Below are 57671 nucleotides of genomic sequence, written 5' to 3' on the forward strand. Positions count from 1 at the left end.
ATATAACTCCACCCCGTTTTCTACCCTGATTGAACGTGCTGTATAGCTGACATACCTTATTATACCATTCACATATTATAGAATCCTTAATCAAGGTTACGTTCCCTTGGTGAACACGGATATGCTTAATTTTCTGTCATTTATGCTCGAATTGGTCCCCTTTCTTGATAAATTATCATTAAATTCAGCTCCGAAAACCTGGATAACTGCAAGAATTAGAGTTGTTAAAGGTAATTCGTCATAGTCTATTTGCCATTTGTTCATAATCTGCAAGTCTTATAGAATCAAAGGTAACTTAAGAAAAGGAGGTCTAAAGTATCTTTCGTTTCAGCACTTCATCCGAGAGTGATTCATACAGCAATGGAATCAATTTAAAGGAGATGGATTACATGCGGAAAATGTCGTTAAGCCTTGTCGTATTAGTAGCTCTATCGGTCCTTCTGCTGCCGATGCAAACTTTCGCCTTTACAACGTCAAATGCGAAAGAACCGGCACTGAATCCGAACCGCATTCTGAATGTAGCACACCGCGGAGCATCCGGACATGCACCGGAACATACAATGGCATCCTATGAACTCGGCGAAAAAATGCATGGCGATTATATTGAAGTAGATTTGCAAATGACGAAAGACGGCGTCCTGATTGCAATGCACGATGAAAAAGTAGACCGGACAACTAATGGAACAGGCTACGTAAAAGATAAGACACTTGCGGAAATCAAACAACTTGATGCAGGATCCTGGTTCAACGAAAAATATCCGGATAAAGCAAACCCGGCATACGAAGGATTAGAAGTCCCGACATTGGAAGAAATCATTCAGAAATTCGGTCGTGGAGAACGGTATTATATTGAAACTAAATCACCGGATGTTTACCCGGGAATGGAAAAAGAGTTACTTAAAATTTTAGATAAGTATAAATTGATTGGACCAAACGCACCATCGAGCAAAGTTCTTATCCAATCGTTCAGTGAGGAAAGTCTATCAATTGTTCACGCGATGAATCCTGATATTCCGCTTATCCAATTAATCTCGTATTCCGAGCCTGCAGCCATAACCAATGCAGAACTGGATGAAATCGCATCATATGCGGTTGGAATAGGTGCCAGTCACACTAAAATTGATAAAGATTATGTTCAGAAAGTCCGCGAGCATGACCTGCTTATGCACCCGTATACCGTAAACACGAAAGAAGACATGAATAAGGTGCTGGATTGGGGCGCAACCGGAATGTTCACTAACTATCCCGATCGGTTGAATGAAGTAATGCGAAGTAGGTGATGAATGAAAAGACCTGGGCTGCGTTAAAGCAGCTTAGGCCTTTGATTTTTCAATATTATAAGTCATTTAATCTCCCAATCTACTTCATTTTGCCAATATCTCCCCCTTAAAACTCCGTCCTTCCACTGTCTCAGGCAATCCGAAAAAATCGCAAAAAGTTGCCCCTACATCAGCCATCGTGTCCCTCAATCCAATATTCGTTTGTTGCACACTTTGCCCCAAAATCATCAGCGGGACGTATTCCCTTGTATGATTGGAATGTCCGATTGTAGGATCATTGCCATGGTCAGCCATCACAATCAGAATATCTTCACGTTCCATTTGCGGTACAAATTTACAAAGCCAATCATCAGTTTCATTTAATAATTCGCAATACCAGTCAGCATCTTCCGCATGACCCGCAAGATCAGTCTCCTGAATATTAATTAAGAAAGCCGCGTCATCCTGTTCTGCGTGATACGCCTTGCTTACTTGTTTCAACAAATCTGTCGTATTCACGATAGGATTGGAAGGTCCTTTTCCATGCAAAACGTCCGCTGTTTTTCCCAGACGGTATACCTTCAATCCGTTTTCTGCCGCAATCATTGGAAACTGCTTGTTGATATTTACGCCATATCCCATATGATAGACATCATATCCTTCGCCGTACACACCTGCTTTCGGCGAATCAACCCCCCATTGTTCACCCTTCTGCTGGACACAGGATAAAATTTGATCAATCGAAGTATGTGGTCCGCCAAATGCGATAACCCTGGTGGTATCCACATTTTGCCGTACTACCATACCAAGTTCTTTGACCGCTTCAAATGGCATTTTCTTAAAATCAGCCGTTACATTTACGATGTTCCCCACCGTTGATTCCAAATTATCTGCTACAACCGCAGCATCGTTTACCAATAGAACAGGACAATCTTCGTATGGATACGTAACGTGATAACCTGTCTTTTCCAATTTTTCCTTCATACCATTATGAATGTCCTTCATCAGTCTTTTAGTAGACTTGTTCGGACAGCTTCCAGTGATTTCCTGGTGCCCCAGATAGGTGTCAGCACCATGATGTGCAAGCTTTGCATAACCATATGCATTTGCAGGTGCTGGCACGCCATCAACGAGTGCTCCAAGCCCGGATTTGTACATAAACGGAATCTTTAGTGCATCCCCTTTTTTATTCCGTATATGCTTATAGGTGTTTGCTGCACAATCTGAAGGAACATAATCTTCACAATCATCCATTGCACCAATACCAAAACTGTCAATAACAAGCAGCATCATTTTAGCCATCCGTCACCACTTCCTTTCAAGGTGGATCAGTCTTGGTTTTCCTGTTTGGATCCCTTCCACAAGTGCAACATGCGAACGTGTGACGAATATTTGCGTTCGGAATGCGAAAATAGCAGTATCCCCTATCAGAATTTCAAAATCTTCCGGGTACCCTATAGCACCATAGTAATCAATCATTTCCGGACTGTTTTGTTCAGCAGCAACGTATTGATGGATAATTTCCTTATTATGTCCCACCAGGCATCCTTTCATATTGGAACGACTGTAATAACCACCCGCAATAACATGATAATTGGATTCCGTCCGATGCGAGACCTCTGTTGCATAAACAATTGCCGGCGTTTCACATAAATCCCGACAAGCATGCATTGGAGTCGTTCCGGTTAATCCATGACCCGGTTCCCCATGGGTTACACCGTATTTAGCCAATAAGGGAATTGTTTCAGAGCTCGTACTGCTTGGAGCGTTTACCTGTTTTACATCAATTCCTTTTTCCATAAGGATTCGCTTCGCTTCCAGCAACGTATATAAATTATTGGTAGGGGTCATTTCTTCACGTTCTATATCCAGCTGCAAATTAGGAAAAGATGTAATGCCGACGATTGTTACACCTTCCAGCTTCGCAATCCTGTCAACCATCTGTGACAGATTCCCGATCAAAATTCCGCCTTCCTGTCCTTCATACGCATTATCTCCTGTATTGAAAACCTTTAGCAGTATGTCCTGGTTCACCCCTGAAGAAACAGCAGCCTCAGAAAGTTGTTTCGCCCGCTCATATGAAAAAACGGTGACAACTTCGGGCTCCCAGCTTAAAACTTCTTTCCACTGATTTTTGCCGGGTTGGACAAGATGCCCCACATTACCAATCGGGATACCGTGATCAGCCAGTAATTTTCCCTCATCAAAGTCCACAGCTACCGCTTTCCCGATACCACTATCCGCCATTATTTTCGCTATTTTCGGCAAGCGACCAAGTTGTTTGCTCATGAAATAAAGTTCGAGATCATATTTATTAGCCGCATCGGAAATTTTTTTCGTATTTTCCCGTAAGCTGTCCACATCAATAACATACGTATTCGGAGGAATATCCCCCTGCTGATGCAGTGCAGCACCGGTAAATATTAAGGCTGGATTTCTCCGTTTCGTAACATCCAAAAACATGGAAGCATCCTCCTATTTCACAGTTCATTAGCGTGCCATTCCCGCTTCATGGATGGCTTGTTTTAAGATGTGCAATACCGTTGATGCTCCAGACTTCATCGGGTTAATTCGCAATCCATATTCTTTCAAATCGGGCTGTGCCTCGATAAAACTGCCCGAGACACGATAGATCATTGGAATAATTTCGTATTTCGATTCAGCACCCACCGGATGGGTTGCCGCACCCAAACGATTGCTGATTTTTATAACGGATTGAGCAATCGGTTCCCGTAATTCGACGATAACGTTCTTAGATTGTGCATTCGTCATATAAGCCGCGTCTACCCCTTCAACTGCTCCCACATTTAGTGCCCTGCATACTTCCTCCACCTGTTCGTTTTGAATAGCCAATGAAACAGGTGCAAAGGTAAGCATGCGTAATAATTCCATCGCCTCATAGCCTTGCACCTGCCCGCCGCCTGAATAGTTCCTGCTTTGCAAGAATGATATTTCATTTTCGTTTCCCACAACGATTCCGATACCTTCCGGACCAAGCAGTTTAAATCCGGAAAACGTTGAATAATCCGCGCCATATTCCACTCCTATGCCTGGAGTTTTCAAAGCACAATAGTTATCATCCACTACTACGGGCAGATCTGGTCTGACATGCTTAACTGTTTCAATCAATGCTTCAAGGTCGTACGTATCAGTTGGCTGCTGTCTGGCATGCTGAATGTAGAACACGTTGCACGATTTGTCCGCAGTTACCACATCCTCAACTTCTGATAAATCATTGTAATCAATCGGCTTCGTTTGAATGCCCAGCATACGTATTGTTTCCTTTGTCGTTGTATAAACTGGTGCCGTATGAATAAACATTGCATCCCCAGCCATCAGCAATGTGCTTAAAATGGATCGGATTGCAGCAGTTCCTGCACCACGGACCAAAGCAGCTTGATCAGCTCCAAAACAATCCGCAATGGTACGTTCCACCAATTCTGTCTGTTTGGGCTTTTTAAAGGCCGGGGCAATTCCAAGGTCCCCCATGGATAAAAATTGATCTCCGGTAAAATGCTTGCTCATGCTTGCTGTCAACCTGAACTGCAATTCCTGAGCCTCACTTAACGTAAGGCTTGGAAGAACAGACCCCGCATATTTTAAGTTCGATGGATCATATGTCAAGATTTATCGCCCCTTTATGGAAAATGCATTTGCAGGATTGTGAACCAGCAAATCCGTAATAACACCTTCCGTGATGCCGCTTTCTCTTAAGGCAGGGATAAATTGGCTCAGCACAAGATCATATCCCGGACCACCATATTTTTTCCAATGTGATTTCCGTGTCAGATCTGCCGACAGCAGAATCTGTTTCTGGTAGCCTCTTTCAATAAAATCAATGAGAAAATCCAGCCGCTCTTTATCCGGCCTGTAATTGTTCTTTCCAATCGTATCAAAGCTTATAAAGACGCCTGATTTCAAAACATCCAGCACCTCGCCTTTATCCGGATTCAGATCCTGGTGCCCGATAATGATTTGATCCTTTGACAATCCAAGCTGCAATAACATATCAGCCTGGCTGCTTCCGAGTGTTCCCAATGTTGTATGTGTGGATACCGGCAGCCCCGTTTCCAGCGCTGCCATTCCCGCCCCATATATCAGTTGTTCCTCAACAGGTTTGATTTCATTTAAACTGGTACCTACTTCCCCGATAACTCCCGGAAATATCCCCGTTCCATCAATTCCTTCCCGGGATTCTTTTATAAAATGCGCTGCAAATTGGTCCTGATCCCACTTGCTTGCAAATTCCGGGATGAATGGATCCTTATAAAATCCGGTACACGTAATAATATGAATACCTGTTGCCTCACTTAACCGCCGCAATCGCCTGACATCCCGTCCCATTCCATCGTTCGTCAGTTCAACCATAGAGTGGCCATTCGCCCGCTGAAAATGATGGAGTTCATCAAGCATTCCCGGTTCATCATCCAAAATCGTATCCGAATCGTTTTTTACTCGTGATAAATCAATGGATAAATGTTCGTGGGCAGCACAGACACCCAAGCTTTCCTTATCTATTTCACCCAAAACCGTTCGTATCAAGATCCTTCACCTCTAAATTATTGTGATATGGTCATAATTCCCATTGCCACCAGAATGTTTGCAATAATCCCTACCGCAATCGCGCCAACCGGTCCAACCGCCATGCGAACAATCGGTCTGCCGGCAACCTCATTCAATAAATAGAACCCTGCAATGAAAAAGAAGCCAAATCCGGGAGCAATTGCGTTTGATGCGTTCGCCCCGCCGATTAAAAGCGCAACCTCAATTAATCGGGTCATCGCGTTTCGGATATTTTCACCGGAATTCCGTACACCCGGATATTTATCTAGAAATTTAGCAATGGATCCCAACAGCATTACTTCCAGGAAAATCACAACGGCGCCAACTATTACTGCAATCCAAACATTCGGTGAAAACAATCCAACAACGAAAATCAGCGTGAACCCTACCGGACTGTAAACACCCGTTGCAATGGCAGTACTTGCAACCAATGGAATAAACCCGATAGCACGGGCAGCTGCTGCAATTCCGGCATCAGCTTGCTTCCCTTCCGCCAATAAGCTGAGTGAAATCGGATCCCCTGCCATGATTAATAGATTCGTAGCCCCGGCAATCAAAGCACCAATAAGCATAAAAAACGGTACATTTTTCCTGATAGCTTTTACTTTCTCACTAAAAATGGAAGCCAAATCAACAGATGCATTTTCCTCATCGGATTTTTCATTCATGGCATACGCGAAAAGAAAAATCATTCCAGCGATTAAAGCCATCCCTTCCTGGTTCAAGTTGACGACATTACCACCTATACTGATAAATTCGTTTTCATTTACGAAAACCGCCAACTGCCTGACAATCGCAGCGACAATAAACGTGATAACCCCTTTTTTAATACTGAATTGCATGGCAACTGCCAGCGCTGGAAACGCCATAAACATAACTACAACCGGTGTTCCTACCTGCCCCATCGGCTCGAGGAAATTTACCGGTAAATACTCAAATAACGTGACGAAACCTTCCAAGCCGGCTAATAAACCCCATCCATACAGACCGCCGACAACTGCTGCCGCTGGTGTCCCCCATTTGTTTTTGGGCACAATTAAACCGATAATATCTGTCCCCAGTAAAATACTGTGAATCAGTATAATACTGGCTGTAATCGTAAATGGGATTCCAAATCCGATCACAAGTCCAAAACTCATTGCAAATGCCATTAAACCCAATTCACGTCGCTTTAGTCTTCCCTCAATATGCTCACCGACAATGGGGCGTAACCCGTCATTAAAGACAGCAATGTTATGGTTCGCCAACACTGCTGCTACTGCCCCGATCAAGACAACAAATACCGCCTCCATCATGTGTCCCCCTTAAAATTAATGCTGATGATGCTTAATAGCATGAAGTATCATCGGCACTGCTTTTTCCATGTGATCACCGGTAAACCCGAACGCCTTCTTCCCGTCCTTCACTGCCTGAACAATCTTCTCCTCAACCGGTTTCCTACCCGGCATTGACACTGTTTCACACTGGTCTTTTCCAATAAGTGCAATTGCCATCGCAAGTGCACCACCGCCACCGGTATGACAAGCGCCGAAATAATAATCTGCCTTCCCGGTTTTAATTACCATGGCTGCATCGACATCAGCTTTGATAGCGGTTTCAATAGATGGGTCAAGCCCATTGATCAGCGCCTGCATCTCCTTCTTTTCCACTTGTCCGCCTATTACAATCTTCATGCTCCATTTCCCCCTTGCATTAATTGAATAATGTTTGTATAGTGCATATACAGATAATCTCTTTCTTCCTGTGGCAAGCGTCCACCCCATTCTTTTTCAATGAAATCGACTTCAGCTTTTGCTGCATTAAAATGAGGGGAGCGTTTAATTTCACGCATTATATCATCTGAAGGCGCTCCAACCGTTTCCCCGTTTTCAAGTCTTGATAAAGTCATCGGTAAATGTGTAAACAGCATTTCAGCCTGTTCCACTTTTTTGACATTCTGTGTTTTTGTCAATCTCTTGAAGGCCCGGCTTGTAACAGTTGAGGCGTGCGATGTAATAACCTTTTGCTCCAGTAAAAGGTTCAGTCTTGCATTTAGTTCTGTATGATTCATTGATCATTCCCCCCTGCTAGTAATGTGGCAGCTTATCCATTTTTTGAATACAAACTGTTCCAATTTCCACTCAACATTTCACAGGAATCTTCGACAAAAAAAGTCAATTAAACGCGTTGTGTCAATTTACAAAGTACATTATATTGGATATTAGATGATATTATATTCTTTTAATTTTAATAACCAAATATTTTCTGATTCATATAGAAAGGTGGTGAAAATCAAATATAGAGGCTGTACTGCCGATAAGCGGGCGGACAGGCAATCGCTGCACAAAGCATATGTATTGGAGCTTTCAACTGGGAGAGATAGCCTTCAATCGGGAGAGAATTCCCTCAATTGGGAGAGAGCACTACTCAATCGGGAGAGAATTCCCTCAATTGGGAGAGAGCACAGTGGCAAAAGAAGATCTTATAAACCTTAAAAAGGGAGGAAAAATTTAACGTGCGGAAATTTTTTTTAATGTCGATCATTCTACTTTTTATCATTGGTTCCTTTCCAATGACCATAGTTGCTTCATCCAATAATAAGCAGGCACCCAAATTAAGTTATGGCAGCCCGCAAGCTGTTGGAATGGATCCGGATATGCTGTATGAAATTGATGAAGCGGTTCAGACAGCCATTTCAGACGGAACAACCCCTGGTGCTGTTGTTTTAGTTGCAAAGGATCATAAAATCGTTAAAGAAAGCGCTTATGGTTATGCCTACAAGTACGACATGGGCGAATTATTGGAAAAACCCCGAAAAATGAAGCGAAAAACGATGTTTGATTTAGCTTCCGTTACCAAAGTAATGGGTACCACACAAGGTATTATGAAATTGGTAAGTGAAGGTAAACTATCTGTGCATGATAAGGCTGCCAGGTACATTCCGGATTTTGCGCAAAACGGGAAAGAAAATGTCACCATTGCTGATTTATTGACTCATACCTCAGGGTTAACACCTTGGAAACCGACCTATTTATACGCTGATAACTCTGAAGAAGTATTGGCGTTTATTAACAATCTTCCCCTCGAATATGAAACAGGTACAGACCGCAGATACAGTGACTTCAGTTTTATGACACTCGGCTTTATAATCGAAAAAGTCACCGGCAAACAACTGGATAAGTATCTGGAAACGGAAATATATGAACCACTAAAAATGAGGAGCACCATGTTTACACCACCTGATAGCCTCAATAAAAAAATCGCAGCTACTTCATGGGGGAACCCATACGAATACAAAATGATTGATGATCCTAACTTTGGTTACTACATTGAAGATGATCCCGATCTGTTTAAAGGTTGGAGGGACGATACCGTTATCGGAGAGGTGAGTGATGGCAACAGTTATTATGCCAATGGCGGGGTTGCCGGCCATGCCGGGCTATTTTCCAATGCCCATGATCTTGCCGTCCTTGGTCAAGCCATGTTAAACGGTGGAAGTTACGGAAAAGTAAACTTGTATGATGAAGAGGTCCTTGATACATTTACCCAGCCGCAGCGCTTTGGCCAAGGTTACGGGTGGGAATTGAACAAAAGCTGGTACATGGGCGATCTACACTCAGATGAAACTTTCGGCCACACAGGCTTTACCGGTACACAAGTTGTTTTTGACCCAATAAATAACCTGCAAATAATCGTGCTGACCAACAAGCAAAATAACGGGCAATTAGAAAGCGGATCCTATCCGAGTACCGGTGCACTTGCGGCAACTATCGCGGATATAGTTTATCAATCTATCAACGAATAAACATCAAAGACGCATCCCCGGCTTTTATTCGGAGGCTTCCGGCTTTTGTTCGGCGGCTTCCGGCTTTTGTTCGGCGGCTTCCGGCTTTTGTTCGGCGGCTTCCGGCTTTTGTTCGGCGGCTTCCGGCTTTTGTTCGGCGGCTTCCGGCTTTTGTTCGGCGGCTGCAAAAAGTGGGCTCACGGGTATCCCGTGAGCCCACTTTTTTGGGGGCATTAACTATTAAAATACCACTTCCATAATGAAAATCCGACAATCGATAAACTTAGCCCAAATCCAAAGAGCCATATGAAGAGCATTGTATTCAATCTACCTTCCCCTTTCATAGTTTAGGTACAATTTACTGTGCCTTACCAACGTTAACACTAGTCACATGCTGTGGTCGGAGTACCTTTGCAAGAATAAGCATGGATCCAATGCCGATAAGTGTTGACCACGCACCTGCAGCCATTGTGCTTTCTTCAAAACCTCCAAAATAGATAATGAGATAGGACAATAATCCAATACCCATAGATAATTCGGCTGCATGTGGCGATGCCTTTTTCTTGGCAAATACGGCATACAGTATTGGACCTAATGTCCCCGCGGCGACACCTGAAATGCCAATCCACATAACGTCCGCCATATACTTAGGCGGTTTCAGCACAATCAGAAAGGCAGCAGCCCCAACCAGCAGGACAGACCAACGACTAATCCGTAATGCGATTCGTTCAGCTTTTTCTTTTTCCGTTTTAATAATTCCCCGTTTGACAAGTACTTTCAGAAATATATCGTTGGCAAAAACGGTCGAAATCGAAACGAACAGGCCGTCCGTTGTTGACATTGCCGCAGCCAAAATGACGACACCCATTAAGGCTACAATGAATGCAGGAAATACCCATACGACATATTCAATTAAAGCAAGATCACTCGTTTGAATGGTATTGCCGAGTCCTGCCCTGCTGAAAATCCCCCCAAAAAGTATCAATAAACAGCTGGCAGTTGTGATGACGTACACCAAAATCATTTTCCCTACATCTTTTTCACTCTTTAATCCCAGCACCTTATTAAATAAATGTGGAGCCGATGCAAAAGCCCATTGTATCAGGACTGCCCCGACAATAGCTGTGAACGAATCAAAATAAATGGAATTGTGGTTAAACACACTGACTAAGCTTGAATCCTGTGCGGCCAGATTATTGGTTATGCCGGAAGCTGTTGCTGAAATATCCCCTTTCCAAAAAACAACCAACCCGGAAATAAAAATAAATAATCCGGCACCTGCCATTAATATTGCTTGTACTGCATCTGTGTATATGTCAGCAAACGCACCGCCGGCAAATACATATACAACAACCACAACCGCAATTAATATCAAGCCGCCCGTATAAGGCATCCCAAGCATATATTCAAATATTCTAGCACCTGCCACAAACTGTCCGGCGATATAGAATATGTTGAAAAGCAGGATCAGCCCTGTCCCGACCCGCAATATATCACTGTTGTAAAAATCACCCAGCCAGTCCGGCAATGATAAGGATTTTTGCTTCGTGTTCAGTTTTCTTGCTTTTTTTGCCACCATTAAAACTCCAATAGGCCCGCCGCCAATCATGGCTAAAAACAGCCAAAGATTCGAATATCCCCATTCATATGACCAGCCCGGATAACCTAAAAATGTAGCAGCACTAAGATAAGTTGATGCGAATGAAAGCCCTACAACAAATGGGCCAAGCTTAGCACCTCCAATTGCAAAATCACTCATACTCTTGGTTTTACGCGAGCCAACATAGCCTAATGCCAACATTACAATTAAAAACAATGATAGTCCTATCCACAAATAGATTGTTAATGCGTCCATTTTCTCCTCCTTTTAACGTTAGATTATTTGCTTAGCACACCTGATTTTTTAGCAGGATGGTTATCCGGCAAGTGGGCGTTTCCTTTGCCAAACATATTCTCCCGCAATGTTTTTGCCTCGTATTCTTTTCGATAGATTCCGCGTTTCTGCAACTCAGGTACAACATAATCCACAAATTCCCGGAATGTTCCCGGTGAATAGGTTTGTGCAATATTAAATCCATCCGCATCACCTTGAATTGCCCATTCTTCAATTTTATCCGCAATTTGTTCCGGTGTTCCGATAAATCGGACTGTTCCATTTCCAAGTCCATGATTTTTAACTGCCTCGCGTAAGGTCCATTTCTTATTCGGATCTTTTGCATACATATCGAGATTTCCCTGAACCGCCTCTGTTTCCATATCCTCGATATACTGATCGGGATCATATGTAGAAAAGTCAATCCCGGTATGTCCGGATAACAGGGATAGTGTTCCTTCATAACTAACCTGATTCGTAAGTTCCTCATATTTAGCATATGCCGCTTCCTCTGTCGAACCGATAATCGGCAGAATCATCGGGAAAATAAGTACGTTACCGGGTTCTCTGCCCTGTTCTTCCGTACGGTCCCGTAAATCAGCGGAATATTGCCGCAAAGCATCCAGTGAATGATTTTTAGTAAAGACAGCCTCTGCATGTTTTGCAGCAAAATTTCGTCCCCTTGGCGAAGCCCCTGCCTGGAAAAGAACGGGTGTACGCTGCGGGGATGGTTCCACCAAATGTGGTCCGGGCACATCGAAAAATCTTCCCTGATGATGAATCAAATCTACCTTATCGGGGTCTGCGAAACTGTCCTTTTCTTTATCGTGTATAACTGCATGATCATCCCAGCTGTGTTCCCATAACTTATAAACAACTTCCAAAAATTCATCCGCCCGATCATAGCGCAAATCGTGCTGAAGGCGTCCTGACAGACCAAGGTTAACCGCTTCACTTTCCAAATATGATGTCACAACATTCCATGCAACACGCCCTTCCGTCAGATGATCAAGTGTGGACAGCTGCCGTGCTAAAGCATATGGCTGTGCATATGTTGCTGATATTGTAGGCGCAAAACCTAAGTGTTCTGTAACGGCTGCCATAGCGGAAATCGGAATCAGCGGATCATGAGCAGGTAATTGTACAGCATGCTGTGCAGCCGGTTTATGACTGTTTTTATAAACACTGTAGGTCCCCAATACATCGGCAATAAATAGTGCATCAAACTTTCCACGTTCCAGTATTTTTGCAGTTTCCGTCCAGTAAGATAATTGATTGTGATGGATACCCTGATCTTTTTCGTATTTCCACAATCCTGTTGAATGTGGTGAAGGTGAATTTTGGATAAAACCATTTAAATGGATTTGCTTTTTCATAAAATCACTCCTAAATTGATTTTTAATTAAAGTTATCAAATTGGAAAACTTGGATTTAAGTATGCAAGGCATTACAGATGAGGCTTGTTCTGTTAATACTTTTGATATTTAAACCTTCATTGGAATCCTCTCCCCTTTCTGCTTGAATGCAAAAAACCCTTCTCCAAAAAATAGAGAAGGGTTTACAAAACAACGATACATTTTGTCGACGCCTTCTCATCTCCGGAATGCTATCCATTCCTCTGAATTTGGCACCATGCTTAATAAAAAGCTGGTTGCCGAGAGTTCACAGGGTCAGTCCCTCCCTCTCTCTTGATAAGAAGTACTCAAAATTATTTAATTTTTAATTATGTTATCACAGAATAATGATTTGTCAACATGTTTTGGAAATATTAGGACCTTAAGCTTAATCCCGATTATCCTGTAGAATCCATTTTACATGATCCGCAATTCAAACCAGTCAGTTTTTCATTCGCGGATCCAGTGCATCCCGCAGTCCATCGCCCATTAAATTAAACCCGAGCACTGTCAGCATAATTGCAATCCCCGGAAAAATAACAGTCCATGACGCACCTTGTATATGATTTTTTGCATCTGCCAGCATTCTCCCCCATTCCGGTTCAGGCGGTTGCGCCCCCATTCCCAAAAATCCCAATGCAGCAGCATCCAAAATAGCTGTCGCAACACTTAATGTCCCCTGCACAATAATAGGAGCAAGACTATTCGGTAATACGTGATAAAATAAAATCCGCGCATCCCGCATGCCGATTGAACGGGCAGCTTGGACATATTCTTCTTCCTTTAATGTCATGACTTTTGATCGTACAAGTCGCCCAAATACAGGCACATTAACCAATGCAATCGCTATTAACGCATTTTGCAAAGAAGGTCCAAGCATTGCAACAATGGCGATTGCAAGCAAAATACTTGGAAAAGCCATCATAATATCAAACAACCTTGAAATAATCATATCCCAAAATCGTCCATAGTATCCTGCAATTAGCCCCAAAAAAGAACCGACAACAACTGAACCAATGACGGATGAGAAACCAATCCACAGTGAAATCCCGGCACCATACATCATCCTGCTTAAAATATCGCGTCCAAATGCATCCGTACCAAACCAATGCTCTGCCGAAGGTGCCTGTAATAGCTTATCTGCCTGATCCAATTTTTGCTCATTGATACCCTCAGGTGCGAGCAACCCGGCAAAAATACCTGTTAAAATAAACAGAAAAATGATAGCTGACCCAATCACCGCCAATTTATTTTTACGGAAAGTTCTCCATACGTCATGCAATGGGGAGGAAACCGCTTCTTCCTCAAATTGATCTGCTTGGCTGCCCGTTTCCGGTACACTTTGTCCCATTCTGATTCCCCCTTTTTTTACTTGTACTTAATTCTTGGGTCAAAAGCTGCATACAGCAAATCAACGACCAAATTAATCATAATAAAGATCAGCGCCATCACCAGAATACCTGACTGTACTACCGGATAATCGCGTGCCAGAATTGCATCGTAAACGTATCGTCCAATACCCGGCCAGCCGAATATGGTCTCTGTTAATACTGCCCCTCCCAACAGAAAGCCGCATTCAAAACCAATGACCGTCAAAACCGGAATAAATGCATTTTTTAGTGCATGACGGTATACAATCCAAAACATCTTCTGCCCCTTCGCCCTGGCTGTCCGAATATAATCGGAACGCATCACATCCAACATGCTTGAGCGTGTCATACGGGCAATAATTGCCATTGGAATTGTCCCTAACGTTACAGCTGGTAATAAAAGATGTCGTGCAGCAGTCCATAATTGATTGAAATTACCATGAATTAATGTATCTACCAAGAACAGATGTGTAATCGGATCAATGGGATTACGAATATTTTCCCGGCCTATGGATGGGAGCCACCCCCATTCAACAGCAAATTGCCATTGCAGCATTAGCCCCAGCCAGAATACCGGGATAGAAATACCGATAAGGACCAGCACCATTGATAAATAGTCAAACCATGAATTCTGAAACCAAGCGCTGATAATCCCAGCATTTAATCCAATCACAACAGCAATGATCATTGCAATAACTGTTAATTCCGCAGTCGCTGCAAGGGCTGTCCAAATTTCATCACTAATCGGGCTTCCTGTTCGAATGGATGTACCCAAGTCACCGGTGATGACATCTCCGAGATATTTAACATATTGAACGAAATAAGTTTGATCCAAACCCAAACTGGTCCGCAAATGCTGAATTGCTTCTTCCGTTGCTTTGGTCCCCAAAATTGTACGGGCAGGATCACCTGGAATAAACCGAACAATCGAAAAAACAATTATTGACATTCCAAATAAAACCGGGATTAGCTGTAGAAGTCTCCGGACCGTATATGCCATCATATAACCTGTCCCTCCCTTATTTATAAAAATCAGGAGGGGTATCCCCCTCCTTAAATCCTACTCAAAATAGACATCATACAGCTGATCGGTTCCTGTCGGAGATGGTTTAAATCCTTTTATGTTTGACTTACCTACAATTGGTTCCTTGTTATGAACCAACGGAACATCGGGAGCTTCTTGGTGAATAATTGCCTGTGCCTCTTTATAAAGTTTAATTCGTTTATTCTTATCGGTTACGGATTGTGCTTTAGTTAACAGCTTCGTCAGTTTGTCATTTTTATACCATGTGTAGTTTGGTCCGCTGCCAGTCACAGCGTATTGGTTATACAAGAAGTTATCCGGATCACCATTATCCCCTATCCATCCAAGCAGAAATGCATCCGGTACGCCTTCATGAACCTTATCCAAATATGTTGACCAGTCTGTTGGTCTAATGTCTACATTCACACCGATTTTTTTAAAGTTTGCCTGGATTGCTTGTGCGATCTTTTGTGGTTCAGGCAAATAGGATCGTGGATTATTCATCGTCCATAATTCCATGTCAAACCCTTCTTCATATCCGGCTTCCGCCAGCATCTTCTTTGCTTTCTCAAGATTGAATTCATACGATTCAATACTGTCGTTATATCCCATAATTGTTTTCGGCAAAAAGGTTTTCGCCGGGCTGGCTGCACCGGCATAGAACGCATCAATTAATGCTTGTTTGTTAATGGCGCGACTTAATGCCTGACGAACCTTTTTGTTATCAAATGGTGCCCGTTTCGTGTTGAACTGCATGTACGCAACATTCATCGGCGGCCGGTACCATACATGCAGCCCTTCAGTATTGTTGACACTTTCAAGATCAGTTGGACTTAAACCATCCATCATGTCAACCTCATTGGTTTTTAATGCATTCAATCTTGCTGCATTGTCGGGAATAACACGGAAAATAATTCTGTTTAGCTTGGGATATCCTTCACGCCAGTAGTTTTCATTCGCTTTCAAAACAATTTTATTTTTCGCTTCCCACTTTTTTAAACTAAATGGACCGGTACCAACCGGAGTCTTTCCAAATTGGTCCCCGCCCTTTTTAATTGCTGTAGGGCTTCCAATCCCGAATGGCGGCATGGCAAGATTCTTGAGGAAAGGAGCAAATGTACGATTAAGATTAAATTGTACGGTATACGCATCAATTGCTTTAACGTTTTTGATAACATGATTTTTATCTCCCTTAAATCCTCCAAACATCGTAGCGTAATAGGAAAAAGTTTGATCACTCTTATTGCCTTTCATCCACCGTTCAAAATTAAACACAACCGCCTCAGCATTAAAATCCGTCCCATCGGAAAATTTAACGTCTTTCCGCAGCTTAAAAGTATATGTCTTGCCGCCATTTGAAATTTTCCAATCTGTTGCCAGCATTGGTCTTAACTCCGTTGTGCCTTTTTCAAAATCGATAAGCGTATCGAAAATCTGCTGGGTTACCTTAAAAGATTCCGTATCTGTCACAGTTGCCGGGTCAAGACTAACGGAATCGGCTCCACGCCCATAAATCAACGTGTCCTGTGTGCTGTTGTCTTCACCCTCAGCCCCTTTGGTATCACTGTCATCTGAAGAACATCCGGCAAGCATTAGAAAAACAAGCATTACAAACAAAAACGTCCAAGAAAATAAATGCCGCAAAAAATTCCCCTCCCTATTCATTTAAATAAACATGTCATGCCTACTCCTCATCATATAGATGGCAAGCAACATAATGATTCGTTCCAACGTCCTTAAGCTCGGGACGTGTCACAGAGCAAACATCCATTGCCAGCGGGCACCTTGTATGGAAGGCACATCCTGATGGAGGACTGGATGCACTCGGAACGCTCCCCTCAAGGGTTGTCCCGCTCTGCTCGTAATCAGGGTCAGGTACAGGAACTGCTGAGAGCAATGCCTGTGTATATGGATGCTTGGCCTGTTCATAAATCATTTCACAATCAGACATTTCAACCAGCCTTCCGAGATACATGACTCCAACACGATCACTGATGTGACGAACAACACTCAAATCATGTGCAATAAAAATGTATGTTAAATCAAAACGCTTCTGCAAATCCTTCAATAGATTCAAAACTTGGGACTGTATGGAAACATCAAGTGCTGATACCGGTTCATCGGCAACGATTAATTTGGGATGAACAGCCAGTGCACGCGCGATTCCAATCCGTTGCCGCTGCCCGCCGCTGAACTGATGCGGATAGCGTTTTGCATGATATGTATGTAACCCGACGATTTCCAGCAATTCATTGACTCTCTTTCTTCGTTCGGATGTGTTATCCATACCATGTACTTTCAAAGGCTCTTCAATAATCTTTCCGGCAGTTTGACGAGGATTCAAAGAAGCGAATGGATCCTGAAACACCATCTGAATATCCCTTCGATGGTTCCTCAACTCGCCTTTTGAAAGCTCCGTTAAATTAACATCCTGAAATGAAACGGTACCATCGCTCGGTTCAATTAGTCTTAATATCATTCTTCCAACGGTTGTTTTGCCACAGCCGGATTCTCCGACAAGCCCCAACGTTGTTCCTTTCTCCAGGGTAAAAGAAACACCGTCCACTGCCTTCACTGTGCCAACTTCCCGATTTAACACTCCTCCGGTAATGGGGAAGTATTTTTTTAGATTATTTACTTTCAGCAATATCTCGCTCATTTTCCTTCTCCTTTCTATGTTCGTGAAGGAAACAGCGGACTCTCTGCCCATTTGCGGAATCAATCAACTGTGGATAGTCCTTCCTGCACCGATCAAAAGCATACGTACATCTGGGTGCAAAGGGACAACCGGATTTAATCGTGCCTGGCTTGGGCACATTACCCGGAATGGAATAAAGTCGGTCGGATTTGAACCGCATATCCGGCACCGATTGGATGAGTCCCTCTGTATACGGATGCTTCGGGCTCTTATAAATGGAACGAACTGTACCTTCCTCAATAACGTTACCAGCATACATTACAACTACCCGGTCACATACTTCAGCAACAACTCCAAGATCGTGGGTGATTAACACAACCGAAGTTTTGGTTTCTTCATTCAGTCGTTTCATCAGTTTTAGAATTTGCGACTGGATTGTAACATCCAATGCTGTTGTCGGCTCATCAGCTATAAGTACTTCAGGCTCACAAGCCATTGCCATTGCTATCATTACACGCTGTCGCATCCCCCCGGATAAATGATGGGGATAATCACGCAAAATTTGTTCAGGACGTGGCATTCCAACCAGTTTTAAATAGTCGATTGCCTGCTGTTTAGCGTTGCCTTTTGAAAACTTTTTGTGAATACGAATGCCCTCTATCAGCTGACTGCCTATCGTAAAAACAGGATTTAATGATGTCATAGGTTCCTGAAAAATCATTCCGATTTCGTTGCCGCGAATTTTGCGCATCGTCTTTTCCGGGGCTGAAGTTAAATCTTGACCTTTAAAAAGAATCTCACCACCGATAATCTTTCCGGGCGGTGTGGGAACTAGTCCCATAACAGATAAAAAAGTCATGCTTTTCCCGCAGCCTGATTCCCCAACAACCCCAAGAATTTCACCGGGATTCACTTCCAAACTGACATGATCAACAGCCGGAATGTTACCATTTTCCGTGAAGAAAGTAGTTTTCAAATCTTTAATTTCAAGAACCGGTTGGGCCATTTCATCACTCCTTTCGTTTTGTTTATTGAAAAACTGTATATGCAAAAAAGCCGTGTATATCAAAAGAGTCCTCATAGGAACCCTATTCATATACACGACTTTTTATTCAATGCTTGTTTATTACAGCGAAAATACTGGGACAAAATTACTTGTACAAAGAAAAAGCCGGCTGGAAAATATACGAGGGATTGAGAGATCTGTCACAATGGCTTTGTAAAAACAAATGCAAGGATGCCTATATTGAATCAACCTTCTGAAGCGAATATCAACCATCAAGGCGAAGGAATCAACCTCCGCCGGTCGAAATCAACCTTCAAGGCGTAGGAATCAACCTCCACCGGACGAAATCAACCTTCAACGCAACGTATCAACCTCCACCCGGACAAAATCAACCCCCAACGCAAAGTATCAACCTCCACCGGACGAAATCAACCTTCAACGCAAAGTATCAACCTCCACCCGGACAAAATCAACCCTCAACGCGTGGTATCAACCTCCGCCGGTCGAAATCAACCCTCAACGCAAAGTATCAACCTCCACCGAATGAAATCAACCCTCAACGCGAAGGTATCAACCTCCACCCGGACGAAATCAACCTTCAACGCGAAGTATCAACCTCCACCGGATGAAATCAACCCTCAACGCGTGGTATCAACCTCCGCCGGTCGAAATCAACCTTCAACGCGTGGTATCAACCTCCGCCGGTCGAAATCAACCCTCAAGGCGTAGGCATCAACCTTCACCCGGACAAAATCAACCCTCAACGCAAAGTATCAACCATCCGTTATTTCTTTCTGATGCCTATCACGCGTCCGGCTTCTTTTGGTTTTTCAGCTGGTGTATAGTTTGCTGCCAGTTCTGTTACCTTTGCAAAAACTGCTTCAGGAAATGGTGCGGCCCTGCCAGCTTCCTGATCCATTCCCATCAGCATCTGTTCGCTTGTAGCGGCACGCTTTCCGTCATTCCCATACAACTCAAAAAAGGCATGTACACGCTTGGCATCATAGTCCAGGATGCTCAGATGGATCTCAAGCAACTCATCAAGCTCCATTTCGACCAAATAACAAACATGATTTTCCAGTGTAAACATCGTATATTGGTTTTGATCACGAAATTGTTCAGTGATGCCGATCACATTCATCAATGCATCCACACCCCAGCTGAATGCTCGTACATATTCAGCATCGTTCATATGGCCATTGTAATCAATCCAGTCTTCCCGGACATGGTCACGTAAAATAATTTTACCCATCTGTACTTTCCCCCGTTCGTTTAAAGTTCTCCTGTCAGATTGGCGCTTGGCCAGTATTTTTCCAGCAGCTGCTGTAATTCAATTAAAAATTGATTGCGCCGTTCTTCCAGCTTTTCCATTTCGACGCCGGCCGTCTGCTTTTCACAGCCTTCGATCACTTTTTCGGCCAGTTCGTCAGTCAATTCAGGTGCTTCCAGCTTTGTCCACGGCAGTTTCAATGCGGGTCCGAACTGTTCAAGCAAATGGCGCATGCCTGCTTTTCCGCCGCCCATATGCAGTGTCATAAATGGTCCCATCAGTGCCCAGCGCAGCCCGGGGCCATATACGATAGATGCATCCACTTCTTCTGTAGTTGCCACACCATCATTCACGATATGCAATGACTCGCGCCAGATAGCCTCCATCAGACGGTCTGCAATGTGTCCTTCAATTTCTTTGTTAACAATGAGAGGCTTCATATTCAATCCGCTGTAAAATGCTTTTGCCTTTTCCACAAAATCAGCATCAGTCTTTTCCCCACCGACTACTTCAACCAATGGCACCAAATAAACCGGATTAAACGGATGGGCAACCATAACGCGCTCCGGATGCTGCTGACAGTCCGCCTGCAATGTGCTTGGCAGGATACCGGATGTGCTGGATGCAATCACAGCTTCTGCCGGCGCGTGCTGATCAATCTCGGCTATTACCTTCCGCTTCAGTTCCTCTCGTTCCGGAACATTTTCCTGGATGAAATCTGCATTCTGAAGAGCTTTACCGAAATCTTCTTCAAAGCGTAGGTTCTCAATGGACGCACCTTCCGCAAGGCCCATCTGTTCCATCGACGGCCACGCATGTTGAATGGCCTCCCGCATCCGTTCCTCTGCTCCGGGAGCTGGATCTGTTGCTGTTACGTTATAGCCGTTTGCCAGATACCGGGTAATCCAGCCATTGCCAATCACGCCGGTTCCAACAACGGTGATGTGTTGTATCGTATTAGTCATATTAATCATTTCCTCCATTTGGATTTCGTAAGTTTAATAATTCACGTGCTTCAGCAGGTGACATAACGTCGGACCCGAGACTTTGTGTAATGCCGACAGCCTTATCAACAAGCTGTTCATTCGTTGCAAGCTGACCCTTTTTCAAGTAAAGATTATCTTCCAAACCGACACGAATATTTCCGCCCTGCAGTACGGATTCGGCAACGACCGGCATTTGCATACGTCCGATTCCAAATGCTGCCCATTTTCCATTCTCCGGAATTCTGCTCTTCATATAGGACAACGTTTCCGCGTCAGATGCAGCTCCCCATGGGATTCCAAGGCAGAATTGGAAAAGGGGGTCACCGTCAATCAGCCCTTCCTGTACTAACTGATTGGCAAAGCGAATCTGTCCGGTATCAAAACATTCCAATTCAGGTTTCACACCGCTCTCTTGAACCAACCTTGCTTGTTTGCGCAGCCAGTCAGTCGGGCTGACATACAGCATGTTGCCAAAGTTAACACTTCCGCAATCAAGCGTGCACATTTCCGGAAGCAATTTTCCAACCGGTTCATGACGCTCTTCCGGTGTCTGAATATCAGTTCCGGCACCGCCACGTGTCGGATCTTCCTCACTCGGAATCCAGTCACCGCCGCCGCCGGATGTAATATTAATAATGACATCTGTGTCTGCTTCACGAATACGTTCAACCGTTTCCTGAAATAAATTCACATCATGACTCAGCTGCCCTGTTTCCGGATCACGAACATGCAGATGTGCTATGGTTGCACCTGCCTTCGCAGCTTTTATTGCAGAATCCGCTATCTCTTTCGGTGTAACCGGGACATGCGGGCTTTTGGCGGTTGTATCACCTGCACCTGTCACCGCACATGATAAAATCACTTTTTTATTCATTCAAATCACTCCTGTTCTTTGGTATATATTTAAAGATTTCGCCGCTTTCGAAAAACACGATAAGGCGATCTATCCAATCATAATAATTTGTCCATTCATGGGCTTCTTCCAACAGTTCATTTATTATCTGCTCTTTAGCAGGTGTTAATTTTTTCCCCTGTTGTTGCAACTCATTCAATTTGGTCATCAATTTTTGTTCAAATTGTTTATTCCGCTTAATTGCTTTCTGCCAGGTTGATGTAAACAGCGAGATAAATGTTTCATAATAGTCCTGCTCCACTTGATAGAGATCTTTGCGGACACCTTTTTTAAAAACGCGCTCCGCAATGTTCAATTCCATCATTTCTCTGACTACCTGGCTCATTCGCGTTTTGCTCATTCCTGTTTCAGCAGATAATTCATCCAGAGTCATTGGTTCCCGATGCATATAAATAATGCCGAGTACCCGTCCAACCGTCGGAGACACACCAAACGCATGCATATTATCCATAATCTTTTCCACAAACTGCGCTCTTACCCCATCGATTTTCGCTTCCATCCATATCCCCTTTCCGAATAACCTTCCCGTACTATATCACATGATGCAAAACCTTTAAAAAATTGAATCCATGTGTATTTTTAAGATACTCAAAGGAAAATGAAGCATATTAATTATAAACTTTATAAACAAAAAAGTTTATACTTTTTATGAAGTTTACATGTTGTACAAAGTTAGATACGATGAAAAAGTTCTTAAGACAGACTGCCCGATTATCAATACACTCGACGCGGATACGTTTCATCCTATTGTCTTTCCGATAGTAAAAACGTAACCGCCGAAACAACTAAACAAATTTATGGAGGTGGCATTTACTTGCTTACATTTCAAGATGTTTCGAAAATATACGACGGTGGAAAAAAAGCCGTTGCGAATATGACATTAGAAGTGGAAAAAGGAGAGTTTATCGTCTTTATCGGTCCGAGTGGATGTGGAAAGACGACGACAATGAAGATGATTAACCGGTTAATCGAACCATCAAACGGAACAATTTCCATTGAAGAAGAAAACATTCTGGATAAAGACCCGGTGCAGCTGCGACGGGAAATCGGATATGTAATCCAGCAGATAGGTCTGTTCCCGCACATGACAATCCAGGAAAACATTTCACTGGTGCCAAAGCTTTTGAAGTGGCCGGTGGAAAAGCGCAGGAAACGGGCTGAGGAATTGCTTGGACTTGTCAATATGGACTCGGAATACCTTGATCGATTCCCGCACGAACTGAGTGGCGGACAGCAACAGCGGATTGGCGTGCTGCGTGCATTGGCGGCGGATCCTCCTCTAATTTTAATGGATGAACCATTCGGTGCACTCGATCCAATTACAAGGGATTCCCTTCAGGAAGAATTTAAAAAACTACAGCAATCACTGGGCAAAACAATTGTGTTCGTTACACATGACATGGACGAAGCACTGAAACTTGCTGACCGAATTGTTATTATGCGTGATGGCGAGATTGTGCAAGTGGGAGCGCCGGATGAAATTTTGCGTCAACCAGCCAACGAATTTGTGGAACAATTTATTGGGAAAGATCGGCTGATTCAAGCACAGCCAAATATTCAAACTGTCGAGCAAATCATGAATCCTGAGCCTATAACCATTACACTGGAACAAACTCTGAGTGAGGCTATACAAGTAATGAAAAATAAACGGGTCGACACGCTGCTTGTGGTAAATGAAGAACAAAAACTGCAAGGATTCATTGATATCGAGATCATTGATCAAAGCCATAAGAAAAACACTCTTGTCAAAGAGGTTGTGGACAAAAATTTATATAAAGTGGAAAAAGGAACTTTATTGCGTGATTCCATTCATCGGATACTGCGTAAAGGAATCAAAAACATCCCTGTCGTGGACAAGAACCAAACACTTCTCGGCATTGTAACACGGGCAAATCTGGCTGACATTGTCTATTATACGATCTGGGGCGAAATTGAACCAAACCAATCAGCTGGATAATGAAAGGAGATGAAATTGTTGCTGGACTTTTTAGCCAATAATGGTACACAACTATTAATGAAAACCTGGGAGCACTTTTACATTTCACTGGCCGCAGTTCTATTAGGGATCCTTGTGGCAGTGCCGCTCGGGATTTTGCTGACACGAACACCGAAAATCGCCGGCTTTGTAATTGGAACGGTCGGGGTTGTTCAGACGTTTCCAAGCCTCGCTATTCTTGCGTTTTTCATCCCTATTCTCGGAGTAGGAAAAATACCGGCTATCGCAGCATTATTTTTCTATTCCATGCTGCCTATTCTCCGGAATACATTTACCGGTGTGAAGGATGTCAATAAAAGCCTGTTGGAAGCAGGAAACGGAATGGGCATGAGCAGCTGGCAGCGTGTTTTACATGTGGAGCTTCCGCTTGCAACACCAGTTATTATGGCGGGGATCCGGGTTTCCACTGTATATTTAATCGGCTGGGCAACACTCGCTTCCTTTATCGGAGCCGGTGGACTTGGCGACTATATATTTAATGGACTCAATTTATACCGGCCTGACCTGATTCTTGCTGGGGCTATTCCGGTTACATTGATGGCCCTGTTAACCGATTTGCTTTTCGGATTTCTTGAAAACCGTCTGACACCAAACGGTATACAGGACCAGCAGGATGCAGCATAGGAAAGGAGAGGAATCATGACCGTGAAATTTGCAAACATCAAAACAGTTATCATATTGCTGATTTCGCTCGTACTGCTTAGCGGCTGTTCATTGCCTGGCCTTAGCGGTCCAAAAGAAAAAACAGTAACAGTCGGTACATTGGGCACAGCTGAATCGGCAATTATGGGCAATATGGTTAGTTTAATGATTGAACACTACACTGACCTCCAAACAGAATTAATTACCAACATGGGATCATCCACGGTACAGCATAAAGCCATTTCCAACGGGGAAGTTGACATTACTGCCACCAGGTACACCGGTACGGATCTTGTCGGTGCACTTGGCATGGATCCAATTACAGACCCTGACAAAGCGATGAAAATTGTTAAAAGAGAATTTCAAGATCGATTTAATCAGACGTGGTTTGATTCATACGGATTTGCCAATTCATATGCTTTTACCGTAACAGAAGAACTGGCCAAAAAAGAAAACCTCAAAACTGTATCCGACCTTAAAGCCATTGCATCGGAACTTCGACTTGGCGTGGACAGTGCCTGGATTAGAAGACCGGCTGTCGGATATGAGTCATTTAAGAAAACGTATGGATTTAAATTTAACCGTATTTTCCCAATGTCAATCGGTCTTGTGTATAAAGCAGTTGAGAGCGGCGAAATGGATGTCGTGCTTGCTTATACAACAGATGGCCGTCTGGAGGCATTTGATCTGGTTACACTGAAAGACAATAAACATCTCTTTCCGCCATATGACGCTTCACCGGTTGCACGAAATGAAGTATTGAACAAACACCCTGAATTAAAGGATATCCTGCATAAGCTGGCAGGAAAAATCAGTACGAAAACAATGCGTCAGTTGAATTATCTCGCCAACGTTGAAATGAAAGAACCAAAAGTTGTCGCAAAGGACTTTTTGGAGAAACACAACTACTTTGAAAATGATTAACAGGAGGTGACGGCATTGCAGATACTACAGGATCTATGGATTTATTATACGGAAAATTTCAGTTATGTATGGGAGGAGTTTTTTCGGCATTTCCTGATGTCAGCGTATGGTGTGTTGTTCGCTGCCATTATTGCGATTCCAACAGGTATTTTCATCTCAAGGCATGCTAAGCTTAGCTCATTTGTTATTTCACTGACAAATATCATTCAGACCATACCGGCTTTGGCAATGTTGGCTGTTTTAATGCTGGCCATGGGGCTGGGGGCAACAACCGTCGTATTCGCCCTGTTCTTATATTCACTTCTGCCGATTCTAAAAAATACGTATACAGGCATGAAAAATGTGGATAGCGCACTCTTGGAATCGGGGCGCGGCATGGGAATGAATAAATTCCAGGTGCTGCGAATGGTGGAGCTGCCTCTTGCATTATCTGTTATTATGGCGGGGCTCCGTACTGCCCTTGTCATTGCAATTGGAATTGCCACCATCGGAACATTCATTGGTGCCGGAGGACTTGGTGACATTATCATTCGCGGAACCAACGCCACCAATGGAGCACCAATCATCTTAGCCGGTGCCATTCCAACAGCTGTCATGGCAATTATTGCTGATATCGGGATGGGATGGCTTGAGCGTTTCCTGTCCCCTGTCAAAGACAAAAACACAAAGAACAATCAGGAAGCAGCATAACATCTAAGCATTCCCGGTCCAAAAAACAAACGATGGCCGGGAATCACTTTTAGGAGGAAAAATCAATGCAAATCATTCTTGATAAAAATGTTGCCTGCACATTACGTGATGGAACTGTACTCTATGCCGATATTTACCGTCCGGGAGATGAAGGGACTTATCCGGTTTTGCTGACGCGGCTGCCATATGGCAAAGATCTTCCCTTTTATTCACACCGTTATCTGGACACCAATCGGCTTGTACAAAATGGTTATGTTGTAATTATTCAGGATGTTCGCGGCCGGTTTGAATCAGAGGGTAACTTTATACCATTTATCAACGAAGCCAAAGATGGTTACGATACGGTGGAATGGGCAGCCTCTTTACCTTATTCATCCGGAAAAGTCGGAATGTTTGGCTTATCGTATTATGGTTTTACCCAACTGGCTGCAGCTGCTGAAAACCCACCACATTTAAAAGCCATTTTTCCATCGCAAAGTCTGAATGATCCAAGACGTGGTAACATGTATCATTCCGGAGCATATGGACTTGGCACTTCCGAAACCTGGGCACTTGAATCGATTGTGCCTGACATGCTGAAACGTAAATATGGAAATGACACGGAGAAATACCGGGAAATGATGCTAAAAACAGCGGACTACATGAATCACATCCATGAATGGTATCATTACAAACCAATCAATGAATGGCCTCCGCTGAAAGAGCTGAGAACAGCGGATTATTTCTTTACATTTCTGGATCTTGAATTGAATGACAGCTACTGGGAACAAGCAAGTGTTTACAATCGGTACGAAAAAATGAATGTTCCAGCATATCATGTTGCCGGGTGGTATGACTCCCTGCTGCAATCAACCCTGGATAACTATGTGGAAATGAACAAACAAAACAATCAACAGCAAAAGCTGATTATCGGACCATGGGCACATGGGGACTTTAAATCTGTCATAGGAGAACGCAATTTTGGCGTTCACGCCTCGGAAGATTGGATAGATTTAAAAAATGATTTGACCGGGCTCCATATTGATTGGTTCAATCATTGGTTGAAAGATGAACAATCCGATTTTTTACAGGAATCGCCCGTAAAACTGTTTGTGATGGGGAGCAATGAGTGGCGGAACGAGCAGGAATGGCCCCTCGCGAGGACGCAGTATACACCATTTTATTTACACAGCCGCGGTCAAGCGAATAGAAGCTCAAGTGACGGCACATTATCATTTACGAAACCTGAAGATGAATCATTCGATTCATACATCCACAATCCGGAAAACCCTGTACCGACAGTTGGCGGGGGAACACTTTATGATGGTGTACAAACAACCGGTCCACACCATCAGGGAAAAATTGAAGACAGGGACGATGTTCTGATCTATACCTCGAAAAAATTGGAGGTCCCAGTTGAAGTGACAGGACCGATCAACATGAAGCTATGGGCGTCAACTGATGCACCCGACACTGATTTCACTGCAAAATTAGTCGATGTTTTCCCGGACGGAACCGCAATCAATTTAACTGATGGGATTGTCCGTGCCCGCTACCGAAACGGATATACACCGGAACCGGACCTTTCTGGAGAAATTGTCAAATACGAAATTGACTTATGGGCAACAAGTAACGTATTTTTGCCGGGGCACCAAATCAGAATCGAAATTGCCTCCAGCAACTTTCCACGTTTTGATGTGAATCCCAATACTGGAAAAACAGCCCGGGAAAGTACTAAAACTAAATTAGCCCAACAAACAATTTATCATAATACGAAATATCCATCACATATCGTATTGCCAATCATCCCGACCAGAACAACAGAATAATAAATAAGAGGCTGTCATTCAAAAGTTCACCTTTTGAGACAGCCTCTTTCCTACCGTGTATTAATTATTTTATGTCTTAACAAGCATATCATGGACTTTTTGAATCTCTTCGTCAGGAACAATCAAATAGTAGGTTCCGCCAATGTTTGTACCGTTTCCTTCAATCATATAACTAACTACATTTTCACGGACACCCCGATAATGTAACATCAAACTCTTCATGTCATCAAAATCCAGATTAGTCGTCATATTATTGCCAAGCACATCAAGCATGTCACCAATTTTTCCCACGGATGATATGCTGGCACCTTTGTCAATGATTGCCTGAATAACCTGGCGCTGACGCTGTGTCCGTCCAAAGTCACCGCGCGGATCCAAGTGGCGCATTCTTACATATCCCATCGTTTGTGGTCCGTTCAAATGGATTTGTCCTTTTTCATAATGATAGCCCTTTTTATAGTAACCTTCATCATACCAGTCAAGTGGATTGTTTACGGTGATTCCACCAACTGCATCAACCATTTGCGACAGCCCCTGCATATTCATTTCGACATAGTAATCCAGCTCTATATCCAATAGATTCTCAACAGTCGCAATCGACATATCTGTTCCGCCAAATGCATACGCATGGTTGATTTTATCCTCATAACCTTTACCAACAATCATCGTTCGGGTGTCTCGCGGAATACTTACAATCTGCATCTTGTTTTCGTCAGGTTTCAGCGAAAGTACCATCAGTGCATCGGAACGGCCTCCATCACCCGGCCGCTGATCCACGCCAAGCAACAAAATATTAAGCGGTTTCTGCTCGCTTAATTTTTCCTTTCCAACATCCTGATCAATCGAATCGACCGGATTATGGATTTCCCCGTTCACTGTTTCTTTCGCATCACTGTATATGGAGTATGCATAAGCGAAAAGTCCCAGAACAAGAACACAAAAAATTGCCAGCGTTATCCTCAATCCACGGCGTTTCTTTGATTTATTATGCTTATCTATTCTTCTTTCCGTCATATGTTTGAGCCTCTTTCATTAATTCAGATTTACTCATTATAACATATTAAAACTAGTTTGATAACATGATAAAATATGATGACATTCCAATTAAGGGACTTTAAGAGCAGAATATTCGTACTCCGCTCCCAAGCCCATATTATCAACTTATTTCAGTAGTGAATGAATTACTTTTCCATCCATATTCCCACCCGATACAAGAACGACTATTCGCTTTCCTTCAGCCGGACGCGCTAAGGCTGCTGCAACTGAAACGGCAGCGGAAGGTTCAATTACCTGCTTCATTCTAGTCAGTATAAAATCAAAAGCCTTCCTAATTGCATCTTCTTCCACCAGTTGAAGATCATCCACGTAACGTTGAACAGCCGGGAAAGTCAACTCCCCTGGAATCGTTGTGCGCAGTCCATCAGCAATTGTCGAGGTGGCATCAATTGTTACGCGTTCACCGCTCTGCAGCGATAAATAAGTATCATTGGCAAGTGCCGGCTCCACTCCGATTACCCGAATCGATGGTTTCATTTCCTTGATTGCGGTAAGTACACCTGAGATTAGCCCGCCACCGCCAACAGGCACATACACTTCATCAATGTTATCCACTTGTTCCAGAATTTCCATCCCTATTGTTCCTTGACCCGCCATAATAAGTGGATCATCATATGGGGGAATATATATTCCATCCCCGCCTTCACAAATTTCCTTCGCCCGCTCAATCCGTTCAGCGGACGTTACCCCGCAGAATTCCAGGTTCCCATTATACGCCTGAATCGCTTTTTGCTTGTTACTTGCGGCATCTTCCGGGACTACAATGGTCGATGGAATGCCCAGTTTATTCGCTATGTATGCCACCGCCTGGCCGTGATTCCCGGATGAGGCAGCGACAATGGATTTCGGATTTTGCTGTGCCACATCCTTCACCTTATTTGTTGCACCCCTAATCTTAAATGAACCTGTTTTTTGCAGGTGTTCACCTTTCAGGAAAACTTTATTTCCAGTGTTGATTGATAATGTTTCGGAAGTCATAATTGGTGTTTGTTTGACGATATCGGAAATTGTTTCCCTTGCTTGATAAATCTGTTTAAGTCCTATCATTCCCATTTCCCCTTTCTTTCCTTTGCCAGTTGCTTTTACAGGAAGGGTCCCCCTACTTTCTCAACTGGTATTATACCCCGAAATATTTTGAATGGCTAATATGTAAAATCCTGATTTTTACTGGAGCATTTTTAGATACAGCAATTATCAAATTCATATCATCTGTGCTATCCCGGGTAATTCTTGACAGTTGCATAAAAATTGGATAAATTTTAACTATTAAACGATGATTGCTAAAGGATGGGATACAGTGACTTTTAAAACGGCTGATTTATGTGATGATTTTTCGAACGAACTGACTGTCTGTAAACAAGCATTTACTTCGTATGGAAAGAAAATAGCATTTTCCGGACCCATTTCAACCGTCAACGTGCTGGAAGATAATGTATTAGTGGAAGAATCCCTTGAGACCATCCCGGAAGGCAATATCCTTGTCGTGGATGGCGGTGCATCCAGAAATTGCGCACTGATGGGGGACCGTTTGGCCGGAATCATGGTGAAGCGTAATCTTGCCGGTGTTATCATCAATGGGTGTATTCGCGACAGTGCGGACATTGCACAGATGGATGCAGGTGTTGTTGCCTTGGGAACAAATCCATTAAAAAGTAAAAAAGAAGGAAAAGGCGAAAAAGATATTACCGTTACATTTGGAGAAGTAAATTGGAAACCTGGCAACTATGCATATGCTGATGAAGACGGTATTGTCATTTCTGAAAAAAAGCTGATTTAACTGCTTTATAAAAAGAAACACATCTAAAACCCCCATACCACATCACAATGGTATGGGGATAGCTTTATGTTTTATGCCATTCCTTTTTCACTTGTATCTCGGGATTAGAATTTAGTGATGCTTGGATTGTGTACGTTCCTTTTTGAAGCTGGTCAGGCAGCTTGAATTCAAATGATGTTTCCTCCGCCTGTTTTAACTTGATCGCCTTATCATTTATAGCAACTGTTTTTTCAAAAACAACTTTCCCGGTATTATCAGTTATTTCAATGCTATAGGCGGGATCAGTTGCAAATTTAAATTTTTTTATATGCTCAGTCTGATTCTTCAGCTTAAAGATTGCCTGTTCCTTGCCAATTGTAATGCTTGGTACGATCTTTCCTGCAACAATCCCACCACTGTTTTCACCTTTCGTTGGCGGTTCGTTCTGTTTTTCACCTGAATGGCTTTGGTCACTTCGACCGCATGCAGTTAAAGCAATAACTGCAATGCCTGCCACTATCAGCAACAACATCCTGCTCCAAGGCACCATACTCATCTCCTTATTATACAAGTGATTTTACTACTGTACGCCGATCTGATCCCATGCTCTTGCTACACCATCATATTCAGATCCCTGACCATAGATATCCTTGGCGGACTGAAGCAATGCTGCACGTGCATCACTGAAGTTACTGTATGGATTCAAATAAACGGTAAGTGCACGGTAATATATTTTTTCCGCTTTATCTTTGCCGATACTTTCCATGGTAAGATACGCTGCTTTATTTGGAATTCCGCTGTTAATGTGCACTCCGCCATTATCCTGGTTTGTTTCAACATAGTCCTGCATATGGGCCGGCTGATCATATGCCGGTGGATTGGAAATACTGCGCAGGGCATCTCCACTTTTGCCGGGAGTGTACACATCTTCACCCAGCAAATAATCGTCACGGTCAACAAATGCAGCAAAAACGTCTGACATGGATTCATTTAACGCGCCGGGCTGATTCCGATAGACAAGCCCTGCAGAATGCCCTGTAACTGCATGTGTCAGTTCGTGCGCCACCACATCCAGCGCGCCGGAAAGCGGTGCAAACGTCTGCCCGTCGCCATCACCATATACCATTTGCTGGCCGTTCCAAAAAGCATTATTATAATTATTTCCATAGTGGACTGTCGAACGGATTGATGCACCATTATCATCATAGCTGACACGGTCAAAATTGGTATAATAATAATCGAATACTTTATCCGCATATGCATGTGCATCCACAGCTGCTGCCTGTTTATCTGCGGTGAATGCATTATCACTGTCAGTTACCAGAGCCCCTGGCAACGTACTTCCATTTTGAGCAGTATATGTTTCAATTACGCCATTCATTGGATTGGTCACATCATATAATTGGTATTGGCCATTTTTCAAATACGTATTCAATTCTTTCGTATCTCCGAGGACTCCGGTACCAGTTCCTTTTGTTGCTTCAGCATCTGTGACGGCATTATAGGAGTCAATAACCGATCCATTGTCAGCATCAACAAAAATCTGCCAGTTCGCAGGTTTCGGATAAATAAACTGAAGCTCCACATGATAAGCCAGTTTATTCGTTCCGTTGTGCGAATAAACAACCATTTCCGCATTTTCCGCGCTGTTTTTCACTCCGGATTGACTTAATGACGCATTGTCACCATCGTCCGCTTTCGTTTGCTCTTTCGTCAGACCAATAGAATCCCATGCATTTTTAACGGCTTTATTTTTTGAAATACCGGATGTAAGACTGTTTTTCATATGATTAGCTGCCTGTGGATGTACCGCCCCAGTCACAGCGCTGACGTAATCTTTCTTATTTGTATGGACAGTGAACTCCGCTCCGAAAACAGGAACGCCGTTAACGGTTTGTTTAAACGTATAATGCGTCATGCCCAGATCGTCAGTCTTTTTTTTCACAAACTCCAAATCCGAATCGGGGTCCAGCTGAAAGACATTACGCTTTTCTTCCAAATACTGCTTCACTTCATGAAGTCCACTCACCTTTTTTTCAGACAGTTTACCTGAAATAAATGAAGGTGTGCCAGCGCTTTCATTCCAAACTACCTGGAAATTGGAGTGAGTCATTGACTTCATCGCGTTTAATGTTTGTGTACCCAATTCTTCCGCACTAATACTGCTCGCTCCCACTGTAAGCCCCAATGCCAGAACCGTTCCTGTCATCGTTCGTTTAAGATTCATCTAAACCACTACCATCCCTTTTTGTTATTTAAAGCGCGCACTTTAGTGAATCTATTTGCACTGATAGATTCAACGACGTCCACCAAAACATATCAAATATATCTAAAAGTTCCCATAGTTAAATAGGAATATCTTGGTCCTGTTTTGTAATGTTTTGTAGGAAAATGCGCCAATAACAATTTTCAGGATAAAGCCGGTTTTGTCACAGATGACGTCACATCCAACCCCTTTTTAGTCCAAAAGAATCAGTCAATAAAATATTACAATTGAAACAAAAGTTTAATAGATTACTGGAAAATGCAATCCATCCTATTCGACAAAAATCGACAAAATTCATGAAGTGCCTGGCACCTGTCGAATTTGATTTGCAAATATGGAAATAGTATAATATTCAACCAGTGTGCGTACTATATAATTTGACATCTGGGAGGAATGATGATGAAAGAAGTACAACGTTGGACATATTTTATAGTGGTAATTACATTGTTGCTGTTCGTTATTGCAGGATGCAGCAGCGATAGTGCAAAGGAAAACGGTGACGGCAGCGCGGAAGAAAAAGATAAAGGAACGATACATATCGGCCTTCAAAATTGGGCTGAAACGATAGCCGTTGCCAATATGTGGAAAATTGTTCTTGAGGATAAGGGTTACGATGTAAAACTGACCTCCGTAACGAAAGGAGCATTGTATTCCGGCCTTGCGGATGGAAGCATTGATGTCAATTTGGAAGTCTGGCTGCCACACACCGACAAGCCCTATGTACAACGATATAAAGAGGACATTGTCAAACATGATGGGTGGTACAAAAATACGAGGCTCGGATTAGCAGTTCCGGAATATGTAGACATCGACAGCATGGATGAATTAAACTCAAATAAAAAAGCATTCGATGGTAAAATTATTGGAATCGAACCAGGTGCAAGCCTGATGAAAATGACTGACAAGGCTGTAAAAGAATACAACCTGGATTATGATCTGATTGAGAGCTCTGGCCCATCCATGACTGCACAATTGAAAAAGAAATATGAAGAAAAAGAACCGATTGTTGTAACACTCTGGAACCCACATTGGGCATTTGCGGTATGGGATCTGAAATACCTGGATGATCCCAAAAACGTTTACGGGAAGCCTGATAGTGTCTACTGGTACTCACGTAAAAACTTTAAAGAGGAATTTCCTGAGGTAAGTACATGGCTGGATCAATGGGACATGTCACATAAGCAGCTCTCTTCACTCATGAATGTCATACGGAAAAATGACAACGAGCCGAAAAAAGGTGCTGCCAGGTGGATTGAAAACCACCAGAAACTGATCGAAAAATGGGTTGCGGAAAAAGAATAAAACTGACAAAAGCACACCTGTCACGAAACAGGTGTGCTGATTTATTTCTCGCAACCACCTTAACAAACGAACTCACAACAACAAATACGCTATCGGAGTCACAATAACAATCGTCAAAATTGTCCGTTCAAACCAGATTACCAGCAGTTTCGGAATGCTGATTGGGATTTCAGTCGATAAAATACAAGGAACCAAAGCAGAAAAGAAAATAATCGCCGAAACAGATAACACCGCAACCACAAATTTCGTAACCAACGATGCTTTAACTACCAGTAATGCAGGTAAAAACATTTCCGCTATCTCAATTGAAGCAGCCTTTGCTGCCAGCAATGGTTCCGGTAATTGTACCACCCATGTAAATGGATAAAAAATATATCCCAAAATATCAAAAACTGGTGTATATGTTGCTAAAATTAAGCCGAGCAATCCAACAGACAAAATGGATGGCAAAATTGCCGCGGCCATAATAAATCCATCCTTCAAATTCACCCATATATTTTTAAAAAGCGGCAAGGAGTGTTCCGTTGTATCCATTGCTTGACTCCAGGCCTCTTCAAGACGATTTTCGTTAATCTTTTTCTCGGGAAATCCTTCCTGGCCATTATAATAGGAATCACTTATTTTATTTAAAGGCCAAATCCGAACTGTGATAGCGGTTACAAGAAACGTAACGACTAACGTCACCCAAAAATATAAATTCCAAATATCCATGATCCCAAGTGTTTTTGCAACAACAATCATGAACGTGGCTGATACCGTCGAAAAGCCTGTTGCAATGATGGTTGCTTCCTTGATTGTATATTTCCCTTCCTTAAATACCTTGTTCGTGATTAACAGACCAATTGAATAACTTCCTACAAAAGAAGCGACTGCATCAATTGCTGAACGGCCTGGAGTGTTCCAAATTGGTTTCATGACAGGCTGCACAATTACACCTATGAATTCCAAAAGTCCATAGCCAACCAAAAGCGCCAAAAATACTGCTCCAATTGGAACCAGAATACCAACTGATGTAACGAGACTATCAAATAAGAATGGCCCCAGATCGGGAGCAAACAGCCATTCAGGACCGAAGTTAAAGACAAGCATTAGCGCAACAACCATCCCAATCACCTTAAAAAAAGACAGAACCGTATATACAGTATCCTTATTCCACGTTTTATTTACAAAAGGATGCACTGCACCAAATATGATGACAAACAGGATATAGTAAGGTACAGCAGCCGTAAAGTTTTCCTGTACAAACGTAACCATATGATCCAAGGGAATCGTGGACTTCCCATTCATGGTAATCGGGATAAAAAATGTAAATGCACCAATAAAACTGTAAATCACAAACTTCAAAATATTTTTCCCGTTTGTATGATTCGTTTCCTTTGTCACAACATCATTTGCAGGATTCTCCATATCCACCCTCCATTATCATCCTTATCAAATCCCTTCGCCATAAACCGTTTTCCTTATTTGTTTAGATTCAGGCTGTCAATCATATAATTTAGACGTTTCATGTTCATCCTGCCGTTTCACTTCTTTATCCGTTTCTCCATTCTTGTTTGTATATACAATACCGATACCCAAGAAAGAAATGATAATGGAAATTATGGGAGTTGCCAGATTCATGATGGCATACGGAGCATATTGCAATGCACCAACACCCAATGTACTCAAAATAAAGACACCTCCAGTTGTCCACGGCAGTAAAGGCGCAGTTACCGTCCCTCCATCCTCAAGTGCCCTTGACAGATTTTTCGGATGCAAATTTCTGTCACGATAGGTCTTACTGTACATTCTTCCCGGTATCACAATGGAAATATATTGCTCTGCTGTAATCACATTAGTCATAAACGATGACAATACCGTAACACCAAGTAGGCTCCCATCCTTTTTTACTATCTTTAATATTTGGTTAACGATAACTTTCAACATACCTGCACCTTCCATGATTCCACCAAAAATCATCGCTACCATGGCCAGTGAAACTGTATACATCATTGAGCTAATCCCGCCCTGATTTAATAGTGAATCCACTGTATCGTTTCCTGAATCGATGTGATATCCATCCTGAAGAGCAACGACAGCATCACTGACATTCGCCCCCTGAACAAATACTTCAGCCAGGAATCCAAGAATAATACCTGCTGCTAGTGCAGGGAGAGCCGGAACCTTTTTTACGATAAGTAAAATTACAATCAGCGGAATTAATAATAGCCACGGGGAAATTAAAAAATTCGCCTGAAGCTCCTTTATAACAGCTTGAATATTGCCGCTTTGAATTGTCCCGCCGGCATAATTCAGACCCATAAACCAATAAATGATTAACGCAATAATTGTTGCAGGGACTGTTGTGTAAGTCATATGGCGAATATGCTGGAACAAATCGGTCTCCGCCATGCTTGAGGCTAGAACAGTTGTATCAGACAGCGGTGACATTTTATCACCAAAGTAAGCACCGGAAATAACTGCACCGGCTACCATTGCTGGTGGAAACCCCATGCTTATACCAATTCCCATCCCCGCTATCCCTACTGTCCCCATGGTTGACCACGAACTGCCGATCATGATGGAGACAATGGAACATATAATCATAATGGTCACTAAAAACAGGGAAGGCGAAATTATTTTTAACCCGTAAAATATCATGGTAGCCACAATTCCACTGCCAATCCATGAACTAATAATCATACCAACCGCAATAAGTATAATTACAGCCGGGAGCACCTTGTAAATTCCGTTATAAATAAAGTTTTCTATTTCCTTCCATTTATATCCGCTTTTCCATGCAATAAAGGCAGCTACCATTGCTCCCAGAATTAAAGGGATATGTGGAGCACCATGAAAAACCAAAATGGTAAAGGACATCGCAACAATCATTACTATAAATGGGATAATCGACAATACAAGCGAAATCTGTTTTCTCGAATCCTCCATCATTCATTCCCCCTCTTTAAATGAACATAGCTATAAACATTATTCATTGCTAGTTTTGTAATATAACAACGGGCTAACAGATTGGCCCGGCAATGTGTCATCAGTCTGAAGCTGCTGCTTCCGTTTTTCACAATCGGTTAGTTAAAGCTATTCATCGTTTCCGCTGCTAAATATGCTGCAAGTTTGACCGTCTTCCCATTTTCATCAACACGTGGGTTTACTTCTGAAATATCAAAGCTGAGCGTTTTTTCTTTTGCTGCTGCATAAGCCATTATTTGTTTGACCGTTTTAGGATCCAGCCCCAATGGTGTTGGTGCACTGACCCCCGGCGCAGCAGAGGCCATTATGGAATCTGTACATAACGTCAGCATAATGTAATCATAGTCATTGGAAAAATCATCAATCTTACGCACTGTGTCCTGGAAATTCCCGGATTCCACTTCATGTTGCAGCATATATTTGCACCCAAATTCATCCGCTATATCGAACAGTATTTTTGTATTTCCAAACTTCTGCACCCCAAGACATAAATAACCGGCATTTTTGTCCTGTTCCATAATTTGTCTGAACATCGTACCGGAAGATGGCAATGCATCATCACGCAAATCAAAATGCGCATCAATATTTATAATGCCGAGCTTCGGGTCTTTACCAAGAAACTTTCTGACACCCAAGTAGTGTCCATATACCGTTTCGTGGCCACCACCAATAATTATAGGGGTTGCCGATAAATTTAGAATACGTTCAACTTGTCCGCCAAGTTCCTCCTGTGCCTTTTCCAAATCACTGCCTTCACATATGACATTCCCTGCATCAACTAATTCACCTTCCAAATGATAAGGCAGTTTTGCAAGTTCCCGACGTACAGCATCCGGAGCTTCACTTGCCCCTTGACGGCCTTTATTGCGTCGTACACCTTCATCACTGGCAAAACCAATTAAATTGAAAACGCCATCATTTCGATGCACTTCACTTATATCCTGCATTTTTACAACCTGATGGAATCGAAATCCGGACAATTCCTGATCACTATCCACTCTTCCACGCCATAGTTCTTTGTTTGCTGGGGTATAAATTTTGAATCACCTCTTAATATTTCTGAATACTACAACTTTACATAAAATTATATTCGTATTACTCTATAAATACCAATACATATTTTTTATAATTTCATAGATTTTATCTATAATGGAGGGAATGGAATGGAAATACGGCAGCTCAAATATTTCGCAACATTAGTGGAGGAAACCACATATACACAAGCAGCAGAAAAACTTCACCTTACACAGCCTTCATTAACCGCATCCATGAAAAAGCTGGAAAAAGAACTTAATTTTGCACTAATCGATAAACGTTACCGGGAGTTCCGATTAACCAATGAGGGACAAATTCTGTATCACGAAGCTAAAAAACTGCTGAATCATTTTGACCATGTATCACATGAAATGACCCGGCTGAAGGAAGTGGGACCGCCAAATCTGTCCATTGGATTAATTGAATCATCCATGTTTTTTATTCCCGCAGTTTTGGAGAACTTTAAGGAAGAACAGCCAGATGTGAGGGTCAGCTTAATGGAAACATTAAGCCTTTCCGATGTAACAAAAGCACTAAGCAATTTTGAAATTCATATGGCGATAACCAATCAGTTCATTCAAAATGAGCAAATTCAAACCATCCCAATTTATAATGAGCGGCTGGTTGCATTAATCCCGCCCGGCCATAAACTTGAAAGTCTGGAAAAAATTCACATAACTGATTTGGAAGGACAAGATTTCATTGTATGCAAAGAAGGGTTCCAAACAAGAAAAGATGTTGTAGACGCATTCCACAGGAAAGGTGTCTATTTAAACATTCGATTTGAAATCGAACGATTCGAAACTGGCTGCAGTCTTGTTGAAAGCGGTCTTGGAATTACAGTAATACCGGAAAACTATGTACGCTTTTCCAACAAATCGCTCCAAACCATGATCAAACCATTCCATGACCCCAGCATCGCCAGAACAGTATATTTGGCATATGACAAAAATAGATATCTGCCACCCGTTGTGAAACGGTTTATCACACTGGTCAAGGAATTTTTTTGAAGCGTGGGGACGGTTAGGCTTCCTGCACAATTCCAAGCACCCCGACCAACTCTGCCTGAAAGCAAAACGAGGCTGGGACATATCAAAAACGCGTAATTCAAAAGACAAACAATTAGGGGATTAGCGGAGGAAATATAGGTAGACTCCTTGAAAAAGGAATACACTTTTTCTGCGTGCGATGTAACGCTCCGCAGCTTTCCTTGTCCTGCGGGAAGATAGGCCAAGGTGAGACCCCGCACGAGGAGGCTCAGCAGCCGCCCGCGGTAAAGAAGACACTGCGAAAGCCTGCTTGAGCAAATGTCGCACTTATGCTCGAAAGTGAAAGCGAAGTATATTTCCGGAGCGGCTATACGCTCCACTTTCTAATTAATCGTTCGGGTTTTTCTTTGAATAAGCCTCGCAGCCTTATTTTTAGTTACCCCATATCCGCTCCAACTCTCTCACTACCCGTGAAACAGGCAGACCGACAACATTGTAATAATCACCTTGTATCCCTTTTACCAATACTGCTCCCCCACTCTGTATACCATATGCACCAGCCTTGTCGAACGGATCGCCTGTTATAATATACCGATTGATCTCATCATCGGAAAGCGGCCAAAATTCTACCAATGTTTTTTCCACAAACACCTGCTCTGTCATTTGTGTACGAAGCATAACACCAGTATACACTTCATGTATTTTCCCACTCATCGAGGAAAGCATTTGAAAAGCTTCCTCCTTATCAGCCGGCTTTTCAAAAATCCTGTTCTGAAAAGAAACAACCGTATCGGCCGCCAAAATAATTTCATTTTCATGTTGAATATCTGTGTAACGACCCTTCAGTATTGCAAGCTTCTCTACCTTTTCACGCGGATCATTTGTCGTGATAACTGATTCATCGACATTCTGTTTCCGAACCGTGAACGGAATATCAACCTGTTGCAATAATTCTTTCCTTCTTGGGGATGAGGATGCCAGGATTAGATTGTGTGACATGAATGAACCTCCATAAAATTAACTGTTTATGCACTCGCATTATAATCATTTTATAACGTAAAAAATCAAAAACATACTATAATCCCCCTGCCCCTTAAGTCAGAGGCAGGAGATTATAGTATGCTGCTTTATAAACACTGATTATTGATATTCCTCTATTAAACGGTCGGTATCAGCCTTAAGTTCCATATAAGCTTCTTTTGAAAGCTGGTCATTTTTTTCCTGATTTTTCAGCAACCTGTTAAATATATGCAGATGATGAATAATCTGTTTCGTCATTCCCCGTTCTTCAAAGTGCTCCAGCACTTTAAGGTGATTCTTTAAAGTTGCAACCGCATCTTCACTGCTGAATTCACCACGCTGTTCAAAAAACTCAACAGATTTTCGCAGATTCGCAATACTTGGTTCTTCACTCAGGAACCCGGCACTGAATTTCAGGCTTTCATTTAAATCCGGGCTTTGAACCGTATAATATATTCTTCCTGCTTCATATCCGAAATTCAAGTTTTTAAATGAGATCATACCATCTTTCTCTGCACGCTTTTTGGCAATAACTTCATTGGAATCCAGAGATCTATACAACCGTACAACTTGTCCTTTACGCACATTTTCAATCATTACATGATCATTGGCACCTTTATTATTATCCGCAGTTACGAAGTGCATCATAATATTTTCTGTTTTTGGCAAAGCGTCACTCTCAAACAGCTGCCACTCGTAAATACGTATTGCCACCCATGGGGATGAACCGCTGTCATGGACCTTAAGCTTAAATTCACTTGCTTTAACCGGCTGATCAAGAACGACATCCGTTACAGCTTTGTGATTATCGGTGATTCGTTCTGCACTGATCCAGTTTCCGTCCTCATTTTTATAAAGCAATTCAAAATCAATTGTGTTCATGTTTTGTGCTTCCCCACCAGACTCAGCATGTTGAACACGCCAGCGCCGGATTGTTTTTGGTTCATCCAATTCAATGGTCATAAAGCCTGAATCCTTATTCGTCGCTGCCCATTTACTGGTTCCGGATCCATCCAATGCGCTGGATGCCGGTTCAGCTGTATTCTCAAATGACACATCAGTTATATTGGCATGAAGCGCAACATTTGATGATGGCGGGTTATCATCCACTTCAGTTGCATCTGTATCAACACCCCATTTAAAATCCACCTTTGCGGGCTCACCACGCATATAATTCTTATTAACGGGAACAACCAGTAACTGCGTTTTATTGTCTGCTGATGCATTTTCCGGTGTACGGGTAATATTGGATGTATAAAAATGATTGTTCCGTGTTACCCCTATCAATTTCTTATCCCCATCTGCATTTTTCTGATAAACCTCATAAAGCAATGCATTCTCTTCATCTTTCCAACTTAAACGCGCTTCCGCTTTGTACGAAGTTTGCAGCATTTTTTCTTCAACTTTCACATTAGCCGGTTCAGAAATCAAAGGGGCGTTTGTATCATAAACAGATATCTGTCCTACATTCATCTGATAGTCTTCCAGTTCAGAAGAATTTTGGATTCTGAGACTCAGTGCATATGCTGTCTTGCCTTCATCTTCCCCAAGATTTATAATAGTTGTCTTCCACCCGCTTTGCGATTCAGGAAGCGGATAATATTTCATCTGATTCTCAGCATAATCTTTTCCGAAAGCAACACCTAATGACACCTCAGCTCCCGGCTTGTTCTGATAAGTAACGCGTATCTTGGTAGTATCATTGATATCCAGCTTTGTACTGTAAAGCATTACGTCATTAACAGAATTTGGATTAAGGTCACCAGTGAACTTTAATGAATTCCCGCCATTATAGGCTTTACTGAAATCATAACCAACATTTATGTCGCTGCCTTTACCACGAATCCACCAGCGCCATGTCGGCATAATATCCTGTACAGAAAGGTTATTCCATTCCTCATTGCTGGCTGTTTTCCCATTCACATTATATTTTTTTCCATGCCCACTATTGAAATTTGTAGTAAATGGCATGTCCTGAATAACAGATGAATCAGTTACAAAGCGTGCCATACCCTTCCAGTCGGAAGAATCATCAGCCTTGGACGGATCACCCTGAGGACCTGTCCAAAAATACGTTTCCTTTTTATGAAAGTCAGCGGGATTTTTGGCTAGTCCCATTGTTGAATTTGGTGCATAAAGAGCGATAGAAACTTTCGGTTGCTTCTCCTTATTTAAAAGTGCATTCGTATTAATTTCTGTGTGGAAAGAGTTCTGCTGCACCTCGAAACCTGCATATGCGTCAAAAGGGCTGCGGTTATGCTTTCTCATTGTGGCAACAGTTGTATTAATTTCATCTACACCCCAATTATAATTCAGGAAAAATTCATCAACAGCATAAGTCCCGTCTTCAGCGGGGGTTACGTACATATCATTCTTTTCGTTTACAGCGTTTTGGTAGTCGATATCTCCATTATTTGCCTGGGCATCATACCAGCTGAACCGGATATCTGATTTCCGTTTTGCATAACGCATCATTTCATTCATCCGTTTGGCAGTTTTTTCACTAACACCAGACATTTCCTGATTAATAAAGTATCCGTCAAAACCATAATATTCCGCAGCCTCAATCATTTTATCGGCTACAGGAAATGTTCCATCTGCCGCTTTTTCTGTAAAAGCTTCCATTTCCGCGAGCATTTCAGGACTTCCCGGTCCCCACGGAAAGCCAACTGTCGCATAAACCGGAACACCATTACGATGTGCAGCATTCACAACATCGGGTGAAGGCAAGGCAAAAATCCCTTCCTCACTTGACGTCCAGTAGATAAAAGAATCCAACAGCTGCCAGTTATCAAAGGCATACATCTTGAATGTATCGCCTCCGACTGAATTATCGGTATCATGATTCATTGTTGTTATGGATGCGGTTGTAATCCCGGCATTTGGATTTGCCAATGGATTAATTTGGTGTCCTTTAAAACGATTCTCATCAAGCGGAACACTTGCTTGGTTTAACAACGAATCCGGGTCTTTTTCCGGAGACCAGTTTAGAAGAGATTCAACACTGAATGCCGGCGCAACTGGTTTTAAACTTAATTTGTTTGCATAGTCTTCATTAATGACACCGTTTTCACCTTCTTCGGCAAAGGCACTTGCCCCCTGTAATGTGAGAAATGCTATACCAAAAATCAATGACATAAAAACAACATGGAACTTAAAATAGCTTCTGGCTCTTCCCTTCATATAAAAATCCTCCCATTATTTATAGACTTGAAGATTGATTCCTGATGTTGTGTCCTTTCATTGATGACATTGCATAGATGATAAACTTCCCCTGCCAGATTAGCATCCACAGAATAATGGCACCTCTCAATGGCAGGAATTACCATGGTCAATGTAAGTTAATCCTCCACAATCAAACCATTTTGATCGATTACCTGCTTAAACCAATTTCCGCTTTTTTTCAAAATACGTTCGCGATCCTTTAAATTCACACGATAAAACCCATATCTATTCTTATAGGCATTCAGCCATGACCAATTATCCATGAAAGTCCAGACATGATAGCCGAAACAGTTAGAACCTTCTTCAATAGCTTGATGAAGCCATTTTAAATGCTCTTCATAAAACTCAATCCGGTAATTGTCCTGAATCGTGCCAGTTTGATCCATAAATCGCTCTTCATTGGCTACCCCCATTCCATTTTCCGCCACATACCACGGAATATTACCGTAATTTTGTTTAATGTTTACGGCAATATCATACAAACCTTTTTCATAAATTTCCCAGCCGCGGTATGGATTCATACGGCGCTCCGGCCATATATACGGATCAAAGAAATCTTCCGGCATGATTCCTTCCTGCGAACTGCCCGCAGATTCTTTCTTTTTAACACGTCTCGGCTGATAATAGTTAACACCTAAAAAGTCGACAACATTATGACGCAACAGCTCTTTATCCCCTTTTTCCCGGTGCGGTAAAAGCTGATGCTCATCCAATAATTCAATTAATGCTGATGGGTATTCTCCCAGCACAGATGGATCCAGGAAGCTGCGATTAAAGAATAAATCAGCAATTTCTGCGGCACGAACATCCTCTTTATCCTGACTTCTTGGATAAGATGGAGTCAGGTTCAAAATAATGCCAATCTGTCCATCCCGATTCAGTTCTCGATAATTCCGGATTGCTTTGGCACTGGCCAGTATGGAGTGATATGCAACTGTCACTGCCCGCTTCATATCAACTACACACGGATAATGAAAATGGTTCAAGTATCCCATTTCCACGGGTACGATTGGTTCATTAAACGTCGTCCACAACGTCACCCTGTCACCGAAAAGTTCAAAAGCAGTTCTGGCATAAAATGCAAATGCATCAACCACCTCTCTGTTTTCCCATCCGCCTTTTTCCTGCAAATGCATCGGCATATCAAAATGAAATAAATTGATAATCGGTTTAATCCCCTGATTTAATAATGTATCGATTACCCGATTGTAAAATTCTACCGCTTTCTGATTGACATTGGTCCCATCAGGCAATAAGCGTGACCAGGAAATTGAGGTGCGGAATGAATTGAGATGGATATTCTTCATCCGCTGAATATCCTGCTCATAACAATGATAAAAATCGGAAGTTATCTCCGGTCCAATATTTTCATAGAAACGCTCCGCTTCCGTTTCATACCAGTAATCCCAAATACTTTTCGCTTTCCCGTCTTTTTGAGAAGCCCCCTCTGTTTGGGGAGCGGATGCAGCGGAACCCCATAAAAAACCTTCCGGAAACGTATACTGCTTCATTTTTAGAATCACTCCTTTTGATTTACTGTGCGTCCAATGCACTGCCACTAACATAAATTCCATTCATACTAAGGATAAATTCACTAAACATGGAGTTTGCCCAGGAAAACCAGTCCCTGGTGAACTTATTTGGATCATCTGCATGAAACCCTTCATGCATCAGGTTCTTGCCGGCATCAGTTTGTTTAAAAAGCTCAAGAATAGATTGCTTTTCCTTTTGTGTTCCAGCTGTCATCCCTTGTATGGCAAGTGCAATATGCCAAATATATTTCTCTGGTGTATGCGGGCTGCCAATTCCCGCTGCCGTACTGCCCTGGTAATAATATGGATTCGCTTCACTCAAAAGGAATTTCCTTGTATTTTGATAGACCGGATCATTGATAGAGCAATATCCCAAATACGGCATCGCAAGCAATGACGGCACATTTGCGTCATCCATCAGGTTGTAATTCCCCCAACCATCAGTTTCATACGCATAAATCGTACCGTATATCGGATGTTCAACCCTGCCGTACGATTGAATACCTTTATCAATTTCCGCAGCCAATAATGTAGCGGATTCAGCCAACTCTCCATTCTCAAGTACATTTAGCGCAACTTCCGCCAGCTGCTTTAAAACAACAACTGCGAACATGTTGGATGGTATCAGGTAGCCATATTCGCACGCATCATCACTTGGCCTGAACCCTGACCAGGTCATTCCGGTATAACCTGCGGGGGCTCCATTTCCGTTATGAGATAAAGTATCCTGAGGAGTACAATTTGTGCGGACAAAATGATAATTGGAATCACGGTTATGATGCTGTTCCGTCGTCCAAACACTGATAACTCTTTCAACAGCATGCAGAAACCTTTCATTAAAGTGTGAGGTTCTTCCCGTTGACTTCCAAAATAAATAGGCCAACTGAATCGGATAACATAATGAGTCAATCTCATATTTTCGTTCCCAGATTAGCGGCGTCATATCGGTTTGATCGTTGCTGTACCGCCGGCCATTCGGCTCTTCGTTAAAAGCATTAGCATATGGATCATGCAGAATGAAGGCAAATTGTCTTTGAATTACACCTTCAACTATATCGGCCATATATGCATCTTCCTCGGCCAAAATCAGATACGGGCGGACTTGGGCTGCTGAATCGCGCAGCCACATGGCAGGAATATCCCCGGTAATAACAAATGTCGTACCATCTTGTTGCGGCTTAAGTGTGGTTTCATACGTATTGGGAAAACAATAGGTAAACATTGCCTGGATTTTAGGATCATCGGAATAAATATTTTTGATTTCTTCCACCAACTGTTTCATTGACTGCGGCTGTTCCATTAAGTGTCAGCTCCCTTCAAAACTCGAGACGAATAGTTATTTAGCTATAAATGCGTAAAACCGACTGTAATAATTTCATATTTCCCCGCTGTAACCTTAACCCGTTTAGGATCACTGTCATACAAGGAATCTTCAATTTCCTCCAGGATATTGCTCTTATACATTCGATTTAATTTTTTTGCAACGTTCAAATCCAGCTTCTCATTGTTTTCAGTCAAATTAAACCAGCGCGCCATTGTATCCCCGGATTCCTCTGATACTTTCAGCGAGGAAAAAGCCAGAGCATCCGAATCCATGACTGGTTTAATAAAGGAGTGTTCTGTAGGCAGACTTCCACGCTGCATACCTGCCTGCTTGACAGTCCATGGAACCTGGAATTGATAAGCAAGCTGGAATGACTGAAGCTTGGATGCTTCTTGCTGATGCGGTATGATTTGAAAAGATACGGTATGCTTACCAATACACTGAGCCTCCGGAGTGGGAAAATATCCCCAGTCGCCAAGCTCACGGACAGATCGTAACAAGGTTATCGCAATCGTCTGTTTTCCGTCACGAAGAATTTCATATTCATTCAGTCCATGATTGGCAATGGTCAGTCCAGCCTGCTCATCACTTACGTTGACAAATGCCTGCTGATGCTGCGAATTATCAGGATTTGTCCACCCGGAAAATGGTTCAATATTACGCTCGGCAACCTCAAAAATGGAATCTGCTGCATGAATTGCCGTTTCCATTCCAGTTGGAAACAAAGCCCGCAGCCGGTGATCCCTGGCTTGGTTATCAAAGGTTGTTTCCACCTCAACACCTTTTCCGTCTTTCGTTAATGAAACCATTGTTTGGATGCGACATGGTATTTTTTCAGCTGAACGTTTTGTCTTTCTGTACTTGAAATCAACAAGCTCTCGCTGCTCCTCATCAAGCAGCTCATCGGCTGCAGCAGGAATTTCCCAATCGTGAATAATCTCATATGATGCTTTAAAAGATGTGTCCGTTACCAGATTAACGGTGGCGTCCAGCTGTTTTGTGCTTAATGGGCAATCATGTTCCGGCTGTTTGTACATGTACTCATTTCCGATATCTCCAGTATCCTCATAAATACACAAATCATTAAAAACACGTCCACTCATCTTATCCGTAATAGCCAAAGAGCCGTTTGTTTCAATTTGAACATGCAAATAATCATTCTCCATTGCGTCTTTACCCGAGACAAGTGTGGAATCAATTACAGAATTTTTTTCATGATCAGTGATGCAAGCGAATGTTTTAAAACCTAATGCCGGTACATCCTCTGCCTGAAACGAAACCTGAATCCTTCGCGCCATGTACGGCTGACGAAATTTATCATCGGGAAGATCATAACCGAAGTGAATGCCAAGGTCTTCCACTTCACAATCATATTTCCTGCCCCCACCATCAATTATGCTTCTATCACCAAGCGGAAAAGATTTCAGGTTGCCTTTGTTAACCCCTGAAGCAAAATATTCCCGCTTCACATCAAGAACAACTGATATAGGACCTGTTCTTACTTTGCCGGTAGTATTGTATACAGCAAACGGCAGTGCATCATCTCCATATTTCTCAAAATCAACCGTATGAATCTGATTGGTTATGAACGATAAACTATTTTCAATAAGCGTTTCAGCCACATGCTTACTTTTTTCAAAGCGCGGTACCATCTCACGGTGCACTTCATCCACGCTGCATCCGCAAATACTGTCATGCGGATGATTTTGCATTAATGTTTTCCAAGCATACTCAAAAAAATGGTGGCTGTAATCTGCACCAAGCATGTATGCAAATGTTTGCAGCGGTTCCGCAACCTTTTCCAAAAGCACTTCACCTGTTCGGTTCATTTGTTTCAGGTACAAGCGCGAAGAGGCAGTGTTAACAAGCGTCCCCCACCCATCAGTTTGCTGACTGCGTAATTCCCCATCTACGGTTTTTAACGTTTTTGGGAGCTCAGGCTGTAATTCCTTTATATAATGATTAAAACTGGAATGAACGAATTCAATTTCCGGATAAAGTTTTTCGGCTGTTTGAATCGCTTTCGGCAAATCAAGCTGAATCGGCTGATGGTCACAGCCATTCATCATCAGCAATTGGGAGGTCGATGCATATGCCTCCATTGCCCGCAAACGCTCATCCCAATATTGCCGGGCTTTTCCTTCCTCAACAGGCACTTCATTCCCATTACAATACCAATTGGCAAATAGAACACCAAGAACAGAAGAACCATCAGGTGAACGCCAGATCATTTCGGAAAATGGCGATTCAAATGCTTCCGAATCAGACACCATATTATTAAATCCGGTTGGTTTTACACCTCGGCCAAACGCGGCGCTGGTGATACCAGCCTGTTTTAAAATTTGCGGTGCCTGACCAATGTTGCCAAAGGAATCCGGAAAATACCCGATTTCTGACATACCTCCCCATGATTTAGAATCCTTCATACCATACTGAAGATTTCGTATATTAGCTTCCCCACTGGTTAAAAATTCGTCCTGTAAAATATACCATGGGCCAATTTGCAATTTTCCTTCGCGAACATAATGTTCGATTATATCCCGTTTCTCCGGTCGTACTTGTAAATAATCATCTAAAATAATCGTTTGTCCATCAAGATGGAAACTTTCAAATTTCGGATTATGTCCTAACTCCTCTAACAACCTGTCCATTAATCCGACCAGTTGCGCATGGTGTTTTTCATAAGGTAAATACCACTCCCTATCCCAGTGCGAATGTGAGATAATGTGGACTGTTTTCTGCTTCATGGATAATAGACCTCCTCATATTTGACATACTTAACCATCAAAGACACAAAGCCGCAGCACCAATAACACCGGAGTTCTGTTCCAATTCAGCTGGTATTACCTTTGCCTGCCGACCCATGGGATTTAATGCATAAGCACTTACATACTCTTGGGCTGTCTCGAATAATGGCTTACCAACTTTTGATACACCCCCGCCGATGATGATGATCTCGGCATCAAACGTGTTTACAAGATTGACACAGGCAGTTCCCAGCACCCGAAACACGCTATCAATATATTCGACGATACGGGGGTCTTTCTCCTTGTACAATCGGAAGACTCTCTCTGTTGTAACCGGTTCACCGACGATGGTGGATCCGTGCCGGGCAATCGCCGTGCCGGAAGCAATTGCTTCCAGACATCCTTTTTGTCCGCACGAGCATTCACCAAAGGAAGGATCAATGACAGTATGTCCGATATCGCCCGCATTGCCATTTCGCCCGCGTAATAGCCGGCCATCTGTGAAAATGCCGGCACCAATTCCCGTGCTGACTGTCATATATATGACGTGCTCATGATTCCGCCCGGCGCCGAGCCATTTTTCTGCTAGCGTTGCGGCATTTGCATCATTCTCGAGCTGTACTGTATATGGCAGATCTGCCTCCATTATTTGTTTAATCGGTACATCTCTCCAAGTTGCCAGGTTTGGCGGACAGGTTACCATGCCATTTCTGCTGTCCAAAGGGCCGGGTACACCAACACCGATGCCAGTTATCACATCATGCGAGAATCTGTCATCTCGCAGGACTTCATTCACAACTTGAATAATCCGTTTAATCATTTGCTCAGGTGGTATTGATAAGTCGGTCGGTATGATACGGTGTTTAACAATTGAACCAATTTGATCAACAATAGCCACCGCTACCTTTGTACCTCCAATATCTACGCCAATCGAGTATTTCATTGCAATCTTCCTTTTTTAAATACTTTTCTAAACAACACAGTTCATCAGCCTTTTGATGCCCCGCCAAGACTGAAACCTTTAGACATATATCGCTGTCCTACAAAATACAAAATAATAACAGGAATCGTATAAACAAAAGAAAATGCCGCCAGCTGACCATAAAACACCATTCCATGCTGACCAAAGAACTGATAGATGGTTACGGAAGCGGGTAGTTTTTCCGTAGATTGAATTAAAATAAATGGTACAAAAAAGTTCCCCCAGCTGTTTGTAAATGTAAAAATCAGTACTGTAAAGATTCCGGGTGTCATTAAAGGTGCAACAACTTTCCGCAAGCCGACCAATACACTAGCTCCATCAATCCAGGCTGATTCCTCAAGTGTCAGCGGTACAGAGTCGATAAAGTTTTTCATCAGCCATATCCCATATGGAAGTCCGGAAGCAGCAAGGAAAAACATCGTCGCAATCAACGAATCATTTAAATTAAAGAATACAAATAACTGGTACACCGGAACCATAATTGCTGTCATTGGCAGCCCGGACATAAAGAGTATCGTCAGAATGATTGAATTCTTATGTTTCAAATGATACCTGGACAATGGATAAGCTGCCAAGGCTGAAGCTATCACAAGCACCAGAGAAGAAACCAAAGACAGGAAAATACCGATAACGAACGAGCGTAAAATCCCCGGATCTGTTAGTATTTCCGTCCAATTGGTAAAGGTAAATTCCTCCGGCAGTTCGATTGCCAGTGTAGGATGGGAATCAAATGATGCAAAAACCATCCACAGAAGCGGAATGAAGAACATTACTCCAATTATAGAAAGTACAATATAGGGCAATGCTTTTTGCAAAAACTTTTTGTTAAACATATTTAATCCCTCTTTTTATTAATCGGTTTTTAAAAAACGAATATAGATAAGACTTAAAATAATTCCAATCAACAACAGAACTAAGGAAATAGCTGTACCATATCCGAGCTGGTAATTTACAAATGCTTCATTATACATAAAGATTGGAAGTGTTGTCGTCTTTTCACCTGGTCCACCGCCCGTTAATGCGTAGATTAGCGTAAAAACCCCCAATGTTTGCAGTGTAACCAGCACCATATTTGTAACAGCTGCTCCTTTAATGATTGGCAGTGTTACTCTCCATAATCGTTGCCATGCATTCGCACCATCAATCCTGGATGCTTCTTCCACTTCTTGAGGTATGTCATCCAGTGCTGCCTGATACATTAACATGGAAAATGCTGCACCATGCCAAATGTTTACAAATATAACACTGACAAGAGGGAAGTTTAATAGCCATGCGACAGGCTCCATTCCCGCCATTCCCAGTATGGTGTTCAAGGTCCCCTGGTCACTTAAAAATGCAAACCAGACAAACGCCACCACCACTTCAGGTGTAATCCAGCCGGCAAGTACCAAAATACCAATTATCCTTCTAAATGGCCTTGCCTTCTGCTTCATCAGATATGCCACAAGAAAGCCGACCACTTGCTGGCCGATGACTGCTGAAGAAATCAGGAATATAATTGTTTTGATGACACTTGATTTAAAACTCGGATCCTGAAACATGCGGATGAAATTTTCAAATCCTATAAATTGCGTATTGCTCGCCGCAGCTCCAGTAAGTGCCAAATTTGTGAAGGAAAAATAAAACGTCATAATAATCGGTCCAAGCACAAACAACACAAGTAATACAATCGCCGGAGTCCCGAATAACAATGAACGCATATAGATATTTCCTTGCAGAGATTTGCTTTTACTCAAGATCAGACACCTCTTTATGAGAGCCGCTGCAACGAAACGTGCGGCGGCTCATTATAGATTATTCTGTCGTCGTGTTCTCTTCTCCGACATCTCGCTTAACATCTTTTGCAAATTGTTCCAACGCTTCTTCAGGTGACAGAGTACCTGTTGTTACAGCTTCAACAGCCGCCTGTATATTGGAGGAAACTTTTGGATAAGCATCATATGTCGGCCTGTAATGTGTATATTCAAGATACTCCGTCATCTTCCCTTGATAAGGAATCTGCTGATATTCATCTAATTTGGCGATATCCTTTCGTGGTGTCAAGGCTGTACCATACCGCAGATTCTGTTTACTTGTTGCAAGTTTAATAAATTCTACTGCCAAATTTTTATTATCGGCCTTTGCCGGTACTGCCAATGTCCAGCCGCCGGAAACCGTTACCTTACCCGGTTCTTGTCCGTCCTTCGTTGGCACTGCAGCAATTCCAATATTTTCTTTCCACTCCGGCCATGGGCTATTTCCGGATTCCAGCCAGTTTCCGGACATCCAATTTCCGTCAAGCGCAATCCCGACTTCACCTTCAGGCATAAGCTGTGTAGAAACCTTTGCCCCTGCCTGACCGGTAATACCCCAGCTCAGGCTTGCACCAAGATCATTTGAATAAATTGTGTCTACAAACTTTAGAACATCAAGGAATCCTTCGCTTTTAACAATCCATTTACCGATTTCGGCATTATACAGTCTGCTATCTGTCCCATATAACAGCGGCAGGAATGTTTGCATCGTGGTACCTTCACCCATCGCTTTTCCGGAGTTCATCCATAATGGAACTTGCACCTCACCCTTAATTTTTTTGGCAGCGTTCACTACATCTTCCCAGCTCTCAGGCTGCCATGGCACTTCAAGACCTGCATCTTTAAAAACTTTCTTATTGTACCAAAGCACACGCACATCTGTTGAAATTGGCACACCATATATGTTTCCATCTTCTCCGGTCACACCTTTTTTGACCGGTTTATAAAACTTGTTCCATCCATCCCATTTTTTCAAGTCCTTTGTCAACGGTTCAAGGTATCCTGCAGCTGAATCCGCCTTAATCATATATGAATCTTCCATGACAATATCAGGTGCTGTATCTTCTGATTTCATCATCAATACCTTCTTATTCGGATACGCACCTTCATTACTTTTAACCTCTGTTATTTTAACGGTCACTCCGTCGTGTTTCTTTTCAAATTGTTTTTTGACATCATTCATCCATGATTTAAATGAGTCATCAGGTGATTTATAGATTAATTCAATTGTATTTGATGATGACCCCTCTTCTTCGCCTCCGCACGCCGCCAGCAAAGATAAAGGCAGAATGATAATTAATAAAAGTACTATGTTTTTAGAAAACCTTTTCATTTTATGTCCCCCTTGGATATGTATTTTTGAGTTTATTGCCAGCTGCTATCTATTCCTTCACCACCTCCTTCATCTGCTATTTATCGTTGAATGATTGTATTCTGTGGAGCATCAAACAGTTTCTGCTGAATGATGGAAGCAGCACCTATTAAAGTAGATTGATAGCCAAAACTTGATTTCGTATACGTAATATTATCTGCAAAGCTTGAAAAAGAACGGGATTTCGCAATTTCCTCAGCAACTTTAACGATTTCAGGATGCAAATCAATCATCTGACCACCAAAAATAACTTTAGACGGAGCAAAAAAATTAATTGCATTGGCCACCCCAATACCAAGATAGCGACCCGCCTCATCCAACACCGTTGCTGCCAGTTTATCCCCTCGCTCAGCATGTTCAATAATCACTTCAAGTGTCAGATTGTTTTCCTCTTGTAAATACAAATCAGACAATGTACTTGATACACCCCTGCGAATTTCCTGCTCTACCCGTTTTATAATAGCAATACCGGAAGCCATTGCTTCCAGGCATCCAAAGTTACCGCAATTGCACCTCGGACCATCAACATCGATAGATACATGCCCAAGTTCACCAGCACCATTTTTAAAACCGCGATAAATTCTGGTGCCGATAATAATTCCGCCGCCAATCCCCTGATCCGCCAGAATATACAAGATGTTTTCTTTCATTTGAATACTTCCGAACCATTGTTCCGCAAGCGCCGCCGCATTAGCATCCTTTTCCAGCACGGTAATTAGGTTATAACGATCCTCCAACAGCTGCTTAATCTTTATATCTGCAGTTTCCTGCAAGTTTGGTGGAGATAAAATTTTTCCTTCATCTTCATCAATTGGACCTGGAGCAGATACGCCAATCCCAAAAATTTTTGAGCTTGGTATCTCCATTTGGTCCAGCAGCTCATCAATTGCTTTGTAAACCTTTTCAATTACCGTCATCGAGTCCTGCGAATTGGTAATCACAATATGTTGACGCGAAAAGATTTCTGCTTTTAAATTGACAATTGCAGCCGTAACCTTCGTCACCCCGATATCAACAGCTATCACATAAAAATTGTCCCAGTTAATCTCATACAATGCCGGCTTTCTTCCGCCATTGGAATCGCCATAGCCCGATATTCTAATCGCCTCTGTTTTGGTAAGTTCCGAGGTAATATTTCCGATAGTAGCAAAAGTTAATTCTAGTTTTTCAGCAACCTTTGCTTTGGAAATCGGCCCGTATTTATGTATTGTATTTAAAACCAAGGAACGATTAAGGTGTTTATTTCGATCCATATTACCAGATTCAACTATCCTCATTTCAGTTCCTCCCACTCTACTTATTAAAATTATTATAATAACGCTTATACAGAAGTCGCTTTCAAAAATAAAAAGATTCACGAAACCGTAAATTCCATCATACTAATTAAAACGATTTTAATTAGTATATTCAAATAATAACACAATCCCAATATGAAGTATATACCCATTTTTCACAATATTTTTAAGTAAACATATAACCAGGAACTGATGGGGGAAGTCATTGCATGTCCCCCATTCCATTCCTTCTTTCAATCCCAAAATCCAGCTATTGTGAAACATTTACAAGGAAGGTCCTAATTTCATATGGGCTGATATCAAATTGTATTGCCGGGCCATCAGTGAGATCTCCAACCGGTCTTTCCATTAAATCACATTCCTGCCAAGACAGAATCGTTAAATCACTATCAATTGTGACAGACCCCCGCTGACCGGCATATTCATGTACCCGTAAGATAACCTGATTCCCATCCTCTGATTTTTTGACAGCATCTGTAATAACATGATCGGCGGATAAACGGAAAAGTGACAGCTCCGAATAAATCAGTTTGCCTCTCCAAGAAGAAGGTTTACTGTTTAAATCCCAGGCATGTTGAACTGTTTTCCCTTGCACCCAATCACCTTCATGCGGCAGAAGCGAATACGTAAATTCATGTTTTCCCTGATCTTGCAGGTGATCCGGTTCTGTGGCTGACTTAACCAATGAAAGACGCATAATATTATCTTTAATATCATAGCCATACTTGCAGTTATTCAGCAGACTGACACCATACCCTCTTTCTGATAGATCTGCCCATTGGTGACCGACAGACTCGAATCGAGCATAATCCCAGCTTGTATTCCAATGAGTGGGGCGTGTTACATTCCCAAACTGAATGTCATAAGTAGCTTCCGTTGAACGGATCTTAACTGGAAATGCAGCTTTTAACAGTTGATGCTGTTCATGCCAATCAACAATTGTTTCAAAATCGATACGCGGATTATCAGCGTATACAATCATTTTTTGATCAATGATGGAGTCCATATAATACCATTGAAAGTTTATGACAGTGCGGATCTGATTCATTTCGTCAATACGAACCTCTTGCAGATCAGCAACTTCACGCATTTTCTCTTGGTAATAAATATCAATATCCCAAGCATCAAAATTAAGCGGTTTATCCTCAAACACCTGCAGAACATTCCCTGACTTTCCCTTTTCCAATACGTCACGTGAGGAATCTTTGTCAAAAATAGCAGTTAATTGCCCTTTTTCATTCCATTCAATCTCATAAAAAGGTGTATGGACACCATTCTTAAAACTTTGAAATGGGGCAGGTGCCTCTTCTTTTTTCGCTTCCGGTATAAATAGAATGGATGATAGACTCATCGGAGGTAAATCCCTCACAGACACCAGCCAGCTATCCCCCGTATTCACTGCTTTAAGTTCACCCCCACTGGGACTTTTCCAAATGCCGGATTCCATACCACTGGCTATGGGAAGCGTTACAATGCATGATCTCATCCATGATGCATCATTTATTACAGTAAACCAATGTTCTGATTCGTCAGTCATAGAATCCATTGTTTCATTCCAGGATTTTTCCGCAAGTTGTTCGGCATCTTCATATTCCCTGGCACTATCTTCGTATACTTCCCGAATTGAGGAACCCGGGATAATATCATGAAATTGATTTCTTAAAATAATCTTCCATCCATTATTCAGACTCGTTTGCGGGTACTTATCCCAATCTGCATGGAGAACACTATTTACTACCCCAAGCAACTCTGTTTCACGGTACAAGATTTCCAGACTGCGATTTGATTTTTTATTATAAGCCTGACTCGTATAGGTTCCGCGATGGTACTCAAGATATAACTCGCCATCCCATGTATGCACATACTGATCCGTTTCATCAATACGTTTATGTAAACGTCTGAAAAATTCATCTGCTCTTCCCGTCTTCACATTGGGAAGACCGGGCATATTCTCCAGACGACGGCGCATTTCAAGCATTTCACGATTTACACCCCCGCCGCCGTCACCATATCCGTAAGAAATCAATAATTCCTTATTTATGGATTTATCCTGATAAGCATCCCAGCTTCCCTTTACCGTTTGAGGTAATATTTCACCGTTATACGTGTAAAAACCAAGATGATTTTGGTTCGGGGTAGGTGTCGTAATAAAATGCGTTAAAATTTCTGTTCCGTCAATTCCTCTCCATTTAAATGTGTCATGCGGCATGCGATTGTATTGATTCCAGCTGATTTTTGTTGTCATAAACGTATGAATTCCTGACTTTTTCAATATCTGTGGTAACGCCCAGCTGTACCCAAATACATCCGGAAGCCATAAGTACGTACACTCCTTACCAAATTCATTTCGAATAAACCTAGTTCCCATCAACAATTGACGTACCAATGATTCACCTGAAGGTATATTACAATCCGGTTCTAACCACATACCTCCCTCAACTTCCCATGATCCTTCCTGAATACGCTTTTTCATCTGCTCGTATAACACTGGATAGTCTGTTTTAATATATTCGTAAAGCTGTGGTTGTGATTGAAGAAAAACATATTCCGGAAATCTTTCCATCAAACGTAAAACCGTGGAAAATGACCTTGCTGCTTTCTCCCTTGTGTGTTTTAGCCTCCATAACCATGCCACATCAATATGTGTATGACCAATTGCGCGAATCTCAACAGGATGCTTCCCTTTTAATTGATCCAATTCATCCTTAAGTTTTTGTTCGGCTAATCTAATCGATTGATAAAAAGCCTCTGACCCTGGCTTAGACCAATCAACTTGTAAAAAGGCCCGATCAAGCGCAATAAGAAGCGCTTGATACTCCGCACTAGTCCCATCCAATATGTCGACAGTGGATATTACCGCTTTTGCAGTATAATATAAACAATCGGTTGAT

Annotated in this window: 48 protein-coding genes and 1 riboswitch (2 of these 49 running past the window's edge); of the genes, 10 read left to right on the top strand and 38 right to left on the bottom strand. The window is 42.4% G+C overall.

Going from position 1 to position 57671, the window contains the following annotated elements:
* Window positions 1-2, bottom strand: partial view of an ABC transporter ATP-binding protein gene (locus tag B1K71_RS15250; RefSeq protein ID WP_077328538.1) — a 2-nt sliver only. The gene continues 730 nt to the left of window position 1, outside the view; only 2 of the gene's 732 nt are visible here; only part of the start codon is in view: it crosses the left edge, with 2 bases visible at window positions 1-2; the stop codon falls past the left edge of the window.
* Window positions 3-389: 387 nt separating this feature from the next.
* Here B1K71_RS15250 and B1K71_RS15255 point away from each other — a divergent pair, with 387 nt between their 5' ends.
* Window positions 390-1280 (top strand): glycerophosphodiester phosphodiesterase, encoded by an 891-nt coding sequence (locus B1K71_RS15255; protein WP_077328539.1) that lies wholly within the window; start codon window positions 390-392, stop codon window positions 1278-1280.
* An 84-nt stretch (window positions 1281-1364) separates the two neighbouring features.
* Here the strand turns inward: B1K71_RS15255 and B1K71_RS15260 are convergent, their stop codons facing one another.
* From B1K71_RS15260 to B1K71_RS15290, 7 genes are read right to left on the bottom strand one after another with little or no spacing between them, the layout of a single operon-like run.
* Window positions 1365-2561 (bottom strand): phosphopentomutase, encoded by a 1197-nt coding sequence (locus B1K71_RS15260; RefSeq protein ID WP_077328541.1) that lies wholly within the window; start codon window positions 2559-2561, stop codon window positions 1365-1367.
* A 3-nt stretch (window positions 2562-2564) separates the two neighbouring features.
* The gene (locus tag B1K71_RS15265) at window positions 2565-3722 is read right to left on the bottom strand and encodes a YhfX family PLP-dependent enzyme (RefSeq protein ID WP_077328543.1); all 1158 of its coding nucleotides are present in this window, start codon (window positions 3720-3722) and stop codon (window positions 2565-2567) included.
* Window positions 3723-3749: 27 nt separating this feature from the next.
* Window positions 3750-4886 carry an aminotransferase class V-fold PLP-dependent enzyme gene (locus tag B1K71_RS15270; protein WP_077328545.1) on the bottom strand — a complete coding sequence of 379 codons (1137 nt, stop codon included), beginning with the start codon at window positions 4884-4886 and terminating at the stop codon, window positions 3750-3752.
* Complete coding sequence (locus B1K71_RS15275; RefSeq protein ID WP_077328547.1) at window positions 4887-5801, bottom strand: phosphotriesterase family protein; 915 nt, start codon at window positions 5799-5801, stop codon at window positions 4887-4889.
* Between the two features lie 17 nt (window positions 5802-5818).
* Window positions 5819-7114 (bottom strand): YhfT family protein, encoded by a 1296-nt coding sequence (locus tag B1K71_RS15280; protein ID WP_077328549.1) that lies wholly within the window; start codon window positions 7112-7114, stop codon window positions 5819-5821.
* Between the two features lie 18 nt (window positions 7115-7132).
* Window positions 7133-7495 carry a DUF2620 domain-containing protein gene (locus tag B1K71_RS15285; protein WP_077328551.1) on the bottom strand — a complete coding sequence of 121 codons (363 nt, stop codon included), beginning with the start codon at window positions 7493-7495 and terminating at the stop codon, window positions 7133-7135.
* Window positions 7492-7872, bottom strand: a complete 381-nt coding sequence (locus tag B1K71_RS15290; RefSeq protein ID WP_077328553.1) for a PRD domain-containing protein — start codon at window positions 7870-7872, stop codon at window positions 7492-7494. The genes B1K71_RS15285 and B1K71_RS15290 overlap by 4 nt, the downstream gene beginning before the upstream one ends.
* A gap of 444 nt (window positions 7873-8316) precedes the next feature.
* On the opposite strand from B1K71_RS15290, the gene B1K71_RS15295 reads away from it, so the two are divergent.
* Window positions 8317-9606, top strand: coding sequence for a serine hydrolase (locus B1K71_RS15295; RefSeq protein ID WP_245799307.1), 1290 nt, complete (start codon window positions 8317-8319; stop codon window positions 9604-9606).
* 24 nt (window positions 9607-9630) lie between these two features.
* Here the strand turns inward: B1K71_RS15295 and B1K71_RS19985 are convergent, their stop codons facing one another.
* From B1K71_RS19985 to B1K71_RS15350, 12 genes are all read right to left on the bottom strand, one after another.
* Entirely contained in the window at window positions 9631-9786 is a 156-nt protein-coding gene (locus B1K71_RS19985) for a hypothetical protein (protein WP_175631928.1), read from the bottom strand.
* 157 nt (window positions 9787-9943) lie between these two features.
* Complete coding sequence (locus B1K71_RS15300) at window positions 9944-11440, bottom strand: sodium:solute symporter family transporter (RefSeq protein ID WP_077328555.1); 1497 nt, start codon at window positions 11438-11440, stop codon at window positions 9944-9946.
* Window positions 11441-11463: 23 nt separating this feature from the next.
* Window positions 11464-12834, bottom strand: coding sequence for an LLM class flavin-dependent oxidoreductase (locus tag B1K71_RS15305; RefSeq protein ID WP_077328557.1), 1371 nt, complete (start codon window positions 12832-12834; stop codon window positions 11464-11466).
* Window positions 12835-13047: 213 nt separating this feature from the next.
* Window positions 13048-13156: riboswitch (SAM riboswitch) on the bottom strand.
* Window positions 13157-13294: 138 nt separating this feature from the next.
* Entirely contained in the window at window positions 13295-14203 is a 909-nt protein-coding gene (locus tag B1K71_RS15310) for an ABC transporter permease (RefSeq protein WP_077328559.1), read from the bottom strand.
* Between the two features lie 17 nt (window positions 14204-14220).
* The gene (locus B1K71_RS15315; RefSeq protein ID WP_077328561.1) at window positions 14221-15225 is read right to left on the bottom strand and encodes an ABC transporter permease; all 1005 of its coding nucleotides are present in this window, start codon (window positions 15223-15225) and stop codon (window positions 14221-14223) included.
* Between the two features lie 57 nt (window positions 15226-15282).
* Window positions 15283-16854, bottom strand: a complete 1572-nt coding sequence (locus B1K71_RS15320) for an ABC transporter substrate-binding protein (RefSeq protein WP_077330297.1) — start codon at window positions 16852-16854, stop codon at window positions 15283-15285.
* Between the two features lie 76 nt (window positions 16855-16930).
* Window positions 16931-17905 carry an ABC transporter ATP-binding protein gene (locus tag B1K71_RS15325; RefSeq protein ID WP_077328563.1) on the bottom strand — a complete coding sequence of 325 codons (975 nt, stop codon included), beginning with the start codon at window positions 17903-17905 and terminating at the stop codon, window positions 16931-16933.
* Window positions 17877-18890: an ABC transporter ATP-binding protein gene (locus tag B1K71_RS15330; RefSeq protein WP_077328565.1), complete on the bottom strand. Its 1014-nt coding sequence runs from the start codon at window positions 18888-18890 to the stop codon at window positions 17877-17879. The genes B1K71_RS15325 and B1K71_RS15330 overlap by 29 nt, the downstream gene beginning before the upstream one ends.
* A gap of 784 nt (window positions 18891-19674) precedes the next feature.
* Window positions 19675-20142: a thioesterase family protein gene (locus B1K71_RS15335; protein ID WP_077328567.1), complete on the bottom strand. Its 468-nt coding sequence runs from the start codon at window positions 20140-20142 to the stop codon at window positions 19675-19677.
* Window positions 20143-20162: 20 nt separating this feature from the next.
* Window positions 20163-21125 carry a 3-hydroxyacyl-CoA dehydrogenase NAD-binding domain-containing protein gene (locus tag B1K71_RS15340; RefSeq protein ID WP_245799308.1) on the bottom strand — a complete coding sequence of 321 codons (963 nt, stop codon included), beginning with the start codon at window positions 21123-21125 and terminating at the stop codon, window positions 20163-20165.
* A 1-nt stretch (window position 21126) separates the two neighbouring features.
* Complete coding sequence (locus B1K71_RS15345; RefSeq protein WP_077328571.1) at window positions 21127-22020, bottom strand: 3-keto-5-aminohexanoate cleavage protein; 894 nt, start codon at window positions 22018-22020, stop codon at window positions 21127-21129.
* Window positions 22013-22558, bottom strand: a complete 546-nt coding sequence (locus B1K71_RS15350) for a GbsR/MarR family transcriptional regulator (protein ID WP_077328573.1) — start codon at window positions 22556-22558, stop codon at window positions 22013-22015. The genes B1K71_RS15345 and B1K71_RS15350 overlap by 8 nt, the downstream gene beginning before the upstream one ends.
* 315 nt (window positions 22559-22873) lie before the next feature.
* Here B1K71_RS15350 and B1K71_RS15355 point away from each other — a divergent pair, with 315 nt between their 5' ends.
* The 5 genes from B1K71_RS15355 to B1K71_RS15375 all read left to right on the top strand — a co-directional run bounded on the left by B1K71_RS15355 (window position 22874) and on the right by B1K71_RS15375 (window position 28119).
* Window positions 22874-24016 carry a betaine/proline/choline family ABC transporter ATP-binding protein gene (locus B1K71_RS15355; protein ID WP_077328575.1) on the top strand — a complete coding sequence of 381 codons (1143 nt, stop codon included), beginning with the start codon at window positions 22874-22876 and terminating at the stop codon, window positions 24014-24016.
* 9 nt (window positions 24017-24025) lie between these two features.
* On the top strand, window positions 24026-24679 hold the full coding sequence (locus B1K71_RS15360; RefSeq protein WP_077328577.1) for an ABC transporter permease: 654 nt from the start codon (window positions 24026-24028) through the stop codon (window positions 24677-24679).
* 15 nt (window positions 24680-24694) lie between these two features.
* Complete coding sequence (locus tag B1K71_RS15365) at window positions 24695-25621, top strand: osmoprotectant ABC transporter substrate-binding protein (protein WP_077328578.1); 927 nt, start codon at window positions 24695-24697, stop codon at window positions 25619-25621.
* 15 nt (window positions 25622-25636) lie between these two features.
* A complete protein-coding gene (locus B1K71_RS15370; RefSeq protein ID WP_139343340.1) occupies window positions 25637-26311 on the top strand; it encodes an ABC transporter permease in 675 nt (224 codons plus the stop codon).
* 65 nt (window positions 26312-26376) lie between these two features.
* Window positions 26377-28119, top strand: a complete 1743-nt coding sequence (locus tag B1K71_RS15375) for a CocE/NonD family hydrolase (RefSeq protein ID WP_077328580.1) — start codon at window positions 26377-26379, stop codon at window positions 28117-28119.
* Window positions 28120-28188: 69 nt separating this feature from the next.
* Here the strand turns inward: B1K71_RS15375 and B1K71_RS15380 are convergent, their stop codons facing one another.
* Both B1K71_RS15380 and B1K71_RS15385 read right to left on the bottom strand, forming a co-directional pair.
* On the bottom strand, window positions 28189-29133 hold the full coding sequence (locus B1K71_RS15380) for an LCP family glycopolymer transferase (RefSeq protein ID WP_077328582.1): 945 nt from the start codon (window positions 29131-29133) through the stop codon (window positions 28189-28191).
* A gap of 147 nt (window positions 29134-29280) precedes the next feature.
* Window positions 29281-30222: a threonine/serine dehydratase gene (locus B1K71_RS15385; RefSeq protein WP_077328584.1), complete on the bottom strand. Its 942-nt coding sequence runs from the start codon at window positions 30220-30222 to the stop codon at window positions 29281-29283.
* A 250-nt stretch (window positions 30223-30472) separates the two neighbouring features.
* Here B1K71_RS15385 and rraA point away from each other — a divergent pair, with 250 nt between their 5' ends.
* Window positions 30473-30952: a ribonuclease E activity regulator RraA gene (gene rraA / locus B1K71_RS15390; protein ID WP_077328586.1), complete on the top strand. Its 480-nt coding sequence runs from the start codon at window positions 30473-30475 to the stop codon at window positions 30950-30952.
* A gap of 64 nt (window positions 30953-31016) precedes the next feature.
* Here the strand turns inward: rraA and B1K71_RS15395 are convergent, their stop codons facing one another.
* Window positions 31017-31478 (bottom strand): BsuPI-related putative proteinase inhibitor, encoded by a 462-nt coding sequence (locus B1K71_RS15395; RefSeq protein WP_139343341.1) that lies wholly within the window; start codon window positions 31476-31478, stop codon window positions 31017-31019.
* A gap of 33 nt (window positions 31479-31511) precedes the next feature.
* Window positions 31512-33158, bottom strand: a complete 1647-nt coding sequence (locus tag B1K71_RS15400; RefSeq protein ID WP_077328589.1) for a M4 family metallopeptidase — start codon at window positions 33156-33158, stop codon at window positions 31512-31514.
* Between the two features lie 438 nt (window positions 33159-33596).
* Here B1K71_RS15400 and B1K71_RS15405 point away from each other — a divergent pair, with 438 nt between their 5' ends.
* Entirely contained in the window at window positions 33597-34499 is a 903-nt protein-coding gene (locus B1K71_RS15405) for a glycine betaine ABC transporter substrate-binding protein (protein ID WP_077328591.1), read from the top strand.
* 72 nt (window positions 34500-34571) lie between these two features.
* Here B1K71_RS15405 and B1K71_RS15410 read toward each other — a convergent pair whose 3' ends face one another.
* The 3 genes from B1K71_RS15410 to hutG form a co-directional block, all read right to left on the bottom strand.
* Complete coding sequence (locus tag B1K71_RS15410; RefSeq protein WP_077328593.1) at window positions 34572-35906, bottom strand: YjiH family protein; 1335 nt, start codon at window positions 35904-35906, stop codon at window positions 34572-34574.
* A gap of 75 nt (window positions 35907-35981) precedes the next feature.
* Window positions 35982-37427: a Na+/H+ antiporter NhaC gene (gene nhaC, locus B1K71_RS15415; RefSeq protein ID WP_077328595.1), complete on the bottom strand. Its 1446-nt coding sequence runs from the start codon at window positions 37425-37427 to the stop codon at window positions 35982-35984.
* Between the two features lie 137 nt (window positions 37428-37564).
* Window positions 37565-38503 carry a formimidoylglutamase gene (gene hutG, locus B1K71_RS15420; RefSeq protein ID WP_077328597.1) on the bottom strand — a complete coding sequence of 313 codons (939 nt, stop codon included), beginning with the start codon at window positions 38501-38503 and terminating at the stop codon, window positions 37565-37567.
* 126 nt (window positions 38504-38629) lie between these two features.
* On the opposite strand from hutG, the gene B1K71_RS15425 reads away from it, so the two are divergent.
* Entirely contained in the window at window positions 38630-39511 is an 882-nt protein-coding gene (locus tag B1K71_RS15425; protein ID WP_077328599.1) for a LysR family transcriptional regulator, read from the top strand.
* Window positions 39512-39922: 411 nt separating this feature from the next.
* Here the strand turns inward: B1K71_RS15425 and B1K71_RS15430 are convergent, their stop codons facing one another.
* The 11 genes from B1K71_RS15430 to B1K71_RS15480 form a co-directional block, all read right to left on the bottom strand.
* Window positions 39923-40489 carry a Maf family protein gene (locus tag B1K71_RS15430; protein WP_077328600.1) on the bottom strand — a complete coding sequence of 189 codons (567 nt, stop codon included), beginning with the start codon at window positions 40487-40489 and terminating at the stop codon, window positions 39923-39925.
* Window positions 40490-40630: 141 nt separating this feature from the next.
* The gene (locus tag B1K71_RS15435) at window positions 40631-43693 is read right to left on the bottom strand and encodes an endo-beta-N-acetylglucosaminidase (RefSeq protein ID WP_077328602.1); all 3063 of its coding nucleotides are present in this window, start codon (window positions 43691-43693) and stop codon (window positions 40631-40633) included.
* A 158-nt stretch (window positions 43694-43851) separates the two neighbouring features.
* A complete protein-coding gene (locus tag B1K71_RS15440; RefSeq protein WP_281250352.1) occupies window positions 43852-45246 on the bottom strand; it encodes a glycoside hydrolase family 1 protein in 1395 nt (464 codons plus the stop codon).
* Between the two features lie 22 nt (window positions 45247-45268).
* Window positions 45269-46567: a glycoside hydrolase family 125 protein gene (locus B1K71_RS15445; RefSeq protein WP_077328604.1), complete on the bottom strand. Its 1299-nt coding sequence runs from the start codon at window positions 46565-46567 to the stop codon at window positions 45269-45271.
* A 44-nt stretch (window positions 46568-46611) separates the two neighbouring features.
* On the bottom strand, window positions 46612-49338 hold the full coding sequence (locus B1K71_RS15450) for an alpha-mannosidase (RefSeq protein WP_077328606.1): 2727 nt from the start codon (window positions 49336-49338) through the stop codon (window positions 46612-46614).
* A gap of 37 nt (window positions 49339-49375) precedes the next feature.
* Window positions 49376-50281, bottom strand: coding sequence for an ROK family protein (locus tag B1K71_RS15455; protein WP_077328608.1), 906 nt, complete (start codon window positions 50279-50281; stop codon window positions 49376-49378).
* A gap of 44 nt (window positions 50282-50325) precedes the next feature.
* Window positions 50326-51153, bottom strand: coding sequence for a carbohydrate ABC transporter permease (locus B1K71_RS15460; protein WP_077328610.1), 828 nt, complete (start codon window positions 51151-51153; stop codon window positions 50326-50328).
* 18 nt (window positions 51154-51171) lie between these two features.
* Window positions 51172-52020, bottom strand: a complete 849-nt coding sequence (locus tag B1K71_RS15465) for a carbohydrate ABC transporter permease (protein ID WP_077330301.1) — start codon at window positions 52018-52020, stop codon at window positions 51172-51174.
* A gap of 94 nt (window positions 52021-52114) precedes the next feature.
* On the bottom strand, window positions 52115-53446 hold the full coding sequence (locus B1K71_RS15470) for an extracellular solute-binding protein (RefSeq protein ID WP_077328612.1): 1332 nt from the start codon (window positions 53444-53446) through the stop codon (window positions 52115-52117).
* Between the two features lie 80 nt (window positions 53447-53526).
* Complete coding sequence (locus tag B1K71_RS15475) at window positions 53527-54762, bottom strand: ROK family protein (RefSeq protein ID WP_077328614.1); 1236 nt, start codon at window positions 54760-54762, stop codon at window positions 53527-53529.
* Between the two features lie 268 nt (window positions 54763-55030).
* Window positions 55031-57671, bottom strand: partial view of an alpha-mannosidase gene (locus B1K71_RS15480; RefSeq protein WP_077328615.1) — the 3' portion only. 491 nt of this gene lie beyond the right edge of the window; 2641 of the gene's 3132 nt are visible here — the last part of the coding sequence; its start codon lies off the right edge, out of view; its stop codon occupies window positions 55031-55033.

Origin of the sequence: Virgibacillus siamensis, from assembly GCF_900162695.1 — a bacterium.
GTDB lineage: Bacteria > Bacillota > Bacilli > Bacillales > Amphibacillaceae > Lentibacillus > Lentibacillus siamensis_A.

Bases quoted from the DNA above. Each gene is read 5' to 3' on its own strand.
- B1K71_RS15305 (WP_077328557.1), bottom strand. From the start codon at position 12,834: ATGAAAAAGCAAATCCATTTAAATGGTTTTATCCAAAATTCACCTTCA.
- B1K71_RS15320 (WP_077330297.1), bottom strand. From the start codon at position 16,854: ATGCTTGTTTTTCTAATGCTTGCCGGATGTTCTTCAGATGACAGTGAT.
- B1K71_RS15360 (WP_077328577.1), top strand. From the start codon at position 24,026: ATGAAATTGTTGCTGGACTTTTTAGCCAATAATGGTACACAACTATTA.
- B1K71_RS15260 (WP_077328541.1), bottom strand. From the start codon at position 2,561: ATGGCTAAAATGATGCTGCTTGTTATTGACAGTTTTGGTATTGGTGCA.
- B1K71_RS15410 (WP_077328593.1), bottom strand. From the start codon at position 35,906: ATGGAGAATCCTGCAAATGATGTTGTGACAAAGGAAACGAATCATACA.
- B1K71_RS15280 (WP_077328549.1), bottom strand. From the start codon at position 7,114: ATGGAGGCGGTATTTGTTGTCTTGATCGGGGCAGTAGCAGCAGTGTTG.
- B1K71_RS15405 (WP_077328591.1), top strand. From the start codon at position 33,597: ATGAAAGAAGTACAACGTTGGACATATTTTATAGTGGTAATTACATTG.
- B1K71_RS15445 (WP_077328604.1), bottom strand. From the start codon at position 46,567: ATGGAACAGCCGCAGTCAATGAAACAGTTGGTGGAAGAAATCAAAAAT.
- B1K71_RS15400 (WP_077328589.1), bottom strand. From the start codon at position 33,158: ATGAATCTTAAACGAACGATGACAGGAACGGTTCTGGCATTGGGGCTT.
- B1K71_RS15335 (WP_077328567.1), bottom strand. From the start codon at position 20,142: ATGGGTAAAATTATTTTACGTGACCATGTCCGGGAAGACTGGATTGAT.
- B1K71_RS15430 (WP_077328600.1), bottom strand. From the start codon at position 40,489: ATGTCACACAATCTAATCCTGGCATCCTCATCCCCAAGAAGGAAAGAA.
- B1K71_RS15345 (WP_077328571.1), bottom strand. From the start codon at position 22,020: ATGAATAAAAAAGTGATTTTATCATGTGCGGTGACAGGTGCAGGTGAT.
- B1K71_RS15330 (WP_077328565.1), bottom strand. From the start codon at position 18,890: ATGGCCCAACCGGTTCTTGAAATTAAAGATTTGAAAACTACTTTCTTC.
- B1K71_RS15380 (WP_077328582.1), bottom strand. From the start codon at position 29,133: ATGACGGAAAGAAGAATAGATAAGCATAATAAATCAAAGAAACGCCGT.
- B1K71_RS15285 (WP_077328551.1), bottom strand. From the start codon at position 7,495: ATGAAGATTGTAATAGGCGGACAAGTGGAAAAGAAGGAGATGCAGGCG.
- nhaC (WP_077328595.1), bottom strand. From the start codon at position 37,427: ATGGAGGATTCGAGAAAACAGATTTCGCTTGTATTGTCGATTATCCCA.
- B1K71_RS15425 (WP_077328599.1), top strand. From the start codon at position 38,630: ATGGAAATACGGCAGCTCAAATATTTCGCAACATTAGTGGAGGAAACC.
- B1K71_RS15475 (WP_077328614.1), bottom strand. From the start codon at position 54,762: ATGAGGATAGTTGAATCTGGTAATATGGATCGAAATAAACACCTTAAT.
- B1K71_RS15315 (WP_077328561.1), bottom strand. From the start codon at position 15,225: ATGATGGCATATACGGTCCGGAGACTTCTACAGCTAATCCCGGTTTTA.
- B1K71_RS15300 (WP_077328555.1), bottom strand. From the start codon at position 11,440: ATGGACGCATTAACAATCTATTTGTGGATAGGACTATCATTGTTTTTA.
- B1K71_RS15450 (WP_077328606.1), bottom strand. From the start codon at position 49,338: ATGAAGCAGAAAACAGTCCACATTATCTCACATTCGCACTGGGATAGG.
- B1K71_RS15435 (WP_077328602.1), bottom strand. From the start codon at position 43,693: ATGAAGGGAAGAGCCAGAAGCTATTTTAAGTTCCATGTTGTTTTTATG.
- B1K71_RS15385 (WP_077328584.1), bottom strand. From the start codon at position 30,222: ATGATAGGACTTAAACAGATTTATCAAGCAAGGGAAACAATTTCCGAT.
- B1K71_RS15310 (WP_077328559.1), bottom strand. From the start codon at position 14,203: ATGGGACAAAGTGTACCGGAAACGGGCAGCCAAGCAGATCAATTTGAG.
- B1K71_RS15350 (WP_077328573.1), bottom strand. From the start codon at position 22,558: ATGGAAGCGAAAATCGATGGGGTAAGAGCGCAGTTTGTGGAAAAGATT.
- B1K71_RS15440 (WP_281250352.1), bottom strand. From the start codon at position 45,246: ATGAAGCAGTATACGTTTCCGGAAGGTTTTTTATGGGGTTCCGCTGCA.
- B1K71_RS15375 (WP_077328580.1), top strand. From the start codon at position 26,377: ATGCAAATCATTCTTGATAAAAATGTTGCCTGCACATTACGTGATGGA.
- B1K71_RS15470 (WP_077328612.1), bottom strand. From the start codon at position 53,446: ATGAAAAGGTTTTCTAAAAACATAGTACTTTTATTAATTATCATTCTG.
- B1K71_RS15340 (WP_245799308.1), bottom strand. From the start codon at position 21,125: ATGACTAATACGATACAACACATCACCGTTGTTGGAACCGGCGTGATT.
- B1K71_RS15265 (WP_077328543.1), bottom strand. From the start codon at position 3,722: ATGTTTTTGGATGTTACGAAACGGAGAAATCCAGCCTTAATATTTACC.
- B1K71_RS15365 (WP_077328578.1), top strand. From the start codon at position 24,695: ATGACCGTGAAATTTGCAAACATCAAAACAGTTATCATATTGCTGATT.
- B1K71_RS15325 (WP_077328563.1), bottom strand. From the start codon at position 17,905: ATGAGCGAGATATTGCTGAAAGTAAATAATCTAAAAAAATACTTCCCC.
- B1K71_RS15455 (WP_077328608.1), bottom strand. From the start codon at position 50,281: ATGAAATACTCGATTGGCGTAGATATTGGAGGTACAAAGGTAGCGGTG.
- B1K71_RS15465 (WP_077330301.1), bottom strand. From the start codon at position 52,020: ATGCGTTCATTGTTATTCGGGACTCCGGCGATTGTATTACTTGTGTTG.
- B1K71_RS15255 (WP_077328539.1), top strand. From the start codon at position 390: ATGCGGAAAATGTCGTTAAGCCTTGTCGTATTAGTAGCTCTATCGGTC.
- B1K71_RS15290 (WP_077328553.1), bottom strand. From the start codon at position 7,872: ATGAATCATACAGAACTAAATGCAAGACTGAACCTTTTACTGGAGCAA.
- B1K71_RS15460 (WP_077328610.1), bottom strand. From the start codon at position 51,153: ATGTTTAACAAAAAGTTTTTGCAAAAAGCATTGCCCTATATTGTACTT.